This is a genomic window from Muriicola jejuensis (assembly GCF_010671595.1).
In the GTDB taxonomy this organism is placed as follows: domain Bacteria; phylum Bacteroidota; class Bacteroidia; order Flavobacteriales; family Flavobacteriaceae; genus Muriicola; species Muriicola jejuensis.
The window spans coordinates 171,223-228,893 of the sequence record NZ_JAABOP010000004.1 but is presented as its reverse complement, the minus strand read 5'-3'; the positions used below and the strand labels follow the sequence as shown (position 1 = coordinate 228,893).

49 protein-coding genes (2 of these 49 only partly in view) are annotated in these 57,671 nt (G+C 49.4%); 23 read left to right on the top strand and 26 right to left on the bottom strand.

The genetic code is table 11. The features are described from left to right. The 5 genes from GWK09_RS12910 to GWK09_RS12890 all read right to left on the bottom strand — a co-directional run. Positions 1-522, bottom strand: partial view of a DNA translocase FtsK gene (locus GWK09_RS12910; protein ID WP_163693874.1) — the 5' portion only. The gene continues 1,836 nt to the left of window position 1, outside the view; only the first 522 of its 2,358 coding nucleotides appear in the window; the start codon lies at positions 520-522; its stop codon lies beyond the left edge, outside the window. Positions 523-585: 63 nt separating this feature from the next. Next, a complete protein-coding gene (locus GWK09_RS12905) occupies positions 586-951 on the bottom strand; it encodes a diacylglycerol kinase family protein (protein ID WP_163693873.1) in 366 nt (121 codons plus the stop codon). Continuing rightward, positions 944-1,450, bottom strand: a complete 507-nt coding sequence (gene tpx, locus GWK09_RS12900; RefSeq protein WP_163693872.1) for a thiol peroxidase — start codon at positions 1,448-1,450, stop codon at positions 944-946. Before tpx ends, GWK09_RS12905 begins: the two co-directional genes overlap by 8 nt. Before the next feature lie 110 nt (positions 1,451-1,560). Next, a complete protein-coding gene (nhaC, locus tag GWK09_RS12895; RefSeq protein ID WP_163693871.1) occupies positions 1,561-3,048 on the bottom strand; it encodes a Na+/H+ antiporter NhaC in 1,488 nt (495 codons plus the stop codon). Positions 3,049-3,117: 69 nt separating this feature from the next. After that, positions 3,118-4,338 (bottom strand): aminotransferase class I/II-fold pyridoxal phosphate-dependent enzyme, encoded by a 1,221-nt coding sequence (locus GWK09_RS12890; protein ID WP_163693870.1) that lies wholly within the window; start codon positions 4,336-4,338, stop codon positions 3,118-3,120. 155 nt (positions 4,339-4,493) lie between these two features. Between GWK09_RS12890 and GWK09_RS12885 the strand changes: the two genes are divergently transcribed. Together GWK09_RS12885 and lpdA are read left to right on the top strand one after the other, a co-directional pair. Beyond that, positions 4,494-4,949 carry an Lrp/AsnC family transcriptional regulator gene (locus tag GWK09_RS12885; RefSeq protein ID WP_163693869.1) on the top strand — a complete coding sequence of 152 codons (456 nt, stop codon included), beginning with the start codon at positions 4,494-4,496 and terminating at the stop codon, positions 4,947-4,949. Positions 4,950-5,043: 94 nt separating this feature from the next. Then, positions 5,044-6,450, top strand: coding sequence for a dihydrolipoyl dehydrogenase (gene lpdA / locus GWK09_RS12880; RefSeq protein ID WP_163693868.1), 1,407 nt, complete (start codon positions 5,044-5,046; stop codon positions 6,448-6,450). A 5-nt stretch (positions 6,451-6,455) separates the two neighbouring features. Here the strand turns inward: lpdA and GWK09_RS12875 are convergent, their stop codons facing one another. Beyond that, positions 6,456-7,640, bottom strand: a complete 1,185-nt coding sequence (locus tag GWK09_RS12875) for a heparan-alpha-glucosaminide N-acetyltransferase domain-containing protein (protein WP_163693867.1) — start codon at positions 7,638-7,640, stop codon at positions 6,456-6,458. 124 nt (positions 7,641-7,764) lie between these two features. On the opposite strand from GWK09_RS12875, the gene GWK09_RS12870 reads away from it, so the two are divergent. From GWK09_RS12870 to GWK09_RS12855, 4 genes are all read left to right on the top strand, one after another. Beyond that, positions 7,765-8,298 (top strand): NADPH-dependent FMN reductase, encoded by a 534-nt coding sequence (locus GWK09_RS12870; RefSeq protein ID WP_163693866.1) that lies wholly within the window; start codon positions 7,765-7,767, stop codon positions 8,296-8,298. Positions 8,299-8,370: 72 nt separating this feature from the next. Beyond that, the gene (gene tilS, locus GWK09_RS12865) at positions 8,371-9,678 is read left to right on the top strand and encodes a tRNA lysidine(34) synthetase TilS (protein ID WP_163693865.1); all 1,308 of its coding nucleotides are present in this window, start codon (positions 8,371-8,373) and stop codon (positions 9,676-9,678) included. Next, entirely contained in the window at positions 9,675-11,672 is a 1,998-nt protein-coding gene (locus tag GWK09_RS12860; RefSeq protein ID WP_163693864.1) for a protein-disulfide reductase DsbD family protein, read from the top strand. Before tilS ends, GWK09_RS12860 begins: the two co-directional genes overlap by 4 nt. A gap of 51 nt (positions 11,673-11,723) precedes the next feature. Then, positions 11,724-14,117 (top strand): penicillin acylase family protein, encoded by a 2,394-nt coding sequence (locus GWK09_RS12855; RefSeq protein WP_163693863.1) that lies wholly within the window; start codon positions 11,724-11,726, stop codon positions 14,115-14,117. 11 nt (positions 14,118-14,128) lie between these two features. Here GWK09_RS12855 and GWK09_RS12850 read toward each other — a convergent pair whose 3' ends face one another. Then, positions 14,129-14,857 (bottom strand): hypothetical protein, encoded by a 729-nt coding sequence (locus tag GWK09_RS12850; RefSeq protein WP_163693862.1) that lies wholly within the window; start codon positions 14,855-14,857, stop codon positions 14,129-14,131. A 113-nt stretch (positions 14,858-14,970) separates the two neighbouring features. Between GWK09_RS12850 and GWK09_RS12845 the strand changes: the two genes are divergently transcribed. Both GWK09_RS12845 and GWK09_RS12840 read left to right on the top strand, forming a co-directional pair. Continuing rightward, positions 14,971-16,506, top strand: a complete 1,536-nt coding sequence (locus tag GWK09_RS12845) for a YifB family Mg chelatase-like AAA ATPase (protein ID WP_163693861.1) — start codon at positions 14,971-14,973, stop codon at positions 16,504-16,506. 120 nt (positions 16,507-16,626) lie between these two features. After that, positions 16,627-17,928, top strand: coding sequence for a serine hydrolase domain-containing protein (locus GWK09_RS12840; RefSeq protein ID WP_239530934.1), 1,302 nt, complete (start codon positions 16,627-16,629; stop codon positions 17,926-17,928). A 31-nt stretch (positions 17,929-17,959) separates the two neighbouring features. On the opposite strand, the gene GWK09_RS12835 is transcribed toward GWK09_RS12840, so the two are convergent. Further along, positions 17,960-19,186 (bottom strand): aminotransferase class V-fold PLP-dependent enzyme, encoded by a 1,227-nt coding sequence (locus GWK09_RS12835; RefSeq protein WP_163693860.1) that lies wholly within the window; start codon positions 19,184-19,186, stop codon positions 17,960-17,962. 150 nt (positions 19,187-19,336) lie between these two features. Between GWK09_RS12835 and GWK09_RS12830 the strand changes: the two genes are divergently transcribed. Continuing rightward, entirely contained in the window at positions 19,337-19,744 is a 408-nt protein-coding gene (locus GWK09_RS12830) for a DUF2721 domain-containing protein (protein ID WP_163693859.1), read from the top strand. Positions 19,745-19,771: 27 nt separating this feature from the next. Here the strand turns inward: GWK09_RS12830 and GWK09_RS12825 are convergent, their stop codons facing one another. From GWK09_RS12825 to GWK09_RS12810, 4 genes are all read right to left on the bottom strand, one after another. Continuing rightward, on the bottom strand, positions 19,772-21,028 hold the full coding sequence (locus GWK09_RS12825) for an MFS transporter (RefSeq protein WP_163693858.1): 1,257 nt from the start codon (positions 21,026-21,028) through the stop codon (positions 19,772-19,774). Positions 21,029-21,201: 173 nt separating this feature from the next. Further along, complete coding sequence (locus GWK09_RS12820) at positions 21,202-22,335, bottom strand: DUF819 family protein (protein WP_239530933.1); 1,134 nt, start codon at positions 22,333-22,335, stop codon at positions 21,202-21,204. A gap of 38 nt (positions 22,336-22,373) precedes the next feature. Beyond that, complete coding sequence (locus GWK09_RS12815) at positions 22,374-24,029, bottom strand: hypothetical protein (protein ID WP_163693857.1); 1,656 nt, start codon at positions 24,027-24,029, stop codon at positions 22,374-22,376. A gap of 454 nt (positions 24,030-24,483) precedes the next feature. Then, positions 24,484-25,173, bottom strand: coding sequence for a bestrophin family ion channel (locus GWK09_RS12810; RefSeq protein WP_204260451.1), 690 nt, complete (start codon positions 25,171-25,173; stop codon positions 24,484-24,486). 94 nt (positions 25,174-25,267) lie between these two features. Between GWK09_RS12810 and GWK09_RS12805 the strand changes: the two genes are divergently transcribed. Further along, complete coding sequence (locus tag GWK09_RS12805) at positions 25,268-26,329, top strand: hypothetical protein (RefSeq protein ID WP_163693856.1); 1,062 nt, start codon at positions 25,268-25,270, stop codon at positions 26,327-26,329. 53 nt (positions 26,330-26,382) lie between these two features. On the opposite strand, the gene GWK09_RS12800 is transcribed toward GWK09_RS12805, so the two are convergent. Continuing rightward, on the bottom strand, positions 26,383-27,093 hold the full coding sequence (locus tag GWK09_RS12800; protein WP_204260450.1) for an arylesterase: 711 nt from the start codon (positions 27,091-27,093) through the stop codon (positions 26,383-26,385). A 56-nt stretch (positions 27,094-27,149) separates the two neighbouring features. Between GWK09_RS12800 and GWK09_RS12795 the strand changes: the two genes are divergently transcribed. Further along, positions 27,150-27,836 (top strand): ABC transporter ATP-binding protein, encoded by a 687-nt coding sequence (locus GWK09_RS12795; RefSeq protein WP_163693855.1) that lies wholly within the window; start codon positions 27,150-27,152, stop codon positions 27,834-27,836. Continuing rightward, complete coding sequence (locus tag GWK09_RS12790; protein WP_317174529.1) at positions 27,836-30,385, top strand: ABC transporter permease; 2,550 nt, start codon at positions 27,836-27,838, stop codon at positions 30,383-30,385. The genes GWK09_RS12795 and GWK09_RS12790 overlap by 1 nt, the downstream gene beginning before the upstream one ends. A gap of 15 nt (positions 30,386-30,400) precedes the next feature. Here the strand turns inward: GWK09_RS12790 and GWK09_RS12785 are convergent, their stop codons facing one another. The 3 genes from GWK09_RS12785 to GWK09_RS12775 all read right to left on the bottom strand — a co-directional run bounded on the left by GWK09_RS12785 (position 30,401) and on the right by GWK09_RS12775 (position 32,428). Beyond that, positions 30,401-31,513, bottom strand: a complete 1,113-nt coding sequence (locus tag GWK09_RS12785; protein ID WP_163693854.1) for a pyridoxal phosphate-dependent aminotransferase — start codon at positions 31,511-31,513, stop codon at positions 30,401-30,403. A gap of 149 nt (positions 31,514-31,662) precedes the next feature. Next, positions 31,663-31,953 carry a hypothetical protein gene (locus GWK09_RS12780; protein ID WP_163693853.1) on the bottom strand — a complete coding sequence of 97 codons (291 nt, stop codon included), beginning with the start codon at positions 31,951-31,953 and terminating at the stop codon, positions 31,663-31,665. Between the two features lie 31 nt (positions 31,954-31,984). Further along, on the bottom strand, positions 31,985-32,428 hold the full coding sequence (locus GWK09_RS12775; RefSeq protein ID WP_163693852.1) for a hypothetical protein: 444 nt from the start codon (positions 32,426-32,428) through the stop codon (positions 31,985-31,987). 218 nt (positions 32,429-32,646) lie between these two features. On the opposite strand from GWK09_RS12775, the gene GWK09_RS12770 reads away from it, so the two are divergent. From GWK09_RS12770 to GWK09_RS12755, 4 genes are read left to right on the top strand one after another with little or no spacing between them, the layout of a single operon-like run. Continuing rightward, positions 32,647-33,840 carry an Nramp family divalent metal transporter gene (locus GWK09_RS12770; RefSeq protein WP_163693851.1) on the top strand — a complete coding sequence of 398 codons (1,194 nt, stop codon included), beginning with the start codon at positions 32,647-32,649 and terminating at the stop codon, positions 33,838-33,840. Beyond that, a complete protein-coding gene (gene pxpA, locus GWK09_RS12765) occupies positions 33,837-34,580 on the top strand; it encodes a 5-oxoprolinase subunit PxpA (protein ID WP_163693850.1) in 744 nt (247 codons plus the stop codon). Before GWK09_RS12770 ends, pxpA begins: the two co-directional genes overlap by 4 nt. Further along, positions 34,577-35,305, top strand: a complete 729-nt coding sequence (pxpB, locus tag GWK09_RS12760; RefSeq protein WP_163693849.1) for a 5-oxoprolinase subunit PxpB — start codon at positions 34,577-34,579, stop codon at positions 35,303-35,305. The genes pxpA and pxpB overlap by 4 nt, the downstream gene beginning before the upstream one ends. Positions 35,306-35,307: 2 nt before the next feature. Then, positions 35,308-36,150, top strand: a complete 843-nt coding sequence (locus GWK09_RS12755; RefSeq protein WP_163693848.1) for a 5-oxoprolinase subunit C family protein — start codon at positions 35,308-35,310, stop codon at positions 36,148-36,150. Here the strand turns inward: GWK09_RS12755 and GWK09_RS12750 are convergent. Further along, positions 36,147-36,875: a nitroreductase family protein gene (locus tag GWK09_RS12750; protein WP_163693847.1), complete on the bottom strand. Its 729-nt coding sequence runs from the start codon at positions 36,873-36,875 to the stop codon at positions 36,147-36,149. The two genes, GWK09_RS12755 and GWK09_RS12750, sit on opposite strands and share 4 nt — an antisense overlap. Positions 36,876-36,880: 5 nt before the next feature. Continuing rightward, positions 36,881-38,290, bottom strand: a complete 1,410-nt coding sequence (locus GWK09_RS12745) for an aldehyde dehydrogenase (protein ID WP_239530932.1) — start codon at positions 38,288-38,290, stop codon at positions 36,881-36,883. Positions 38,291-38,488: 198 nt separating this feature from the next. On the opposite strand from GWK09_RS12745, the gene ilvD reads away from it, so the two are divergent. The 5 genes from ilvD to GWK09_RS12720 are packed head-to-tail and all read left to right on the top strand — an operon-like array spanning position 38,489 to position 45,621. Further along, positions 38,489-40,183, top strand: coding sequence for a dihydroxy-acid dehydratase (gene ilvD, locus GWK09_RS12740; protein WP_163693846.1), 1,695 nt, complete (start codon positions 38,489-38,491; stop codon positions 40,181-40,183). A 37-nt stretch (positions 40,184-40,220) separates the two neighbouring features. Continuing rightward, positions 40,221-41,954, top strand: coding sequence for a biosynthetic-type acetolactate synthase large subunit (gene ilvB / locus GWK09_RS12735; RefSeq protein WP_163693845.1), 1,734 nt, complete (start codon positions 40,221-40,223; stop codon positions 41,952-41,954). Between the two features lie 6 nt (positions 41,955-41,960). Continuing rightward, the gene (gene ilvN / locus GWK09_RS12730) at positions 41,961-42,491 is read left to right on the top strand and encodes an acetolactate synthase small subunit (RefSeq protein WP_163693844.1); all 531 of its coding nucleotides are present in this window, start codon (positions 41,961-41,963) and stop codon (positions 42,489-42,491) included. A 21-nt stretch (positions 42,492-42,512) separates the two neighbouring features. Beyond that, positions 42,513-43,988 carry a ketol-acid reductoisomerase gene (gene ilvC / locus GWK09_RS12725; RefSeq protein WP_163693843.1) on the top strand — a complete coding sequence of 492 codons (1,476 nt, stop codon included), beginning with the start codon at positions 42,513-42,515 and terminating at the stop codon, positions 43,986-43,988. Between the two features lie 40 nt (positions 43,989-44,028). Continuing rightward, the gene (locus tag GWK09_RS12720; protein ID WP_163693842.1) at positions 44,029-45,621 is read left to right on the top strand and encodes an NADP-dependent glyceraldehyde-3-phosphate dehydrogenase; all 1,593 of its coding nucleotides are present in this window, start codon (positions 44,029-44,031) and stop codon (positions 45,619-45,621) included. Between the two features lie 15 nt (positions 45,622-45,636). Here the strand turns inward: GWK09_RS12720 and leuB are convergent, their stop codons facing one another. The 5 genes from leuB to recG form a co-directional block, all read right to left on the bottom strand. Beyond that, on the bottom strand, positions 45,637-46,692 hold the full coding sequence (leuB, locus tag GWK09_RS12715) for a 3-isopropylmalate dehydrogenase (RefSeq protein ID WP_163693841.1): 1,056 nt from the start codon (positions 46,690-46,692) through the stop codon (positions 45,637-45,639). Positions 46,693-46,714: 22 nt separating this feature from the next. Continuing rightward, entirely contained in the window at positions 46,715-48,208 is a 1,494-nt protein-coding gene (locus GWK09_RS12710) for an alpha-isopropylmalate synthase regulatory domain-containing protein (RefSeq protein WP_163693952.1), read from the bottom strand. Between the two features lie 99 nt (positions 48,209-48,307). Continuing rightward, positions 48,308-48,904 carry a 3-isopropylmalate dehydratase small subunit gene (gene leuD, locus GWK09_RS12705; protein ID WP_163693840.1) on the bottom strand — a complete coding sequence of 199 codons (597 nt, stop codon included), beginning with the start codon at positions 48,902-48,904 and terminating at the stop codon, positions 48,308-48,310. Between the two features lie 13 nt (positions 48,905-48,917). Continuing rightward, complete coding sequence (gene leuC, locus GWK09_RS12700) at positions 48,918-50,333, bottom strand: 3-isopropylmalate dehydratase large subunit (RefSeq protein WP_163693839.1); 1,416 nt, start codon at positions 50,331-50,333, stop codon at positions 48,918-48,920. A gap of 116 nt (positions 50,334-50,449) precedes the next feature. Next, the gene (recG, locus tag GWK09_RS12695; RefSeq protein ID WP_163693838.1) at positions 50,450-52,555 is read right to left on the bottom strand and encodes an ATP-dependent DNA helicase RecG; all 2,106 of its coding nucleotides are present in this window, start codon (positions 52,553-52,555) and stop codon (positions 50,450-50,452) included. Between the two features lie 76 nt (positions 52,556-52,631). Here recG and GWK09_RS12690 point away from each other — a divergent pair, with 76 nt between their 5' ends. Next, entirely contained in the window at positions 52,632-54,725 is a 2,094-nt protein-coding gene (locus GWK09_RS12690) for a M1 family metallopeptidase (protein WP_163693837.1), read from the top strand. Beyond that, entirely contained in the window at positions 54,722-55,633 is a 912-nt protein-coding gene (locus GWK09_RS12685) for a patatin-like phospholipase family protein (RefSeq protein ID WP_163693836.1), read from the top strand. The genes GWK09_RS12690 and GWK09_RS12685 overlap by 4 nt, the downstream gene beginning before the upstream one ends. A gap of 3 nt (positions 55,634-55,636) precedes the next feature. Here the strand turns inward: GWK09_RS12685 and GWK09_RS12680 are convergent, their stop codons facing one another. The 3 genes from GWK09_RS12680 to GWK09_RS12670 form a co-directional block, all read right to left on the bottom strand. Continuing rightward, on the bottom strand, positions 55,637-56,155 hold the full coding sequence (locus tag GWK09_RS12680; protein WP_163693835.1) for a DUF7935 family protein: 519 nt from the start codon (positions 56,153-56,155) through the stop codon (positions 55,637-55,639). A gap of 105 nt (positions 56,156-56,260) precedes the next feature. Continuing rightward, positions 56,261-57,070 carry an OmpA family protein gene (locus GWK09_RS12675; RefSeq protein WP_163693834.1) on the bottom strand — a complete coding sequence of 270 codons (810 nt, stop codon included), beginning with the start codon at positions 57,068-57,070 and terminating at the stop codon, positions 56,261-56,263. A gap of 36 nt (positions 57,071-57,106) precedes the next feature. Further along, a protein-coding gene (locus tag GWK09_RS12670) for an amidohydrolase (RefSeq protein ID WP_163693833.1) crosses the window boundary here: on the bottom strand, positions 57,107-57,671 show its end. The gene runs 716 nt beyond the window's last position; only the last 565 of its 1,281 coding nucleotides appear in the window; its start codon lies off the right edge, out of view; it ends in the stop codon at positions 57,107-57,109.

Here is a 57,671-nt window from a genome sequence, read left to right as displayed (position 1 = left end):
CACGGTAAGAGCAAATAAGAGGATAAGGAATACCCCGATCTTACCGGTATAGTCCTGCAGGAACCTACTCATTTCGTATCCCACCAGGCCGCCGAGTAAAGGTTGAGTATCGGCAAAGAATCCGAGGGCAATTGCAACCCAGATCAAAAGGACCAGCCCCCAGATCCATTTATTCCAGAGGTTTTTTAAGGGTAGACTGAGGAAAAGGTAGAGTCCATTAAGACACATCAGGAATGGCAGGATAAAGGATGCGAGTCCGAAACCTTTGTACATGATGTAATGGCTTACACTGGCCCCGAATTTGTTCAGGAGGTTTTTTGCCTGTTCGTTCCTGTTTGCGAATTCGGTCAGCAGGCTTTGGTCATCCTGCCAGGTAAAGTAAAAGGAGATAAAGGAAAAGAACAGGGCAATGCTCAGAAAAATCAGCAGGCTTCCCAGAATGATCTTGTTCTGTCTGGAAAGTCGGAGGGAAACTCTTTTTTTGGAAGCCGTAGGTTTAGACTTTTTTTTCTTCGTCGCCATTAATGCATGCTGTTCATGGTGTAAAAATACAAATTTAGGTAGGACGCCAACCGGATGGTTTCCCTAAAAAATTCTGGGGACATAGATGATCAGGCCCACTATGGAAGCCGCTATGGCAGCAAACATTACCGCCCCGGCGGAAATGTCCTTGATGAACCCGATTTTGGGATCACGGTCCGGCTGAATATAGTCAGAGAGTTTTTCCACGGCCGTATTGACGCCCTCAATACCCATCACAAGGCCAATGGCCAGGGTTTGGGAGATCCATTCAATAGGGGATATCCCGAAGTAGAATCCGGCTGCAGTGATCAGGATGGAAATGCAAAATTGAACCTGAATGCTGCTCTCTGTCCTGAGGAGTAGCAATGCCCCTTTAAAGGCGTAATAAAAGCCTTTGAACCTGTTCCTGATCAGCGATTCCTCAGCCATGTTGAAGGGCTTTAAGAGCGGCTTCGTAATCGGGTTCACTTCCGATATTTTTGACCATTTCCGTGTAGATAACCCTTCCTTTTTCATCGATCACTACCACAGCCCTGGTAAGGAGGCTTTCAAAAGGTCCGTCTTTGAAACGCAGGCCGTAATCATCTCCAAAACCCTTGTCTTTATAATCGCTAAGCATCACCACCCGGTCAATGCCTTCAGCCCCGCAGAATCTGCTTTGGGCAAAGGGAAGATCGCGGGAGATGCACAAAACAACCGCATCCTTTATCCTCGCTGCCAGGCTGTTAAAAGAGCGAACGGATTGTGCACAGGTCCCTGTATCTACCGAGGGAAAAATATTGAGCACTACTTTTTTTCCGCTGAAATCTCCCAGGCGGGCCTGTGAGAGATCTCTTTTTGTGAGATCGAAATCCGGGGCTTTGCTACCCACCTCTGGTAACTCGCCACAAGTGTTGGCTGCAGTACCGGTAAATTGAATTGATGCCATAGGTAAATAGGACTTTTTAAGGCCCGAAATTAGGAAAATTTACGCGTATTTAAACGATGCGAGCCATTCTTCCCAATACTCAGGAGAAAAAAGGTATTCACCATGAGGGCTTATCCTGCCGCACTGGTGCTCAATTGTTTGATCTTGATCTTAAGGGCTGCAAAGATCAAAGTCATGATCGGACTCAGCCAGTTGAAGATGGCATAAAGAAAATATTCGGCCACACTAACACCCAGGACACCGCTGTGATAGGCCCCACAGGTGTTCCAGGGGATAAGCACCGAGGTCACCGTCCCGGAATCCTCCAGGGTCCTGCTTAAATTCTCAGGGGCAAGGCCACGGTCCTCATAGGCTTTTGCGAACATCTTTCCGGGTACCACAATGGCCAGATATTGGTCTGAAGCGGTGATGTTCAGGGCTATACAACTCCCCACCGTGCTTGCGAAAAGCCCGAAGGTGGTCTTGGCAAGGGATAAGAGGGATTTTGTGATGCGGGACAGGGCCCCGATCCCATCCATGATACCCCCGAACACCATGGCGCAGACGATCAGCCAGATAGTACCCAGCATCCCTGCCATTCCCTTGGCAGAGAATAGGTCGTTCAGTGCTGGATTATCTGTGGCAATGGAGGTGTTAATGGTAATGGCATTGAGGATCCCCTTGTACCCCGATTCAAAGGTGAGTTCGCTGGCACCGGTCAGTCCGGCTACGATTCCGGGTTGGAAGATCAGGGCGAAAACCCCACCCAGAAGGGTTCCGATAAGCAAGGCCATCAGGGGAGGGGCTTTTTTTACGATGAGCAGGATGACGACCACGGGGACTATAAAAAGCCAGCCGTTGATCTCAAAGGCGGCGTCTATGGATGAAAGTATACTGGCCGTATCAGCCACCCCTGTGGTATCCAGGTTCAGCCCTATAATCACGAAAACCAATAAAGTAATGGATATGGTAGGCACGGTGGTGATGGTCATATATCGGATATGCCCAAATAAGTCGCCCCCGGCCATAGCGGGAGCCAGGTTGGTCGTATCGGACAAAGGCGACATCTTATCTCCGAAATAAGCCCCGGACAGGACGGCACCGGCGGTCATCCCGAGGGAAATCCCCAGGGCTTCCCCTATGCCTATCAGGGCGATCCCTACGGTGGCCGCTGTGGTCCAGCTGCTCCCTGTCGCAATGGAGATGATCGCACATATGATCACACAGGCGGCGAGGAAAATAGTGGGATTGAGGATCTGCAGGCCGTAGTAGATCATGGCGGGGATGATCCCGCTAACGAGCCAGGTACCTGCCAGGGCTCCCACCATCAGTAGGATCAGCAGGGCCCCTGTGGTCGACTTCACATTCTCGGCAACTTCGGCTAACATCTGTTTGTAGGAGACCTTGTTGAAAATCCCCACTACCGCGGCAACAGCCCCTCCCATAAGAAGGATGAACTGGTTGGAGCCGCTGATGGCGTTATCTCCAAAGACGTAGACATTATAGGCCAGCATGCCTACCAGGGCGACCACCGGGATCAAAGCCTCCCAGATATTGAGTTCTCTATTGTCTACAATGTGTTCGTTCTCCCTGTGGGCATTAGATTTTTTGGCCGCCATCTACCGCTTTTTAGTTTGGCGGTAATATTACAATTTTACATACGGTTCTGCAAACCTCTTAATGGGCCACTAGACAGAGACCGTATCGGCACTGAGGATTCCAAGCTGTATCATGCAGGCCTTCATCATGGAATAGGTGCGGTGGATATCATTGTCCAGACCTATGGAAAAACGGATCAGCCCATCCGTAAGTCCCATCGATTTTTGTTCTTCTTCGGGGATCTCCGAAGAAGTGGAGGTTCCGGGAGCGCTAAAAAGAGTTTTGTAAAAACCAAGGCTTACAGCCAGGTAGCCCAGGTTCTTCTTTTGCATAAGTTCCATGAGTTTATTAGCCCTTTCCAGGCTGCCTACATCGATCGTCAGTATCCCTCCATAACCAAATTCGGAAGAAAACTGTTTTTTCATCAGGCTGTGCCCGGGATGGGAAGGAAGCCCTGGGTAAACGACCCTAAGACCGTCTTTTTCGAAATTCTTTGCCAGATATAAGGCATTCTCGCTGTGCTTTTTCATCCGGATATGCAGAGTTCGCATGTTTTTGAGGATGGATGCGGCCCTCAGGCTGTCCAGCGTACTTCCGAGCAACATCCCCGCCCCATTGTTCACGTCCTTCAAAGCCAGGCAGAAATCCTTGGTTCCACAGACCACCCCTGCCACACAATCACTGGTCCCGTTGATGAATTTGGTAAGGCTGTGAATGACCACATCGGCCCCCAACTTTGCAGGGGCAATGGACAGAGGGGAGAAGGTATTGTCTACCACGAGCGGAATATTTTTCTTTTTAGCCAGTTTAGAAATCGCCCTGATGTCTGCCACTTCCAGAAGTGGGTTGCTTACGGACTCGCAGTAGATCATCTTCGTATTGGCGGTAATGGCCTTTTCAACGGCGTCGGGTGAAGTGATGTCCACAAAGGAGGTATGGATGTCAAATTTTTTCAGAAAGTTCTTCATGAAGGCATAAGTACCCCCGTAGATGGTCCTGCTGCTTACTATATGGTCCCCGGCATTACAGAGCTGAAGGATCACTGCGGTGATCGCCCCCATACCGCTGGCCGTCACATTGGCTGTTTCCGTACCTTCCAGGGCAGCCAGGGCTTCCCCGAGGTAGAGGTTGGAGGGAGATGAATGACGGCTGTAGAGATAACAGCCTTCCGTATTGCCTTCAAAGGTGTCGAACATGGTCTTGGCAGACAGGAAGGTATAGGTGGAGGAATCCGAAATGGAGGGGTTCACGCCTCCAAATTCTCCGAAATTATGCAGGTCCTGAATATTGTCTGTAGCTGTCTTACTCATGTCTTTTGTTTTTTGTAAAAATACCAAGATTAGGAATAAATATCAATAAGATTTTGGAATAATAGAATAATAATCTTTATAAATGTATATTAGTAGAATATTATTAATCTAATTTCCGTAGGGGCCCGTGTGCCCCGAATGAATATCAGTAGCATATGGACGATACAGACATCCGATTGCTGGGACTTCTTCAGAAGGACTGCAAGCGAACGACCAAGGCATATGCCCTTGATCTTGGACTTTCGACCACAGCGGTGTACGAAAGGATCAAAAGACTGGAAAGAGAGGGTGTGATCAGTAACTATGTCGCCCTGCTCAACAAGCAGGTCGTGGGAATGGATTTCACCGTACTTTGTCATGTGAAATTGAGCAGGCACATCAAGGAATACGTTCTTCAGTTCGAACGTGAAGTGCAGCAGCTGGAGGCGGTCACCGAGTGTTTTCACGTGAGTGGGGATTACGATTACATTCTCAAGATCCACGTGGCCAATATGGCGGCCTACAGGGATTTTATGGTCAACAAGCTAACAGCCCTGAACAATATCGGAAGTACGCAGAGCTCCTTCGTGATCAACGAGGTTAAAGCCTCAACCGCCATTGCCCTGGGTTGAGGATCCGTGTGGCCAAAACCAAAAACATTCGTATTTTTGACTCCCGGGAAAATTAGAATTCCCTCACTTATTAGTTAATATCTAAATCATCCTTATGTCTCAATTTGATGTGGCCGTAATCGGCTCCGGACCCGGAGGGTATGTGGCGGCCATTCGCTGCGCCCAGCTGGGAATGAAAACTGCTATCGTGGAGAAATATTCAACCCTTGGAGGCACATGCCTCAATGTGGGTTGTATCCCATCCAAGGCTCTCCTGGATTCCAGCCATCATTACGAAGATGCCGTAAAGCATTTTGAGGAGCACGGAATTGAAATCCCGGGGGAGGTAAAGGTGAACCTTGAGAAGATGATAAGTCGCAAACAGGGTGTAGTAGACCAAACCACCAAGGGGATTCAGTTTTTGATGGACAAAAACAAGATCGAGGTGTTCCAGGGCACCGGCAGTTTTAAGGATGCCACCCATATAGAAGTAACGCCTTCCAAAGGAAAATCGACTACCCTTGAGGCGAAAAACATCATCATAGCTACGGGTTCCAAACCGGCCTCCCTTCCGTTCATCACCTTAGACAAAGAACGTATTATAACTTCAACGGAGGCGCTGGAACTTAAGGAAATACCCAAGCATATGATCATCATAGGCGGCGGTGTGATTGGCCTGGAACTGGGGCAGGTGTACAGTCGACTTGGCGCTGACGTGAGCGTCGTTGAATTTATGGACCGCATTATCCCAGGGATGGACGGAGCCCTGTCCAAGGAGCTCATGCGCGTGCTCAAAAAGCAAAAAGTAAAGTTTTATCTGTCCCACAAAGTGAAATCCGTTAAAAGAAAGGGAAAGACTGTTACGGTGATAGCAGACGATCCCAAAGGAGGGGAATTGTCCCTCGAAGGGGATTACTGTCTGGTTTCTGTGGGAAGAAGGCCCTATACGGACGGACTCAACGCTGAAGCGGCAGGGGTCAAGGTAGACGACAAGGGGAGAATAGAGGTCAATGACCACCTTCAGACCAATGTTTCGAACATCTATGCCATAGGCGATGTGGTGCGCGGCGCCATGCTTGCCCACAAAGCCGAGGAAGAAGGCACCATGGTGGCCGAGATCCTGGCGGGGCAAAAACCCCATATTGACTACAACCTGATCCCGAATGTTGTCTATACCTGGCCGGAGGTCGCTTCGGTGGGCAAGACGGAGGAACAGCTCAAGGAAAGCGGGATCGCCTATAAGTCCGGGCAGTTTCCCATGCGCGCTCTTGGAAGAGCCCGGGCAAGTATGGATATAGATGGTTTCGTCAAGATCCTGGCCGACAAGAACACTGATGAGGTCTTAGGCGTCCATATGATAGGTGCAAGATGTGCGGACCTGATCACAGAGGCGGTCACGGCCATGGAATTCCGGGCTTCGGCAGAAGATATTTCGAGGATGAGTCACGCCCATCCCACTTATGCGGAAGCTGTAAAGGAAGCGGCCCTGGCTGCAACTGCAGACCGAGCCCTGCACGTGTAGTAGTTTTAACCTTTACTTACATTAAGTAATCTCAAAACTCTGTCCTGCAGCAGGATAAGAAATTGTGACGCTAGGTAATACGCCCGGAGGAACACTTCTTTTCCTGCCTGTTTTGTAAGTGTGATCTGTTCCTTGATCCAGGTCTCGTGCTTGTCGTATTGAAGGGCTGCAAAAGAGCAGGATACCATAAAAAGAATGGCGCCGGGGATTATTATTACCGGAGCCAGACTATGGTCAAAGAATCTGTACAGACCGAGACCTGTAAAACTTCCATACAGGATGATAAAGTGGATCACATAGATGGAAAGGGTGTTCTGGCCCAGACGCAGGAGTGTACTGTTGACCAGCCATTGCCGCAGTATCATAAATACAGCAAAAACGATCATAACATTCCCCAATCTGATAAAGAGGTAATTATTGGAAACGACATCCAGGAAGAGGGTGAAACCGCTCCATTCATACAGGTAACTGAAGAAAGGGGAGGAGTAATAGACCAGGCAGAGCCCTGTGATCAGGGACAGCCAGATGGCATTCACATAAATGGCGCTGTGGGTGTGGTACTTCCTGAACATTACCGCGAGAAAGGCTCCGAAAGCGGTATAACCCACCCAGGGTATGATGGTAAAGACCGAACCGTTGCTCCTTGTAAAATAGTTGGCCAGGGCTTCCGGGAATCCGGAAAAGGTCCAGCTGGCGTACATAGGCTCAAATAGGAACAATAACAGGGTGATGGAAAGAAGGGAAAGGGGAAGAACCCATTTCTTCATGGCAGAGGTCAAAAGATATACTCCTATGATCACCATGATCGAAATTCCGATGCAGTGAAGGACATCAACCAGGAAGAACGCCTTGTAGAGCTTGCCTTGAAAGAAACCGGAAAGGTTGAGACGAAGCAAATATCCGATCAGCAAAAGTTGCAGACCCCTCCGGATGCCTTTTCGTATGCGGGGATTTTCGAATCCTTTCTGGGGTACCCGAATTAGTAAATACGTAAAAATAAATCCAGAAACGGTAAAGAACACAGGGGCTGTGATCCCCCTGAAATACTTCCATACAGAATAGAAGCCGTTACCGGGATCCCTGTATACGGGGTCGAGCAGCCCATCCACAAAATGCCCCTGAAGCATCATAAGGATGGCCCAGGCCCTCATGGCGTCAATGAAATGAAGTCTGTTGGTCTTACTCTCCATATACTACTACCCCTATATACTCCCTTTTAGGGGTCCCTGGATCTTTCAAGGCGCAAAATTAGCTAAATTGTTCCCAATTCATTCTTTTTTAGGATATTTTCGTCTACAAATTATTTAACGAATCATGAGCAACATACTCGCCTTTGCAGGCAGCAATTCTTCCACTTCCATAAATTATCAACTCGTAAAATACACAGCGGGTTTGATCAAAGGTCACAGGATACAGACCATGGACATGGCGATGTTCGATCTGCCTATGTTCAGCGTCGACATCGAAAAAGAACATGGATACACCAATTCCCTGGCTGAACTCAGGGACGATATCCATACCTCGGATGGTCTGCTTCTTTCTGTCAACGAGCATAATGGCAACCCTTCCGCCTATTTCAAGAACCTTGTCGACTGGCTGAGTCGACTCGAACTCAATTTTCTGGACGGGACAAAGATCTTCCTGATGAGTACTTCCCCTGGGAAACGTGGGGCAGCCTCTTCCCTCTCTATTACTGAGAACCTCCTGCCTAAGTTTGGTGGGGAGATAGTAGCTACATTTTCCCTTCCTTCATTCAGACACAATTTTGAATCGGGAAAAGGTATAACGGACCCTGAACTGGCCGATAAGCACCGGCAGGCCCTGGATAAATGGTTGAAAAGCTTATAAATACCGAATCAGCTGAAGCCATAAGAGTCAGCGAACTTAAGGTTCCACACCTTTCTTTCATACCTTTGTAGGGTGACAGACGCATTCAGGGAACATATCGTAAAGTCCTTCCCACAGATCCTGGAGAATCCCGTGATCATAGCGTGCAGTGGAGGCGTAGACAGTGTGGTTCTCTCCCACCTGTGTGAACGCTGTGGTCTGGATTTTGCTCTGGCCCATTGCAACTATCACCTCAGGGGAGAAGACAGCGATGAGGATCAGCGTTTTACGAGCAACCTGGCAGATTCCCTGGGAGTAAGGTATTTCACCATTTCCTTTGATACCGAGGCATATGCCTCAGCCCATAAGTTGTCGATTCAGATGGCAGCAAGGGAATTGCGTTACCGGTGGTTCAGTGAATTACTATCCACCCAGGGATACTCATGCCTGCTCACCGCCCATCACCTGGACGATGCCCTGGAAACCTTTGTCATCAACCTATCCCGGGGCACAGGATTGGAAGGCCTTACCGGGATCCCTGCTGAGACGGATAAGGTGGTCCGGCCGCTCCTTCCTTTTACCCGTGATGAGATCCTTGTGTTTGCAAAAGAGCAGGGGATCCAATGGAGGGAAGACCATAGCAATGAGGAGACCAAATATCTCCGGAATAAAATCAGACATGAGCTCGTCCCTGTGCTCAGGGAACTGCATCCTACCTTCCAGAGGAATTTCAGAAAGACCCTGAGGTTCCTCACCCATACCTCTGCGATGCTGTCGAATTACATTGATGGCCTCAGGGAGGAAATATTCGAACCCTATCAGGATGGGTACAGGATCTCCCTGAATGAGTTGGAGGATTTTGAGCCTCTGGAGGCCTATCTGTACGAACTTTTTAAACCATACGGATTTACTTCCTGGGGGGATATCGCAGGCCTTACCAATAGCCTGAGCGGGAAGGAAGTGAGATCATCCACCCACCGACTGATCAAGGACAGGGAACATCTCATTCTGCAGGAATTCCAGAGTAAGCCAGCCGAATCGGAGGAAAGGGAGATCTCCCTGGATACCGGAGACCTTCCTCTGGGCCTCAAAGTGGAGCAGGTGATGGAGATAGAGGAAAAGAACAACACCATACTATATGTTGATAAAGAAACGTTAAACGATACGTTGACTGTCAGGAAATGGCAAAAAGGCGACTACTTTTATCCCCTGGGAATGGATGGCAAAAAAAAGGTCTCCAAATTTTTTAAGGACGAGAAAATGGATGCCGTGGCCAAACAGAAGCAGTGGCTCCTTTGCTGCGGAGACCAGATCGTATGGATCATAGGCAGGAGGGCCGATGACCGGTTTAAGATCACTGCCGACACAAAGGAAATTCTCAAGATCACAACGAACGAATGAAACGGATACTCACCGGTTTTGCACTTTTATTCTCCTTTCTGACATCCATGGCACAGGAAGGACAGGATCCCGTAGCGTGGACACAGGAACTCATTCCTGCAGGCGATCAGGAATATGAGCTGGTCATGAAGGCCTCTATTGAGGAGGGCTGGCATGTCTATTCCCAATTCACGGCCGAAGGGGGTTCCCTCCCAAGTGAATTTACCTACGTGAACGCAGGCATTGACTTTGAACTCCTGGGAGGCACCCTGGAAAGTAAGACTGAAAAGGCCTATAGCGAGATCTTTGAGGTGGAAGAAACCTTTTTTAAGAAAGAGGCCATATTCAGGCAAAAGATCCGATTGCTCGATCCGGAGGTCAGGCAGATACAGGTAGAACTATTTTACCAGGTCTGCAAGGAGGTCTGCATCCCACAGGATAAGGTCTTTTACTTCTCCCTGGATGGGCAGGAGATCATCGTGGACCAGGAAACATTGGACCAGGAGAGTATAGCCATGGCCGAGGCCCTTAAACTGGACCTCAAGAATAAAGAGGCCCTGCAGGAGGTGGGATCAGACGCGGGAGGTAATGACAGCAGCCTGATGGTGATCTTTGGACTGGGATTTCTAGGGGGGCTGATCGCCCTGCTCACGCCATGTGTGTTCCCCATGATACCTCTGACGGTCTCCTTTTTTACCAAGAAATCCCGTACCCGTTCCAAGGGGATCATCGATGCCTCTCTCTACGGATTTTTTATCATACTGATCTATTTTCTTCTCAGCTTGCCTTTTCACATCTTCGACTCGGTGGATTCGCAGATCCTGAACACCATAGCGACCAATATCTGGCTCAATCTGTTCTTTTTCCTGGTTTTTGTATTCTTTGCCTTTTCCTTTTTCGGATATTATGAATTAACCCTTCCCAGCAGCTGGGCGAACAGGATGGATTCTGCTTCCAACAGTGTCGGAGGGGGCCTGGGGATCTTTTTTATGGCCGTTACCCTGGCCATCGTTTCCTTCTCCTGTACAGGGCCTATTCTGGGGGGGCTATTGGGGAGTACCGCCCTGGCCGAAGGAGATGTTGCCATGAACCTGTCGGCCGGGATGCTGGGATTTGGTGTGGCCCTTGCCCTGCCGTTTGCCCTCTTTGCCCTTTTTCCGGCCTGGCTTCAGACCCTGCCAAAATCGGGGGGCTGGATGACTACGGTCAAAGTAGTTTTGGGTTTTCTCGAACTAGCCCTTGCCTTCAAGTTCCTTTCTAATGCAGACCTCGTTGGGAACTGGGGTATTTTTAAACGGGAGATCTTCCTGGGGATCTGGATCCTGATCTTCTTTTTGCTCAGTCTCTACCTTTTTGGCGTTTTGAGATTCCCCCATGATGAAACTGATTCAAAAATTTCCAATACCCGAAAGGTCACCGGCCTGCTTTCATCTGCGTTTTGTTTGTATTTACTGCTGGGAACCTTCCAGGTTACGAATCTGAAATTACTGAGTGGCTTTCCTCCCCCGGATTTTTATACGCTCGCAGAACAGGAAAGTGATTGTCCGTTGGGCATATCCTGTTTCAAGGATTTTGAGAGCGGCAGGCTGTACGCCCAGAAAGTGAATAAACCCATTCTCCTCGATTTTACCGGATGGGCCTGTGTGAATTGCAGGAAAATGGAAGAACATGTGTGGAGTGATCCTGAGGTGTTCCGCTTGCTCAACGAGGAAGTGGTGCTGATATCGCTTTATGTGGATGACCGCAAGTCACTTCCGGAAGGTGAAAGGTTTAAATTTCGGTTCGATTCAGGAAGGGTAAAGGCCATTGATGCCGTAGGCGAAAAATGGGGTACCTTCCAGACCATTAATTTCAATGCCGCCTCTCAGCCCTATTACGTAATGCTGTCACCAGACCTCTATGTACTGAATCCCTCCATTCAGAATACGGACAGTGATACCTACGAACGCTGGATAAAAGAAGGGTTGCAGAATTTCCGTACGTATCAGCGAAATATTGCGGTAAGTAATCGATAGGCGTATTGTGGGTAGGTAAAAGTACTATCTTTATATAGACAATCTTATTTTGTGAAGACCCTAAGAAAAATTGGCTGGGTCCTGATAGGGATCCTGGGAATTATCCTGTTGATCGGCCTTGTTGTAAAACAGGTACTGAAACCTGATTACTCAGGTGAAAAGTATATGGCTGATCTCCAATCGGATGTAACGGTCATGTACGATCCTTATGGAATCCCCCATATCGAAGCGCAGAACGAGGCAGACGCCTATCGAGCGCTCGGATATGTTCACGCCCAGGACCGTTTGTGGCAAATGGAATTACTCCGCAGGGTGTCTGTTGGCGGACTCTCCGAGGTTTTCGGGAAGGACCTTCTCGCCACGGATCAGTTTTTCCTGTCACTGGGAATTGACGATGCCTCTGCCAAAGCGGTAAGTGAGCTCGATCCCGGTAGTGAAATGGCCCGCTTGTCACAGGCGTATCTCGATGGTATCAACCAATTCATTGAGGAGGGACCAACCCCTGTAGAATTCCTGCTGACCGGCCTGGAGAAAAAACCTTATGAGATGGTCGATATCTACAATGCGGTTGGGTATATGGCATTCAGTTTTGCCATGGCACACAAGACGGATCCGTTGCTGACTATCATAAGGGATTCCTTAGGGGTGCAGTATCTAGCGGATCTGGAGATCAACAGTAGCCCAACTACCGAATGGATAAGGAATTACCGGGGTGAGGAGGTCAGCAGTGAAGCAGCCGTGATCTCAGCCACCAGAAAAGCCTTGTCTGCCTTGCCGGTCCCCCAGTTCATAGGAAGCAATTCCTGGGTAATTGGCCCCGAAAAGACTCGTTCCGGAAAGGTGATCTTTGCCAACGATCCACACATCGGTTTTGCACAGCCTTCGGTCTGGTTCGAAGCTCATCTTATGACCCCTTCATATGAAAAGTACGGCTACCATCTCGCTGGCGTGCCCATGCCTCTGCTAGGACACGATAGAAACCTCGCCTATGGATTTACCATGTTCGAGAACGACGATATCGACTTTTTCTACGAGACCCTGAATCCTGAAGACAGTACGCAATACCTTACCCCCTCTGGCTGGAAGGCATTGGAAGTGGTCACCAAGACCATAAAGGTCAAGGACCAGGACGATGTGCAATTTTCTTACCGCAAGACAGAAAGGGGGCCTATTCTGAACGGGATCGCCAACCAGATAACGGGAGATCGCCCTATCAGTATGGATTGGATCTATACCAAAGGGGAAAACAGGGTAATGGAAGCCCTTTTCGGAATAAGCCATGCGAGGAATATAGAAGAATTTAAGCAGGCACTCCCCAAGATCCACGCACCCGGACTGAACACCATGTACGGGGATGCTGAAGGCAATGTAGCCTGGTGGGCGACTGCCCGGCTTTACCAGTTGGGAGACAGTACCCACACCAAATTGGTCATGGATGGGAGCAAGGGTCAGGACCGCAAGGTACGGTACCTTGATTTTAAGGAGAATCCACAGGCCGTGAACCCGCCCTGGAACTACGTCTATTCCGCCAACAACCAGCCTGATTCTATCGCGGGCATGCTTTATCCCGGGTATTACCTGCCGGAAAACCGGGCCAAACGAATCGTTTCCCTCTTGGATTCAAGGAACGACTGGGATGCGGAGGCGGTGCGGGATATGATCCATGATGATGTATCCGCTGTAAATCCGGGGATCGTAACCGAACTGGCCAAACTCGTTGATATCAGGGACCTCAATGAACAGCAGGCCCTTGTATTGGACCACCTGAGCAAATGGAATGGAAATTATGCGGTAGACAATGCAGAAGCTGCGGTATTCCATCGATGGATCTACTATTTTCTAAAAGATACTTTTGAGGATGAGTTAGGCGAGGAACTGTTCTCACAATTCATCTCCACGCACTTTCACAAGCGGTTGATCGCCCCCATGGCGACCAAATCGAATTCGGTGTGGTGGGATGATGTAAGGACAGAAGATGTCGAGGAGACCAAGAAGGATATGGTCCAATCGTCCTTTCTACAGGCCTTTGAGTCCTTGCAGGAAGACCTCGGGGATGATATCGCGGAGTGGACCTGGGGCAGGTTGCACACTCTGGAGCATCCACATCCCATAGGTCAGATCGCCCTCCTTCGCTCCTTCTTCAATGTAGGGCCCTATCCGGTACCCGGATCCCGGGAAGTCATCAACAATATGGCCTTCCAGTACAATGGGGCGTCTTTATTCTCTGTAACTGCCGGACCTTCTACCAGGAGGGTTATCGATTTCTCAGACGTAGAAAACAGTATGAGCATCCTTCCCACCGGCCAGTCGGGAAATCCATTCAGCAAATACTACCGTGACCAGGCCAAGATGTTCAATAAAGGGGAATTCCGGAAAATGATGATGAACAGGAACGAGATCAAGGAATCAGCCTCATCTGTGCTTACCTTTAAACCGATTAAATAGTCCCATTCAGCTTACCCGTAAACGAACATCATGGCACTTATGAGGACTAACTTTGTAAGTGGATCCATATTTTTCCTGAGGATGATCAGATGTCCCCTGTCTGTGAGCAATTGCCCAATAATCCTTCCATTTTCTTGAAAGGTATATGCGCCATTAGTAACGATTCCCAAGGGGATCAGATGTTGAGATCCGGTGTGGGGTACGATCTGAATCGTTCTGGAGCTGGAGGTCAACAATAGAGGAAGTGCCTCGGGCAGTTCGGTATTTAAGGATTCCTGAAAAACGATTTGCCATGATTCCTCGTGAAGATTGGTAGTAATACTCGCGGATTTACGTTGAGTCATACTTATGAATTCGGTTTCTTCTGATTCTATGTTTGTAAGTGTTTCCAGAAGCCAATCGTTACGCACCGAATAATTGTCCTGTCTTCTGTAGCTACCTTCGACAAGAGACGTAGCCGAATCAAGGTTTTCGAAATTTATGGTGAATATGTAAGTGGTGATCCTCGTATTGAACTCCTTGTTGCTTTGCTCAGTTGCCGAATTCTTCCGGGTTTTGATCACGCCTTTTCCATAATTCTCAATTTGAAATTTATAGGAATTGAACCAAAATACCTTAGGGAATTTGATGCGCAACGTATCAAAATGCTCAACCGAAGGTTCCTGATCTTCAAGAGGTTCCTGTGAAACCAAAGAAATGCAAAAGCCAAGGGCCAATACCAGGAAATAGGAAGCTCTCATGCTTTACAGTATCTAAGTTAAATCTACATAATATTTGCATTCACGGGTATAAACTGCTGCGCTATTTCAGTGTGTCAGAATATTTTACGCCCAAAATAATCCGGATATTTTAAATGTTGACAAAGGTTTACGGAAGTGCCGTTTTCGGAATCGAAGCCATTACCGTGGTGGTCGAGGTGAACATCGACAAAGGAATAGGCTACCATCTCGTGGGCTTGCCGGACAACGCGATCAAGGAAAGCAATTACAGGATCGCGGCTGCACTGCTTAATAACGGTTTTAAGATTCCGGGTAAGAAGATCACCATCAATATGGCCCCTGCCGGTTTGAGGAAAGAGGGTTCGGCTTATGACCTGTCGATTGCAATAGGTATCCTCGCAGCCTCTGGCCAGATACAGCCTGGTAATCTGGATCAGTACCTGATCATGGGGGAGCTTTCCCTGGATGGGGGCGTTCAACCTATCAAAGGGGCCCTGCCCATTGCCATTAAAGCAAGGGATGAAGGGTTCAAAGGCCTGATCCTTCCCAGGGAAAATGCCCTGGAAGCGGCGATTGTGAAAGGCCTTGAGGTGTATGGGGTAGACAGTCTCGGGAAGGTTGCCTCCTTTTTTGATACGGGCCTGCCCCTGGAACAAACCCATGTCGATATCGATTCCCTTTTCCGGGAAAATCAGTGTAAGAACGAGTTGGATTTTGCCGATGTCAAAGGTCAGGAAGGGATCAAGCGCTGTATGGAGATCGCAGCTGCCGGGGGCCACAATATCATCATGATAGGTCCGCCCGGAGCAGGGAAGACCATGCTGGCCAAACGCCTGCCCACTATCCTGCCCCCCATGACGCTCAATGAAGCCCTGGAGACCACAAAGATACATTCCGTGGTAGGAAAGGTGTCGGATATCGGCCTTTTACACCAAAGGCCCTTCAGGAGCCCCCACCACACCATTAGCGATGTGGCCCTGGTTGGTGGGGGATCCTATCCCCAGCCCGGAGAGATCTCGCTTTCCCATAATGGAGTGTTGTTTTTGGATGAACTGCCACAGTTCAAGCGGAGTGTCCTGGAGGTCCTGCGACAGCCCCTTGAGGACAGGGAAGTGACCATTTCCCGGGCTAAGTTCACCCTGACCTATCCCTGTAGTTTTATCCTGGTAGCCAGTATGAACCCCAGTCCTTCAGGCTATTTTCACGACCCCGATGCTGCCGTGAACTGCTCTCCTGCTGAAATTCAGCGCTATATGGGGCGGATCAGTGGTCCGCTACTGGACCGGATCGACATACATATAGAGGTGACTCCATTACCCTTCGAACAACTATCCCAAAAAACGAAAGGTGAAGAGAGTCGCGAGATACGTAAAAGGGTCATAGCTGCAAGGAAGATACAAATGGCCCGATTTGAAGGGGAGGAGCGGCTTTATTACAATGCCCAGATGGGAACCAAACAGATCCGCGAATACTGTTCCATAGGTAAAGTGGCTTTAGAGATGCTCAAAGAAGCCATGTCGAGGCTCAGGCTGTCTGCCCGAGCCTATGACCGCATCCTGAAGGTATCCAGGACGATTGCCGACCTGAGTGGTGAGGCACAGATCGCACCGGAGCACGTCATGGAAGCCATTCAATACAGGAGTCTGGACCGGGAAGGGTGGTTGGGGTAGGAATTTCACCCTTACTTTTGGTAAAAAAGTCATAAATTATCGGATAAAACGTATACTATTTACGTCAAAATGCGGTTATTTACCTATTAACCGTTTAAGACGGTATTTCAGATCTTGACAATGAAACCTACTATGCTTCCTTCAAGGGCCTTATGGCGATCCATTTTATTCCTCCTCCTCCTCGCGGGACTGGTAATGAGTGGCAATAACGCCCATCCTGACAAAGAACCTAAAAAGGAGGTCGCGATCCGTTACCCAAAGAATGAACTTAGGGACCCTGTGGAAGTGGCACGTTACAGGTGGCAGCAAGAGGAACTTAGAAGGGCTGTTCAGGTCTATTTTGAAAAGGCCGTGGCTACGGGCGACATCGTGGGGGCTGCAGTAAGTATCGTCAGGGGCGATTCTATCCTCCTTTCGGAAGGCATAGGCGAAAGTAGTGTAGGAACGGATCGAAAGGTAGACGCCCATACGATCTTCCGGCTTGGTTCCCTGTCAAAGGGATTCACTGGGGTACTGGCCGCCAAACTCGTAGAAGAAGGGAAATTGGGCTGGAAAGATAAGGTAAAGGAGTTTTTTCCGGATTTTCGTTTAGGAACTCCCACCAATACCGAACAGGTCACCTTTGGCAACCTTCTTTCCCATACCTCTGGAGCTCCGTACCACAGTTTTACGAACCTCGTCGAAGCCGGTATTCCCATGGAGCAGATCGTCGGTAAATTCAGGGAGGTGCAGCCTGTCAGTAAACCAGGATCCCTTTACAGTTATCAGAATGCCTTGTTCGCCATTTCGGGGGAAATGATGGAAAAGGCAACAGGGGAGGACTTAGATGCTGCTTTGAAAAAGAGGTTCTTCGACCCCCTTGGGATGTGTTCTGCTGTGATGGACTACGAGACCATGTCGGCCATGACCAACGTGGCCATGCCCCATATAAAGTGGAAGAGGGGATGGAGGTCCAGAAAATTGAATGACCATTACTACAATGCCCTGGCGGCCGGAGGAATCAATGCAAGTGCTCTGGATATGGCCAAGTGGATGCGTTTCCTGCTGGGACACAATCCGGAGATCATGGATCGAATGTCACTGGAATCTGCATTCTCCCCTGTGGTAGAAATTAAAGGTCGAAGTAAGTATTACCAGCGCTGGAGGGGACATATTTCTTCTCATTACGGCTACGGTTGGCGCATCCACAAGTTCAGGGAACTCCCGGGGGAAGCGGTAAAAACGATGTGGCATCACGGAGGGAGCGTAAATAATTTCAGGAATGAGATCGCACTTTACCCCGAGGATGACCTCGGAATATGCGTATTGCTAAACAGCAATTCGAGGTTGGCGACCCATGTTATCCCCGAACTCTACCAGATCATTTCCGAGGTAGTTCGGCAGGAACCTGTCGAAATGGCTTCCAACTACTTACATGAATAGGAAAAGCCTTTTCGCTGGTTTTACTACCATTTTAAAGTGAATTTTCCAGGCCCCTGATCAATTGCTCTATTTCTTCGCTTGTATTGTAATGGAGAAAGGACATGCGTATCACACCAGGTGATCGGGGGATCTCCATATCCATTAAAGGACGAACCGCATAGAAGTCGCCTTTACCCAGCATCAACCGGTGTTTTACAAGGCCGGCATAGACATCGTCCAGGTTCTTCTTCAGAGGCAATATAGACACAGTGGGAGCCCTATGGGCGGTACTTTCCGGTCCTATGACCTTCACATCCTCCCTGGAACGAAGGAAGTTTAGCAAAGGGTCTAACAATTTTTGTTTATGTTCCCTGAAAAGGCCAGCAAGTGCAGTATTTCGATTATTAGGAGATGCCGGTGCCTTAAAATGCCGGTTGTAGACCGCGTCATAGTAATCCAGAATACCACTTACTGCACCAATCTGGGCATGATCTGGGCCTGCAGGCGTGATCATGCTCCTTGTGATTCCTTCTTTAAAAAAGTGTGACTGGTTCTCCATTTTTTCGATCAGGGCATGATCGACGTACATCAGACCCAGGTGAGGGCCATAAGTCTTGTAAAGGGAGAACATGTAAATATCCGCACCCAGGGTGCTTAGGTCCGGAAAACCGTGAGGGGCTGCAGCAACCCCATCAACCACACAGTTGGCCCCTGCTTTTTTTACCTTATTGCTGATCTCCCGTACGGGATTGAAATATCCGATGACGTTGGAACAATGCGGAAAGGCCACCATCCGGGTGCGTTCACTGAGTAAACTGTCGAGATCCCCGGCATCGAGCATCCCTGTTTCACGATCCACATGCCATTCCTTTACAATGATTCCCCTTTCCTTCAATCTGCGCCAAGTTCCGGCATTGGCCTCGTGGTCCTGGCAGGAGACTACGACCTCATCCCCATTTTCCCACATGGGCCGCATGGCATGAGCCAATACATACACATTTTGGGTGGTGGAGGGTCCGAAATGGATCTCTTCGGGGCTCACATTGAGATATGCGGCCATCCTCGCATAGGACTCATCCATCATCTCGCCCGCACGCATGGATGCGGGATAGGGATAATAGGGCTGTACCTTGTTTTTAAGGTAAAAGCCGTATAATTTATCAATGAATTGGCGGCAGGGATAGGATCCACCTGCATTTTCAAAAAAGGCCCATCCCTCAAGGCCAGGCTCGGAAAATGCAGGGAATTGACTGCGTACGAAAGAAATATCAAGTTCCATAGGGTAGTTTTGATCTTCGATCTCCAAGGTACAGATTTCTCACTTATTCCGAGATATTTTTGAAAGCCTATGGCTTGCAATGGGCTTGTATCCGATTTACTGATCCGAAAGCCCTATTTTTGCAGGCAAAATCGAACCTTTATCCTTATTATGGAAGAACTGACCCTGACCACCCCGGCCCTTTTATTCTCGGCCATTTCCCTTATCATGTTGGCATATACCAACAGGTTCCTGGCCTATGCGGCGGTCATTCGCAATTTGCACGACATTTTCCTGCAGAAGAAGGACGATACCCTCATCGAACAGATACGGAATCTGAAATTGCGTCTCAACCTTACCCGATGGATGCAGATATTCGGGATCAGCAGCCTGTTGCTCTGCGTCCTCACCATGTTCCTGATCTATGTGGAACAACAGTTGGCGGCCGTCTGGATCTTTGGGATAGCACTGGTTCTCCTGATCATTTCTCTGGGATTGCTCATCCGGGAAATACAGATCTCTACCAGGGCCCTGGGTCTTCACCTGAAAGACATAGAGGATCATCTGGACCAAAGCTGAATAATTTTCAGCCTATTCCGAATTTCCTTAACTTTTCCTGTAGAGCCTGAAGTAACAAGCCGCAGTCAGCCCTCCAATGGCGGAGAACAACGCAAGCATCCAGAAAACATCCTGATGGCCGGCAACGCCGGGGGAACGATCGAGCAGGTAGCCCATGGCCGGTCCTGCAAAGATATCGGGGGTATAGCCTACCAGGGAGATCAGGCCCACAGCAGTTCCTGTGAGGATAATGGGGATCCTACCGAGCCTCATCACTGAGAAATAGAGGGATCGGGCCGCGTATACTCCTGTGGCCACGATCAGGATCGACATAAAAAACAGGGTGGTGAAGGAAGCGGTTACGATCCCAGTAGCAAAAAGGAGTGAGCCAATGAAAGCGATGATAAAGCTCAGCAATAACCATAGGGTGGTTCTGGAACGATCGGCCAAAATCCCTATGGCAATCCCAACCACCGGACGGATGTACAACAGGAAAGTACCCACTCCGGCCGACTCCACCTGGGTGTACCCCATGACATCCCGTGCATAGAGGGAAAATACATCCGTAATCTTGTACCCTACATAGGCGCATAAGATGATGACCATTAGCAACCAGACAGAAGGTAATTTCAACACTTCTCCAATCTGAGAGCGGGTGATGCGCTCAACACTTATAGACCGCTCCAACTCGGGATCCAGTTTCATAAAGGCCCATACAAGTATTCCGACTACCGCAACGATGGCAGAAGAAATAAGGATCACATGGGAAAATGCCTCCCTGCTTTCCTCCAGGGAAAGCACCGTGCCTTCTGATGGTATAAAGAGTGAGAATATATACACCCCCATGGTGCCGAAAAGTGCCCCAACCAGCCCGCGTCCTCCATCGAGAAAACCAAAGGCCTTGCCCTGGGAAGTATCGCCTCCCCAAACCCGTGTGGCTTTGATCATTGGCGCCCAGAAGAGGAATATGGTGGTAAGGCCCCAGTAACCGTAAAGGATCTGAAGGGTTTCGAATGCCGGAAAGGTAGCGTAAAGCAGTCCGCCCAGAGCCGTTGCCCAGAGCGCTGTGGCGATCAGTTTCCGGGGTGGGTATTTGTCGGCAATCGGTCCACCCAGCAGGTAGGCGACCAGGGCTACAAAGCCGTAAACAGAAAAACACAGCCCGAGTTCCACGTTGGTAAGCCCAAAAGTATCCAGGACGGTAGGCCGGAATACCCGGGCCAGGACGAAGGGCAGGATGAAAACGGACTCCCCAGCCAGGATAAGCAATGCCAGGAAATACCAGGGCGGACTTTTCGGATTCATAGAAATGGGAAGATAGCATTATTCCTTCAAATAGAATCTTGCCAAAAGGGAGGTTAGTCAAAATCTATCAAAACTACGGGACCTATCCGATCTTTAGTGTACCCAGAGTGGACCTTAGACTTGCTTTTGAATCCAGCATCAACGAAGAACTGACCGAATGGTACCGAGCAAGATCAAAGGATATACACCACGAGAAAACCGAGGTAAGTGCCCAGAGCATTGCCGAGGGTGCCCACCAGGATGGCGGGCAGTATAAGTTCATTCCTGCCGAAGGTTTCGGCCAGGGCGATGGCAGTGGTTCCTCCGCCTATGTTGGCCTGACTCACGATAGCGATCATGTCCCAGTCCCGGTAGATCAAACCTCCCAGCAGTACGATAAGGACACCGTGTATGAACACGGCCAGAGAGGCAAAAAGAAGGATGGTGATGCCAATCTCCTGCAGGTCGACCACCGAGCTGAGTTCGCAATAGGCACCTATGACGGCCAGGAAGAGATAGATCAGATAGAGGCCGAGGGTATGGCTCCCCGGAAGGCGATTGACGAAAGGTACCTGAGCAAGCAGAATACCGATCGTAGAGATCGTGAGGATGGATGGAATCTGCGGGAACTGGACAGAGATCCATTCCGATACAAAATAGGCCGCCACCCCAATGAACATCAGCCACATCAGAGAATGCATGGAAAGTGTATCCTTCTTTTCAGCATCCATTGTGCTTTCCCTCATGGCCAGTTTTTTGTCCTTCCAGAATCGCCGCATAAGAGCAGGGATGGAGAGGGTGATCACAATCCATAGAGTGGTGACCACGTTGTCTACGGCGATTGTGCCTGCATAGAGCAACCCTTTTTCCTGGAAGTCGTACTCCAGGGCAATGGCATTGAAATTTACGCTTCCCCCCGTATAGGTGCCGGTCAGCATCCCGGCCAGGGTATCCCCGTCAGACCCGAATACGCGTTCAGGGGAAAGGATGAACCAGGCCGCCAGGATCCCGCAGGCAGTGGCCAAAGATCCCAATAGAAAGAGGAGGATCATGGGAGCACCGGCCTTTTTAATGGAGGTCAGATTGACCCCGAGAAGAAGGTAGAAGATCGATATAGGCGCCAGGTAAGTAAAGATACCGTCGTAGAGGGGGATGGAGTTGGATGCACTCGGGATCCAGCCCAGGTTAGCAAGAATGGCTGTCAGGACGATCACGATAAGAGCGGCCCCCAGCTTTTTCCCAAACCGGGTCTTCCCGGCATAAATAGACAGGATTACCAGCAAACAGAGAACTCCTAGGACATAGACAGGATCTTCAGGTAAGCGCATGCCCTAAAGATATCAAAATCTGTAAATCGAAGGGTGAACTATTCCTTCACATTGATCAGGACCGCTTCGCATTGGGAGAGATCGGAATTCAGAATGATGTTCTCCGAGGTCTCCCCGTCAATGATCTCGATGGAGACCGTATTGGGCGGAAATCTGCCCAGGTTATGTGCGTAGAGAAAAAGGTCATTGGGCTGGGAAGGATCCAGGTTAAGTTCAAAGCCCTTTTTCTGGTAGGTGAGGTTGTATTTTGAGACGATGGGGTATCCGTTGAGGTAGATGGAGACAATGTCCCCGTCCTGCCTTCCATGATCCCATAAGTTGATCTGTATGATCCGGCTATTGACCTCCAGTTCTTTGACATAGGTTATGGTCCTGCCGTCAAAATCGGTTCGCTTTTCAGGCATTACCGCTTCAGTGATTTCCTCCTCAACCGCTGTTTCAACCTCCTCTGTCACTTCTTCTATTTCCTCTTCAGGGACCATGCTAATAACTTCGTCTTCTACCACAGGTTCTATTACTTCCACAACCTCTTCAACTACCGTCACTTCTGGTTCAGGTTCGGGTTGGGTTTCTTTGGCAAGGATGATTTCATCCGCGGGAGGCGGAGTATTGGGATCTCTTTTTTCGATAGTAAAATATGGGGAGGCAAATTTGGCCGTATGGAATTTATCGGCGGGAAAAAGCTCGATACCCATGACCCTGTAATTGTTTCCCGCCGGCAGGGTGGTATTCAGTCTTATGCCTTCAGCCAGAGAATTGTTTTTAAAGGTTCCCAGTTCCTGGATCACCGTGTTGTTTCGGAGGAGGTAGAATTTTATGGTTTTCTCAGCCGGAAGATTTTCTGACGTCCATTGTATGGATGCTGGATCGGGGATGGTCCACACGCTGCCTTTACTGGGGTAGGTGATCTCCAGGCCTGAGCGCCAATGCTTTCGTTCCCGCAACTGTACTTCGTTCAATTCGGTGATGGTCTGGGTAAATTCGGTATAGGGTTTAACCAGGGCCAGGCCAGAGACCACTTCTTCCAGCAGGGTGTAGAAGGCTTTGATCTCTTCCAGGGCATTGGAAAGAGGGATCTCGTCTGCGTATTTTTTCCGCAGACTCCTGAACCGGTCCGTGATCTTTTTACTGATCTTTTTATCAACGCCGACGTTCTTAACCTCCCCGCTCTCATTGAGCAGTTTTTTAGCGGTTTGCATTTTCAGATATCCGAACCTGTTTTGCAGGAATACGATCCCGTCTTCGTAGGCCACGGATGAATCCGACTTGAGGTTTGCGGCTATAGCAAAGGCTTTCTCATACTCCAGTAAGGCTTGTTGCAGGCTGATCTCAGCCAGTTTCCTGCTGGTCTGGACGGGTGAGTTGGTCGCCAGGTTAAGCAGGTCCAGCAATTGTTCCACAGGAATGCTGTTCACCCCTTCTTCGTAAACTCCCTGAAGGTATTCTGTTCCTAACCAGGGAGACTGCAGAAGCAGGTAATTCTTCTCCATTTCACCCAGAGCCCTGATCGGGCCGATTTCTTCCCTTATAGCCCTGTATTCGGCTTCATTCCATGGCGAAGGATCATCTGCGATCACTTTTTTGCTGACCTCAATAGGATCCTCCCTGATTAACAGGGCAGCATTTGTTCTAGCAGACAGGAACAAGACACCCAGGATCAGGCAAAGCAGACTCGAACGCTGTGTGATTCCCATGACTTTACTTGGTCTTCAGCGGTACAATATATTACCTCTATCAAAACTAGAAGAAGTGCAAAAAATTGTGAACAGAGTAATGAATTTGTTATCAGGAAGTTATAAACGACAGAATATTCCTACAAAAAAAGATTTTTTAGGGTGAAATAAATGGTATTCAGGAGAAAAAGATCGGACCAGGCCGATATCATTCATTCAAAGCTTCGCCATGAGGATGTAAAAGGCCCAAATAAAGCAAAAGGTAAAAAAAGCGTATACCAGGAAGGTAAGAGTAGTTCTTCTGTTCATAAGATTTGGATAAAGTTTAAAGTAAAGGATTTTCGGTTTAAGCCTGAATTCTACACCACGAAAGGTTCGATTATTCCGTTGTACGACACAAAATCCGATGAAATGCACCTTAATTCTCTGAAGGCGTGCACATTATCCTAACGGGAGGAGTCTTGTTCTTGCTGTGCTACCGGTCTATTTTGAAACTTTCTAGCTTGATATCATCCAGGCCGTAATCGTCGAAGGGGAATTCGAGTTGGTCCTGTATGTTGTAAAGGGATATGAGGATGAACTCCGTCAGCAGCACCACAAAAAAGGTCACATAGGTCGGATTATCCGCTCCCATATCATGGATAATGGTAGGTGCATACAGCAAAGGAAAGATGTAGATAAAGATCTTGCAATAGGCCTTAAGACTCAGTGGAGTCCTGTGTGTATTGATGGCATGCAGGTTTTCCAGGGATTCGTGCAGATCGTTCATAAACCTGAACATCCTGTCTTTGAGTCGCCCCGACATCACTTCACCCTTAGCTTCAACAAAGGTCTGTACCTTGTTGATGATGGGGTCCAGATACTCGGTGGTCTCTATATTGTTCTTCAAATGCTCCATAGAACTGTCACTGATCTCCTTGAGGATATCCGAGATTTCCTTCTTCTCTTCCGGGGAAAGATTGGTGGATGCATTGGCAAAATAATACATGGTCTTCAGAGCGCTTCTGAACTGACTGAGGTGCTCAAGGGCTTTTTCCCTTCTTCTAAAAGACCCCCTGATGGTAAATACCAGTGGGAAAACTATGGCAATACTCAAGAGGGTGAGGTCTATGTGAAACCTGATGTTCAGCTGAAAACACAGCACCACGGTCAGCACCGATATCATCAGTGCGATCAGGGTCCGTTGGTTAATTATGGACAGGTATAGTTTAATGGTCGGAAATTTAGTATATTAACATGTTAAAGCTAACCACAAAGTTGTGAATAACCAAACATTACTTTTTATCCTGTACATCCTGTTTCTTTATCCCGCCTGTTTGATCTCCCAGGCTGCTGAAGATACAGTTGAGGTAAAAGAGACCAGCAGATTATTCCTCGAACAGGAAACCCTGCCTATCAGGCTGGCGTTTTCCAACAAGGAAATGAAAAAGGAGACCAATGACAGTACTTATCTTTTCACTAAGCTCCATTTCAAAGATGAAGGAAACTGGGATTCCCTGGACGTCAGGATCCGGGCCAGGGGAAATTATCGCAGGACTCACTGCTATTTTCCTCCCCTGAAAGTTAAGATCAAGAAATCCGAAGCGAAGGGCACCCTCTTCAAGGGGAACAAAGAGCTAAAACTGGTTATGCCCTGCGTGCAGTCTACCAACACCCTTGACAATATCGTGAAGGAATACATGGCCTATAAGATATACGAAGTGATCTCCCCTTTTCACTTTAAGACACGGATGGCCGATATAGAATTCATTGAATTTAAAGGGAATAAGAACAAAGTACACCAGGTGAAGGGTTTTATCATCGAGGACATAGACAATGTGGCTGAGAGGACCCGTGCGCGAAAAATGAACCGGGTCGTTCATCCGCTGGAGCAGGACGACATCACTTCTGTACAGAATGATTTATTCCAGTATATGATAGGCAATACGGATTTTTCAACGGCCTACCAGCATAACCAGAAACTCCTGTTTACAGAAGACTACAAGACGGTCCCACTGCCTTATGATTTTGACATGTCCGGACTGGTGGATGCCAGCTATGCCGTAGTTTCCCAGGTAGGAGGGGAGGTATTGAGCATAGAAAGTGTAACAGACAGGATGTACCGGGGGTTTGTCCGGGACGAGGCTGTGTTCCAGACCGTCCGCAGGCAATACCTGGATTTAAAGCCCGAGATCTTCGGGGTCATAGACGGACTCAAGTCAGAATTTGACAATGAAAAGGAGTTCGAGATCGCACGAAAGTTTATAGGCGACTTCTATACCGTCCTGGAAAACGACAATCAGTTCGCGAGTCAGATCGTCAGGATGGCGAGGACCAAGTGATAATTTAAGGGATTAAGTAAGGAACACTAACACATTCTATTACAATGTGTTGATCACAATATAGGCTTTAGTATTTCCCAGACATTCTGTGCCACTTTTCTCTGTCCCTCAACCGTAGGATGAATACCGTCAGCCTGATTTAATTCAGGAATTCCGGCAACATCTTCGAGAAGAAAGGGAATGAGATATGCCTGGTTTGCCCTGGCCAGATCCGGAAAGATCTCTCGGAATTCAGCCGTGTATTCAGGACCCATATTGGGAGGAATCTGCATCCCTGCCAGGACGATCTTTACGTCAGGGTAATGGTTTTTAACCGTGTCTATGATAGCTTGCAAATTTTCCCGTGTCTCTGACAGGGGGATCCCTCTTAAGCCGTCGTTGGCACCTAGTTCCAGAACAAAGATATCCACCCTGTCCCTCATCAACCAGCTGATCCTGCTTTCCCCACCTGCAGTGGTTTCCCCACTGATCCCCGCATTCACTACTTTGTAATCCATATCGAGGGAATCAATCTTTTCCTGTACGCGGGCTGGAAAGGACTCTTCGGGCTCCAGACCCATTCCGGCAGTCAGGCTGTTTCCAAAAAAGACAATGGTCTTCTTGCCCGGGGTGTTTACGGGTTTCGATTCTTCCGAAGATATGTCCTGGGTGTCCGTACCTGGATCCACCGATGTCCGTTTTCCGGATTCACCGCAGGAGATCAGCAGGCAAAGGCCCATCAGATAACAAAACTTTAACACGGAAGGCAAATATCTGAAGGTCATATTCGGAATCATTTTTATAATTTCCCGCCTGATTAAGAGAAATATACCTATTGGAAGTGTCAAAGATATTAAACGTCAGTCAACTCAGGAAAACTTATAACAGCGGATCAGGCTCGTTAACCGTTCTCGATGATATTTCCTTTTCCCTGGAAGCCGGTGAAACCTTCGCCATCGTGGGTCCGTCGGGGAGCGGAAAAACTACTTTGCTGGGCCTTTGCGCCGGACTCGACCGGCCTGATTCGGGACATATTGAGCTCTGTGGGGTGGAGATCGATACCTTGGACGAAGACGAGCGGGCCCTTTTGAGAAACCGAAAGGTGGGATTCATATTCCAGGACTTCCAGCTCCTGCCTACCCTTACAGCCCTTGAGAATGTTGCAGTCCCCCTTGAATTGCAGGGTGCCAAGAATGCCTCAATCCAGGCGAAGACCCTGTTAAACAAAGTAGGTCTGGGAGAACGGATCCATCATTATCCCTCTCAGTTATCCGGTGGGGAGCAGCAAAGGGTAGCCCTGGCACGCGCCTTTTCAAATACGCCCGAAATCCTCTTTGCGGATGAGCCCACGGGAGAACTCGACGAAGAGACGGGACAGAGGATCATCGAGCTACTCTTCGATCTGAACAAGGAGGCGGGTACCACCCTGGTCATCATAACACATGACATGGACCTTGCGAGAAAGACCCAGAGAATTCTCAGGCTAAAGGGAGGAAAGATCCTTATGGATGAAAAAGTAATGGTTTAGTGAGCGACTTCGAATCTTCCAAATCAGGTATTTCCTGGTTATTTCTGATGGCCTGGCGCGACCTGCGTTCAAATGCAGGGAAGCTTTTCCTCTTCATGTCTTCTATTATCATAGGGATCGCTGCCCTCGTGGCCATTCAGTCTTTTGGCAACAACCTCACTGAAAGTATCGACCTGCAATCCAGAGCCCTTATGGGTGCGGATTACGTGATCGATAGCAATCAGCCGGCCAATGAAGAGGTCATACGGATCATGGATTCCCTGGGAGGACCGGACAGTCGTGAGATCAATTTTGCGTCCATGGTGGTATTCCCCAAGAGTGGCAACAGCAAACTGGTCCAGGTAGTGGGAACGGAGAAGGGGTTTCCATTTTACGGGGAATTCGAAACAGAGCCAGCCGATGCTTCCTCGTCCTACCTGGACAGGGGGGCAGCGTTGGTTGATGCCACGGTCATGCTTCAACAGGATCTCAAACCCGGAGATAGCCTAAAAGTAGGCAACATCACCCTGCCCATAGCTGGGGCTCTCAAGGCAGTTCCCGGAAGATCAGCCCTCAGCAGCAGTGTGGCTCCGGCTGTATTTATTCCTTATGAGCAGATCACCCAAACCGGTTTGGTACAGAGGGGGAGCAGGGTGGAATACAAATACTATTTTGTGGCAGATCAGGGTCAGGATCTTGAAGCGCTTTACGAAGCGATTGATCCCCGTCTCGATGCAGAGGGGGCCGACCTGGATACCCACCTGGACGAAAGCCGGAGATTGGGGAGGAGGTACAATAATTTTGGGAAATTTCTCAATATCGTCGCCTTTATCGCTCTTTTGCTAGGTTGTGTGGGCATCGGCAGTGCTGTGCATGTCTATATCCGGGGTAAACTGAGGTCGATCGCCGTCCTGAAATGCATGGGTGCCTCGCGTAGCCAGACCTTTAAGATCTTCCTGATCCAGGTAGCCGGCCTTGGGGCCGTGGGAGGGATAATAGGGACACTGGCCGGAATAAGCCTGCAAATGGCCGCCCCGGCACTTCTGGAGGAGTACCTGCCCGTAAAAGTTTCCGTTTCTATTTCCTATCCGGCGATCATTCTGGGATTGTTACTTGGGGTTCTCATGTCTGTGTTCTTTGCTTTGCTTCCCCTTCTGCGGACCTGGTATGTCTCCCCCCTTTCGGTGCTGAGGGTACAACCCGAGAACGATGCCCACACGGGTAAGGCCCAGGCAGTTGTTCTGGGTTTGATCTTTTTATTTTTGGTCTTGCTCGCATTGCAGATCCTGGGCAATTGGCAGTATGCCTTTTTCTTTATACTTGGGCTTGGCGTTTCCTTCGCCCTTCTTTACGGGGTGGCCAGGATACTCATGTGGGCCGTTAAGCGATATTTTCCCGAGAAATTGGGTTTCTGTGTGCGCCAAAGCATGCTCAATCTTTTCAGGCCTCAAAATCAAACTTCTGTACTCTTGCTTTCCGTGGGTGTGGGAGCGTTCCTGATCAGTACGCTTTTCTTCAGCAGGGATATCCTGTTGAGCAAGGTGGCCCTTGGAAATGATGAGAACAGCCCAAATATCATCCTTCTCGATGTTCAGACAGACCAGGTGGAGGCCATTAAAAAAACCCTTCGGGAAAATCAGGTCCCGGTTCTGAGCAATGTTCCTATAGTGACCATGCGTGTGGAGGAGATCAATGGAAGGGCAGTAAATGAGATCAGGAACGATACCACTTCCAACATCGGCCGGTGGGTGCTCAACCATGAATTCAGGGTCACTTACCGGGACAGCTTAATCCCGAGCGAATCGGTCCTTTCGGGTGCATGGGTCGGAAACGCAGAAGATAAGGAACTGGTCCCCATCTCGGTGGCAGAAAATTTCGCTTCCGATGCCAGGGTGGAAGTAGGGGATAGAGTGACCTTCAACGTCCAGGGAGTAATGATTGCAACAGAGATCGCCAGCATACGAGAAGTAGACTGGGGCAGGGTGCAGTTGAACTTTTCAGTACTTTTCCCCAATGGGGTACTGGAAGATGCCCCTAAATTCCATGTGGTGTCTACCCGCACAGTGGGAGACCAGTCATCGGCCGTATTACAGCGGCAACTGGTGAGCCTGTATCCCAATGTTTCCATTATCGATCTCAGACAGATCCTCAGTTTGCTCGAGGGAATTCTCAACAAGATCGGCCTGGTCATTCGTTTCATGGCCCTTCTGAGTATACTTACGGGTATTGTGGTCCTGGTCGGTGCCGTGCGTACCAGTAAGTATCAACGCATACGTGAAAGCGTGCTGTTGCGGACCCTTGGTGCCAAGAATGCCCAATTGCTCAGGATCTCATTTTATGAATACGCCTTCCTTGGGATCCTTGGGAGCCTCACAGGGATCTTGCTGTCGCTGGTGGGAAGTTTCTTTTTGGCCAGGTTTGTGTTCGAGGAGCCCTTTGTGCCTTCTACCGAGCCTTTTTTGATCCTGTTGCCCATCCTTACACTTATAGTGGTCTGCATAGGGTTGCTCAATAGCCGATCCGTGTTGAATACTCCACCCCTGGAGATCCTGAGGTCGGAGAGCCGTTAATTCCTTAAGAAGATACTAGGTCATTACCTTTTTAAGGGCAGAGCCAAAAGCCTGCACTTCTTCCATGGTCCCCGTACTGATCCTGGCCCACTCATCCATAGGCGGGAAGGGTCTTCCAATAATCACGTTATGCCTTTCCATCTCGGAAATGATATTCCTGATTGGCCTGCCGGTTTTAAAGAATACAAAGTTTGTATGGGACGGGATGTATGGCAGGTTCAGGTCGTCCAGGGTTTTGTAGATGTAGCGTTTTGCCTCTGCATTCATTTGCAGGCTGAATTTATAGAACTCGTTATCTCTGAGGGCCTCTCTGGCAGCTTCTATTGCGAGCACATTCGTATTCGCCATCACCGCGTCTTTAAGTCGATCCGCAATGTCCGGCCTTGCGATCAGATAACCGATCCGCATGCCCGCCAGACCATAGACTTTGGAAAAGGTCTTGGAAACAATTACATTTCGGCCTTCCTTGACCAACTCCACCATAGAGGGATAGTCGGGTTCCATGATGAAATCGTAATATGCTTCGTCGCTGAAGATCACGGCCTTATCCTCATTGGAAAGACAGAAATCGCGCAGGTTATCTTTGTTGAGCAAGGTGCCTGTCGGGTTGTTGGGATTGCAGAGAAAAATGAGCCTGGTCTTGCTGGTGACCCTTCGGGCCATGGCTTCCAGGTCGTGTTCCATTCGCTCATTCAAGGGAACACGGTGCACATAGGCCCCAAAATTCTCTGCATAGGAAAGCAACGCCTGAAAAGTGGGATCAGCGGCAATGACTTCTCCCCCTTCGAGTCCGTAGACCAGACCGGCTGCCTTAAGCCCTTCGGTAGAACCTCCGGTAACCACCACGCAATCCCTGGAAACCCCTTCTTTCTCAGCGATCTCATTGACAAGCTGGGTGAGGTACTGGAAGGGGTAACGACAGGCAATGTCAAAACTGTTGCTTATTGTCGATCTAACCTTTTTGGAGGGGCCAAATGGATTCTCATTTGAACTGAGTCGGACGGGGCCATCCGTTATAGTCCGGGAATCCGTTTGTTCCCAGGCAACTGCGGGTAACCCCCCGATCAGGGCAAAACCAGAGGTAAGCCCGATCGTCTTCAACCATTGTCTTCTGTCCAGATTATTCATGACCTGAAATTTTCAGCAGAAGATACAAATTTTCCCGATAGACCACACTGAGTGTATGGTTACCGATAAAAGAAAATTCGAAGGAAATGACACATCGGTCCTTCGAAAGAGGGAAATTAAATAAACTTCAAGGGAAACAGCGGATCCTTCTAATAAAGGGTGTTGGAGATGAATATGGCCACGATGAGCAGTACCATGGCTGAGTTCACCACAAAGGCGATGATCTTCTTTTCATCTATGGGCTCGTTGCGACCCTTGTAAAGGATCACCACGCCGGCGATACCCAGGAACCCGGAAAGGATTACTGGCAGCCCAAAAAGGAAGCGGGAGATGACCGGGTTGGTATTGACCATCACGGCCAGGGCAGCCACGGTCAGCAAAAAGAGGATGATCTTACTCAGGGTATAGGATTTCAGGGTGTACTTACTTTCTTGTTCCATGATGTTCTTTTTTGTTCCGCCCCTATTTACTTTATATGACCTTGATGTTCACTTTCAGGCCTTCAATGATACCCAGGATACTTTGAACCGTTTCCCTCAGGTAATGCTTGATGACCACCTGGGGTATTCTTACAGTAGTAAACCCGTTCTGGAAGGAGTGCATGGTCTCTTCCAGATTGTTCATCGCCTGTTCATGGGTTAGCATCTGGTACTCCGTATCTATTTCAATGTTCAACTTGACCCGGGATATGGCGATATCGATCGACTTCTTTCCATCCCACCATTCCAGCATGGGGTAAACTCCGACCTCCTTTAACGCATAATACAATCGTATGGCTGCAAGGGGAGTGTTGTTGGATTTGATTAGGCGATCGATCCTGGTCTTGTGCCTGGCACATAGCTCCACACCATAGACTTCCATGGAATTTTTGTGGTCGAGATAGCCGAGTTCTTTATTGCATTCTAAGCAGGTCATATAAGTAGGTCAAAAAACGATTTGGGATAATTATAACCGGGAGATCGGAGGATTATTTTGCACCATCGACCAATGACCACCGGTTTTTAGACGAAATGCAATTTTTTAGACGAACGGCACTTTTTTTAACATTTGATTTTCATTTCTCCGGACAGGTATTGACAAGAAATTGGCGAAAGTTTCAACTTTGATGTACATTCCCCAACAAATCCAATTCGGTGTTTAAAAAGATAGGTCCGGGTTTTCTGATTGCCGCTGCTTTTATAGGACCAGGGACGGTTACCACCTGTACCCTGGCCGGGGTGGATTTCGGATTTGCCCTCCTGTGGGCATTGCTGATCTCCATTGTTACCACTGTTGTATTCCAGGAAATGGCAGCCAGGATCGGGATACTCACCAAACAGGGCCTGGCGGCAAGTATCAGATCAGAACTCCGCAGGCCCCTGGTTCGAACGCTCATCACGATCATCATTCTCAGCGCGGTAGTTTTGGGCAATGCGGCATATGAGGCCGGTAATATTGGTGGGGCTGTCCTGGGCTTGGAAGCTTTGACAGGTTCCGAACCATCACCCTGGTTTGCCTGGGTGATCGGGGGTGGGGTGTTTGCACTTCTGTTTGCAGGCTCCTATAAGATGCTGGAAAAGATCTTTGTGGCCCTGGTAATGCTCATGAGCATCTCCTTTGTCCTGGCTGCCGTTCTTACGGGGCCGGAGGCGGGAGAGGTGTTCTCAGGTCTATTTGTACCTGCCCTGCCGGAGGGAAGTCTGTTTACCGTCGTGGCACTGATCGGCACAACCGTAGTGCCCTACAACCTCTTTCTCCATGCCTCCCTGGTCAGTGAAAAATGGGACTCCGCCGAAGACCTGAAAGCAATACGCTGGGATACGATACTTTCTATTGGCCTGGGAGGCCTGATCTCCATAGCAATCGTCGTTTCTGCCAGTGCAGGCGGACTCACTGAGGTAAGCAGTGGACTCGACCTCGCAAAGGGCTTAGAACCCCTGTACGGAAGGGCCTCTACCTATTTTTTAGGGATCGGTTTGTTTGCTGCCGGCATCACCTCGGCCATCACTGCACCCCTGGCTGCAGCCTACGTAGCCGCCAGCTGTTTTCACTGGAAAGACGGTCTTTCCGGAAGGCGCTTCCGGATGGTTTGGGGCGCAATCCTCTTAACGGGGGTATTGTCCCAGTTTCTCAACTTCAGGCCCATAGAGATCATTAAATTCGCCCAGGTGGCAAACGGTCTTTTATTTCCGGTGATCTGTGTTCTGTTGCTGTGGATCGTAAACCGGACCACTATCATGGGAGATTATAAAAATCGGATCTGGCAGAACATAATCGCAGGGATCCTGCTACTGCTGATCGTATTTCTGGGAGGGAAAAGTGTCCTTTCTGTTATTTTCGCAACATGAAACAGTGGGAGGTCGATATCAACTGCGATGTAGGGGAGGGGATCGGGAACGAGGGCCAACTCTTCCCATTTATCTCATCCTGTAACCTCGCCTGCGGGGGGCACGCAGGCGATGAGGACACCATGCAGGAGGTGATATCACTTGCCAGAGAACACGGTGTCCGTGTGGGTGCCCACCCGTCTTATCCTGACAGGGAGAACTTTGGCAGGCAAAGTGTAAAAATGGAAGCAAAAGCCTTCAGGGAAGCGATCCGCTCACAGGTAGATCTGCTACAAAGGAAGCTCACCGATCTGGATACACCCATGACCCATATCAAAGCGCACGGAGCCCTGTACAATGACCTGGCCAGGGATAGACAATTAGCATACCAGTACCTGGAAGCCATAAGGGACTACAGATCAGCCATAGCCCTTTATGTCCCTTATGCATCCTCGATCGCAGAAGCGGCAAATGATATGGGTTTTACATGTGTATATGAAGCCTTTGGGGACAGGAACTACGAGGACGACCTTTCCCTGGTATCGAGGAGATCCCCACTAGCGCTGATCACCCAGCCGTATGAAGTGCTGCAGCACCTCCTCAGAATGATCAGGAATTCCGAAGTAAAAACGGTCAGTGGAAATCTTAAAAAGATCGTGGCCCATACCTATTGTATTCATGGAGATACTGCTACGGCATTTGAAATATTAGCGTATCTTTCGGTCGAATTTCCTAAGCACCATATTCATTTGAGGAAGTGAATTCATACCCCATCCATATAAAACCTTTTGGAAAGTCTGCCGTACTGGTAGAATGGCCTTTTGAAATCGATCCGAAGATCCTGGATGACATCCTCACCTTTAAGGATTATTTGAAACTTAAGGGATACAGCGGAGAGGAATGGGAAATCGTGGCTGCCTACAATTCCCTGGCACTTATCAATAACAAGAAGGAGATTAAATTCGAGGAAATATCTGTCCGCCTAAGGGAATTATATGACCAGCGGGAAGAAGGAGTAAAAAAAGAACCCCGGCATTGGAGATTACCCGTTTGCTATGACCTGGAATTCGGGATCGACCTGGAGGAACTCAGCCAGCAAATAGGCAAGACCATCGAGCAGATCATCACCCTCCACACCTCGGTTACGTATACGGTATATGGGATCGGATTTTTACCGGGATTCCTTTATTTAGGGGGGATCCCAAAAGATCTGGAAACTCCCAGAAAAGCCTCTCCAAGATTGCACGTGCGGAAGGGTTCCGTTGGACTGGCAAGAAAACAGACGGGTATCTATCCACAGGATTGTCCCGGAGGCTGGAACATAATCGGCAATTGCCCTGTCCCGATCTTCGATGCTCAAAAGGAAAATCCCTGTTTTGTAAGGGTAGGGGACACGGTCAGTTTTTACTCCATTACCAGGGCCCAGTTCGACCTGCATACCATACAGGCGGAAGTAGGTATTGACCTCTTAACCAAAGAATCTTAATTGTGCTAAAAGTCGTCAAAAGCGGATTCTTCACCTCCATCCAGGACAACGGCAGATACGGTTACCGCCATCTGGGAGTACCTGTATCCGGTAGTATGGACCAGCCTGCTTCTCGCCTGGCCAATGCGATGCTTGAAAACCCTGAGGAGGCCGCTGTTCTTGAGATCACTATGTCCGGACCCGTCCTCGAATTCACGAAGGACACCTGGATCGCCATAGCAGGGGCCAACCTTTCACCCAAACTGAATGAGGTCGATATAGACAATCACAGCGTTCACAGGATACGGTCCGGGGATCGCCTCGCTTTCGGTAAACACATAGACGGACTCAGGGGATATGTGGCCGTTAAAGGAGGATTTGATACACCGGAGGTCCTGAAGAGCAGATCTTTCTACAAACCTATCACTGAGAAGGACCATCTGGTAGCGGGAATGGAAGTGCCTTATAAAGAGGTCACCGAATTTGAAGTGAAAATCAGCCATGTGATCCCTTCGGAAATCCATAAAGTGCTCAAATTGAGTGCGGGTCCGGGTCCGGAGTTCGATATCCTGGATGATAATCAAAAAGAACTCCTTTTTAATCAGTCTTTTACCATCGCCATGGAGAACAACCGCATGGCCTATCAATTACAGGAGACCCTGGGATCCCATCAACATCCCATGCTGACCTCTGCCACGATGCCGGGAACCGTGCAGATGACTCCAGGGGGTAAGCTTATTATCCTGATGCGAGATGGGCAGACTACCGGAGGATACCCCAGGATCCTTCAGTTAACAGAGGATTCCGTTAACAAACTCGCTCAGAAGACCTTCGGGGATACCCTGTATTTCAAGAAAGAAAGCTAGACCTTTTTGTACACCTCTTCAAAGGGAACCCGGAAACGCGGACCGTAAATCCCTTTCTCATCTCTTATGCCGCAACCAATGGTCATGTTGATCTCGGCGCCGGAAGGCAGGCCCAGGATCTTCTTGATCCTCACGGTATCGCTCCCTTCCATCGGACAGGTGTCATATCCTATTGAAGCCATGGAGAGCATGAAATTCTGGGCAGCCAGACCGGCACTTTTATGAGCCACGATACGCATGTCAGACCTGCGGACCTGCCTGTAAACCGGTCTGAAAAGTCCGATGATACTGAACAAAAGGAATTGCATCCATCCCACAATGCCCAAAAATTCAGTATATACGGCAGGGATCACTTTGGAGTAATATCCCAATGCGAACTTTTCCCTCCTGCTGTATTCGGAGGGTTTTTTGTCTCCCATGCTTTTCTTGAGGAACTCCGTGTTGGCCCGGGCTCTTTTCTTCCAGAGATCCCTTCTGGCTACGATCACAACAATCTGCTTGGCTGTTTTGGCAGCGTTCTGTCCCAGGCAGGCCCTTACCAGCTTTTCAAGGATCTCAGGACGGGTAACATGGTAAAACTCCCAAAGTTGCAGGTTGCTGCTCGTTGGCGCCAGAACGGCGTTTTGGATACACATCCTGACCTTTTCCGGGTCTATTTCTTTTTTCGGATCGAAGATCCTGACGGACCTTCTGTACTGTATGGCCTTGGTTACCGTTTTTTCCATAGGGATCAGAGAAGGTGTTTTAATTTTTTAATTAGGCCTATGGGCAGGGTATAAGGAGGGTTTCTGAACTTCAGGTCGAGCCACGTCCCCCGTTTGACGATCGCTTTTTTATGGGAAAAAGCGTCGAAACTGCGTTTGCCGTGATAGGCCCCCAGTCCGCTTTGACCAACTCCCCCAAAGGGTAGGTTTTTGTTGCTGATATGTATAAGGGTGTCGTTGATCACACCCCCGCCGAATCGATGTTTACGGAGAATCCTTTTCTGAAAGCTACTCCTTTTCGAAAACACATAGGCCGCCAGGGGTTTTCCGTAGGAGGATATCCAGGCATCCAGTTCGTCCTCTTCCTCAAAGGAGATGATGGGGAGCAAGGGACCAAAGATCTCTTCCTTCATGATCTTGCTGTTTTTGTCTGGTTCATCGACCAGGGTGGGGGCGATGTATCGATCCCCGGCAGTGTGCTGACCGCCCGATAATAGCTGCTGTCCCTCCAGCAATCCTATCAGCCTTTGAAAATGTCCATCTGAAATGATTCGGGCGAGATCAGGGGATCTTTCAGGGTCATCCCCAAAAAAACTTCGGATGCTCTTTTGCAATTCCTCCACCAGACGGGCCTTGGCACTGGCGTGAACCAGGATATAATCCGGAGCGATACAGGTTTGTCCTGCATTTAGGAACTTCCCCCATACGATCCGTCTTGCCGCCTGGGCGACCGGCGCAGAATCATCCACGATACAGGGGCTTTTCCCACCGAGCTCCAGGGTAACAGGGGTGAGGTTCGAAGCAGCCTTCTCGTAAACGATCTTCCCGACTCGGGTACTTCCGGTAAAAAAGATATAATCCCATTTTTCTTCCAGCAGGGCCTTTGAGACCACTGCATCTCCTTCGAAGACCATTGCATGTGCAGGATCGAATACGGAGGCCACCAGTTCATTGATGAGCTTTGAGGTGTGGGGTGTTAATTCCGATGGTTTCAGGACTGCCGTGTTTCCTGCTGCGATGGCCGAGATCAGAGGCAGGAGGGTCAATTGAAAGGGATAGTTCCAGGGAGCGATGATAAGAACGGTTCCGTAAGGTTCTTTATAGATATAATCCGAGGATGGGAAATTGAGGAGGGATGCAGGTACCCTTTCCGGCCTGGCCCATAATTCCAGATACCTGATAAAGGTGTTGAGTTCAGCCAGAACGAATTGGGTCTCTGCGATCAGTGTTTCAAACCGCGGTTTTTTAAAGTCGGCATACAGGGCATCGCAGATGGCGTTCTCCTGTCGGATGATCTCCGTTCTCAGTTTCTTGAGAAGGCCTTTTCGGAACTTCAGGTCTTGGGTACGCCCCGAGTTGAAGAACTGGCGTTGGGATTCTACATCCTTTGAAATGTGGTGTCGCATGGCCCAAAAATAGGATTTTTCGGAGGACATTACTCTCTTTTACAAGGATTTGTCTTTGAGTTGCCGGGGGTTGAATATGATAAAAAAATAAGATTTAATGTATTGTAAAACAATAAGTTACAATAAAACTGTTGCCATTGACTTTGTCCTTGTATTGATGGCTCCCCCTTCAAGGGTATATAAACCAGTATCTTTGAAAGGTATAGACTTTACTAATACTCTGCAGATTTGGAAAAGAAGTCGACCGCATTAAACAAATACAGCCGGAATGTAACCCAGGACCCCACCCAGCCGGGTGCCCAGGCCATGCTTTATGCCATAGGCCTCACGGAGGCTGATCTGGAGAAGCCTCTGATCGGCATTGGAAGTACGGGTTACGAAGGTAACCCTTGCAATATGCACCTCAATGACCTGGCACAGTTGGTCAAAAAGGGATTGAAGGAAAAGGACCTCGTGGGCCTGGTCTTTAATTCCATTGGCGTAAGTGACGGGATTTCCATGGGCACCTATGGCATGCGCTATTCCCTCCCTTCCAGGGATATCATCGCCGATTCTATGGAGACGGTGGTGCAGGCCATGAATTACGACGGGCTCGTAACCGTGGTGGGTTGTGATAAGAATATGCCCGGGGCCCTTATGGCCATGATCCGGCTGAACAGGCCATCTATTCTGGTCTATGGCGGAACGATCGCCTCCGGATGTCTCAATAACCGAAAGCTCGATATTGTGAGTGCTTTTGAGGCCTGGGGTGAAAAGGTAGCCGGAACCATCACGGAGGGCGAATTTAAGAGCGTCATCCAGAATGCCTGTCCGGGTGCTGGAGCCTGTGGAGGAATGTACACGGCCAATACCATGGCATCCGCTATAGAGGCACTGGGGATGGCTATGCCGTACAATTCTTCCAATCCTGCCATTGGAAACGAAAAAGAAAAAGATTGTGTGGAAGCAGGAAGGGCCCTGAGGTTACTCCTGGAAAAGGATATCAAACCCAGTGACATCATCAGCAGAAAGTCCCTGGAGAACGCGGTAAGACTGATCACGGTTCTCGGCGGATCCACCAACGCTGTGTTACACTTTCTGGCGATCGCCAAGTCGGCCGGAATCGAATTTACCCTTGACGATTTTCAACGCATCAGCGATACTACCCCATTTTTGGCAGACCTGAAACCCAGTGGAAAATACCTGATGGAAGATGTCCACAGGGTGGGCGGTATCCCGGCAGTGATGAAATTCATGCTGGAAAACGGTATGCTTCACGGGGATTGCCTCACCGTAACCGGAAAGACTATAGCGGAAAATCTCAGCGAAGTACCGGGCCTGAAGGAGGGACAGAAGGTCGTGCACCCCATGGATCAGCCCATTAAAGAGACCGGGCATTTGCGCATCCTTTATGGAAACCTTGCCCCGGCAGGAGCCGTGGCAAAGATCACCGGGAAGGAGGGATACCATTTTAGTGGGCCTGCCAAGGTATTCGAGGATGAATTCAAGGCCAATGACGGCATCGGTAAAGGCCTGGTAAAGAAAGGGGATGTGGTGGTGATCAGATATGAAGGCCCTAAGGGCGGACCTGGAATGCCTGAAATGCTTAAACCTACAGCGGCTATCATGGGGGCCGGACTTGGCAAGGACGTGGCACTGATCACCGATGGGCGTTTCTCAGGCGGAACCCATGGATTCGTAGTCGGGCACGTCTCCCCGGAAGCCCAGGATGGGGGCCCGATCGCATTGATTCAGGATGGGGACATCATCACCATTGATGCCGACAAGAACACCATCAGCGTGGCACTTTCCGACGCCGAACTAAAGAAGCGCAGGGCATCCTGGAAACAACCTGCATTAAAGGTTCAGAGGGGTAGCCTCTACAAGTACGCCAAGACGGTATCCTCCGCATCCGAAGGTTGCGTCACAGATCAATTCAAATAGATAGAACTTAAGGAATTTTCAGTTCGAAAGACAGAATATGGAAACGATTACATCAAAAAAAACCGCAAAAAACAACCCTGAGAAGTTGAGGATCAGTGGGGCAGAAGCCATCATCCATTGTCTTCTGGCAGAAGGGGTGGACCTGATATACGGGTACCCGGGTGGGGCTATCATGCCGGTCTATGACGAACTTTACAAATTCCAGGACAGGCTTACCCATATCCTCACCAGGCATGAACAGGGGGCTACCCATGCTGCCCAGGGCTACGCCCGGGTCAGTGGAAGGGTAGGAGTCGCCATAGCTACCTCCGGACCCGGTGCGACCAACCTGGTGACCGGTCTGGCGGACGCCCAGATCGACTCTACGCCCATTGTGTGCATCACCGGGCAGGTTCCAAGGCACCTGTTGGGATCTGATGCCTTTCAGGAGACGGATATCATCGGTATCTCTACCCCGGTGACCAAATGGAACTACCAGGTAACAAAGGCTGAGGAGATCCCAGATATTATTGCCAAGGCCTTTTATATCGCCCGGTCCGGCAGACCGGGACCTGTCCTGATCGACATCACCAAGAACGCCCAGTTCGACGAGCTCGATTTTCACTACGAAGCCTGTAAAGGAGTACGCAGTTATCAGCCCGTTGCCAAGGTAAGCGAGGAAGACCTGGATGCCGCCGCGGCACTGATAAACCAGGCGAAGAAACCTTATATTGTCTACGGGCAGGGAGTGATCCTGGGCAAAGCAGAAGAGGAATTAAAACAATTGGTGGAAAAGGCCGGTATCCCCGCAGCCTGGACCATTTTGGGTCTTTCGGCCATGAATACGGACCACCCTCTGAATGTCGGCATGGTGGGCATGCACGGGAATTACGGTCCCAACGTGCTGACCAATGAATGCGACGTACTGATCGCCATAGGGATGCGCTTTGATGACCGGGTGACCGGTAGCCTGGATACCTATGCCAAACAGGCCAAGATCATACATATGGAAATTGATCCGGCGGAGGTCAACAAGAATGTCAAAGCAGACATTGCCCTCCTCGGGGACGCCAAGGAGACCCTTAGCAGATTATTGCCCAGGATCAAAAAGAACAGTCATGAGGCTTGGAGGAATGAATTCAAATTGAAATACGAGGAGGAATTCCGGGAAGTAATCGAGAAGGACCTGCATCCCACAAAAGAGGGTCTCACCATGGGGGAAGTAGTAGAGGAGATCAACCTGGCCACCAAAAACAAGGCAGTGATAGTCACGGATGTGGGGCAGCACCAGATGGTGGCCTGCAGGTACGCCAAATTTGACCAGACCAAAAGCAATATCACCTCGGGCGGACTCGGAACGATGGGCTTTGCCCTGCCGGCAGCCATAGGCGCAAAGATGGGTGCCATGGAGCGGGAGGTCGTTGCTATTATAGGGGACGGGGGGTACCAAATGACCATCCAGGAGCTGGCCACGATCTATCAGAATAAACTAGCCATCAAGATCGTAGTACTCAACAATGACCACCTGGGAATGGTCAGGCAATGGCAGGAACTCTTTTTTGAGAGCAGGTATGCCTCCACGGTAATGACCAACCCCGACTTTGTTAAGATCGCCGAAGGTTACCATCTCCGGGCGAACAGGGTATCAGAAAGAAAGGACCTGAAAAAGGCGGTCAGGGAAATGATAGCCTCCAAAGAGCCCTATTTCCTTGAAGTGAAGGTGGAGAAGGAAGACAATGTATTTCCGATGATTCCCTCCGGAGCTTCCGTATCAGATATCAGATTAAAGTAATAAGCCATGGAAAAAAAGTGGTTCACCATATCCGTGTATTCTGAGAACAATGTGGGCCTGCTCAACAGGATCTCGGGAATATTCTTAAAGCGACATATTAATATAGAAGGATTAAACGTCTCTAAATCAGAGATTGAGCATGTTTCTAAATTCACCATTGTCGTTTTTACCACCGAAGACTGGACGCGGAAGATCGTGGCTCAGATCGAGAAACAGATCGAAGTGATCAAAGCCTTTTACCACACGGATGAAGAGATCATCTACCAGGAGTCGGCTTTATTCAAGATCGCTTCTCATCTCCTTTTTGATGAAAGGCAGATCCAGAATATCATCAAGGAGAGCAATTCCCAGATCGTCACGGTCTCCAGGGAGTTCTTTGTCCTGGCCAAGACTGGCAGGAGGCATGAGATAGACGAAATGCACGACCAGCTGGAGCCATATGGAATCCTTCAGTTCGTGAGATCCGGAAGGATAGCGGTGACCAAGGCTTCCATGCCGATCACAGCTATGTTGAACGCATATGAAAATCAAGAATAACGAGAACCTAACAGATTACGCATGACAAATTATTTCAATACTCTTTCACTACGGGATCAATTAAAACAACTGGGGAAATGCCGGTTCATGGACACGAGCGAATTTGCCGATGGAGTTTCCGCTCTTAAGGGAAAAAAGATCGTGATCATCGGCTGTGGCGCCCAGGGCCTCAACCAGGGGCTGAACATGAGGGATTCGGGCCTGGATATTGCCTACACCCTTCGGGAGGCAGCGATAGCCGAAAAACGGGCGTCCTATATCAATGCCACCGAAAACGGGTTTAAGGTGGGTACCTATGAGGAACTGGTGCCTACAGCAGACCTGCTCATCAACCTAACCCCTGACAAACAGCATACCCATGTCATAAAGAGCGTGATGCCGCTAATGAAGAAAGGGGCAACCCTATCGTACTCCCATGGTTTCAATATCGTGGAAGAAGGCATGCAGATCAGGAAGGACCTGACGGTGATCATGGTGGCCCCCAAGAGTCCTGGTTCTGAAGTAAGAGAGGAGTACAAAAGGGGATTCGGGGTTCCTACCCTGATCGCCGTTCACCCGGAGAACGATCCTGAAGGAAAAGGGCTGGCCCAGGCGAAGGCGTATGCGGCTGCAACCGGAGGCCATAAGGCTGGGGTGCTGGAATCTTCCTTCGTGGCCGAGGTAAAATCAGACCTCATGGGAGAGCAGACCATTCTGTGTGGTTTATTGCAAACGGGTTCCATCCTTTGTTTTGACAAGATGCTGGAAAAGGGGATCGACCCCGGATATGCTTCCAAGCTTATCCAATACGGGTGGGAGACGATCACCGAAGGATTGAAATACGGGGGTATCACCAACATGATGGACAGGCTCTCCAATCCGGCAAAGATTAAGGCTTTTGATCTTTCAGAAGAATTGAAGGAGATCATGAGGCCGTTGTTCCAGAAGCATATGGACGACATCATGAGCGGGCATTTTTCAAAGACCATGATGGAAGACTGGGCGAATGATGACAAGAACCTCCTGACCTGGAGGGCCGCTACAGGAGAAACTGCTTTTGAAAAGACCCCGGCCGGAGACCAGAAGATCTCTGAACAGGAGTATTACGACAAAGGGGTTTTGATGGTAGCCTTTGTGAGGGCAGGCGTGGAGCTCGCTTATGAAGCCATGACCGAGTCGGGTATCATAGGGGAATCGGCTTATTACGAATCCCTTCACGAGACCCCGCTCATCGCCAATACAATTGCGAGGAAAAAACTCTTTGAGATGAACCGCGTCATTTCGGACACCGCGGAATACGGGTGTTATCTCTTCGATCACGCCTGCAAACCCTTGTTGAAAGACTTTATGAAAAAGATCGATACGGATGTGATCGGCAAGGCCTTTGGAGAAGGCAGGGGTAATGGGGTGCCCAACGCAAAACTCATCGAGGTCAACAAGACCCTAAGGGAGCATCCTGTCGAAAAGGTAGGCGCAAGGCTCAGGGCTTCCATGACCGCCATGAAGCCCATTGTTTGATGGTTTTAAATTAATGTATCTTTAAGGAAAACAATACGAAATGGCCACAGAGACTGAGATCATCCCCGAAAAATATCGGATAGGGGAAAAGATACATCATCGATCCTATTTGGTGGACGGGGAGTTAAAGCCCTGGAAAGGGAATGTCACTGAGGTGTTTTCCACAATTTCCTCCACAGAAGAGTATGCGCATACGGTCCTGGGCAGCATTCCGGACCTGGGTGAGGCCGAAGCAATGGAAGCCCTTGAGGGGGCTCTGAATGCCTATGACCAGGGCAAGGGGATCTGGCCTACCATGAAAGTGAGGGATCGCATTGAATGCATGGAGAAATTTGTATCCCAGATGAGGACCAAACGGGATGAAGTCGTAAAATTGCTGATGTGGGAGATCGGAAAATCCCTTCCGGATTCCATGAAGGAATTCGATCGTACGGTCGACTACATCTACGATACGATAGAGGATTACAAACAACTCGACCGGAATTCGGCCAAATTTCAGAAACACGAAGGGGTTTATGCCCATATTAGGCGTGGGCCTCTGGGAGTTGTACTTTGCCTTGGGCCCTACAATTACCCCCTGAACGAAACCTTTGCGCTGCTGATCCCGGCCCTGATCATGGGAAATACTGCTATTTTCAAGCCGGCCAAACACGGGGTCCTGCTGATCACACCCCTGCTGGAAGCTTTTAGAAACAGTTTTCCCAAAGGCGTGGTCAATATCCTTTTCGGAAGGGGCAGGACGGTGGCCGCCCCCATCATGAAAACCGGGAAGGTGGATGTGCTGGCTCTGATCGGCAACAGTCGATCTGCCAACGCCCTTCAGGAGCAACACCCCAAGAGTAACCGGTTGCGTCTGGTGCTGGGGTTGGAAGCCAAAAATCCCGCTATCATCCTGCCTGATGCGGAAATGGACCTTACCGTGGAAGAATGCCTCACCGGAACCCTTTCCTTTAACGGGCAAAGGTGTACGGCCCTGAAGATCGTCTATGTGCATGAAGAAGTACGGGAGAAGTTCCTGGCACAATTCGCCTCCAGGGTGGATGCCTTGAAATTCGGAAATCCATGGGAAGAAGGAGTGAAGCTGACCCCCTTACCGGAACCTGATAAACCCGCTTATATCCAGGAACTCATTGACGATGCCCTGGCAAAAGGCGCCAGGATCATGAACGAAAAAGGAGGGAAGCACTTCGACAATTTCATTTGGCCTGCTGTACTGTATCCGGTAACCAAGGAGATGCGCGTATACCAGGAAGAGCAATTTGGTCCGGTGATTCCGGTCCTGTCATTCAAGGACATAGAAGAACCCCTGGACGATATGGCAGAGAGCAATTACGGACAGCAGGTAAGCCTGTTCGGGAAAGATGTTTATGCTCTGGCACCCCTGATCGATACCCTGGCCAATCTGGTCTGCAGGGTCAACCTCAACAGTTCCTGCCAGAGGGGTCCTGATGTATATCCCTTTACCGGAAGAAAGGACTCTGCCCAATCCACGCTTAGCGTACACGATGCCCTTCGGTCATTCTCTATTCGAACCCTCCTGGCCTTTAAGGACAATGAGATCAATAAAGACACCGTAAATCAGTTGCTGGATACCAAATTATCCAATTTCACCAGCACGGAATACATCCTGTAAAGAAGTAAATAGTTTTTATAGGTGTTTAGCCAGCCAGTTGCCCACTTCGCTGGTCTTATAGGACTTTCCTTTATCTGCCAGGTCTTCTGTGACCACTCCTTCAGAAAGGGATCGGTTCACCACATCCCTGATCGCTTCGGCTTCTTGGAACAAACCAAAATCATCGAACATCATGGCAGCAGACAATACAGTAGCAAGGGGATTTGCGATGTCTTTGCCGGCGGCCTGTGGGTAGGAACCATGGATAGGCTCATACAGCCCTATAGATTCCCCCAGGGAAGCGGAGGGCATCAGGCCCATCGATCCTGAGATCACGGAAGCTTCATCCGTAAGGATATCGCCGAACAGGTTTTCTGTGATGAGTACGTCGTATGAATTTGGCCACTGTACCAGACGCATAGCCACCGCATCAACAAATTCATAGGACACCTGCACTTCAGGGTATTCCTTTTCCATGGCCTGTACCGTCTCCCTCCATAATCTGGATGATTCGAGTACGTTGGCCTTATCCACACAGCAAAGTTTTTTAGATCGCTTCATGGCCATCTCAAATCCCTTTTTAGCCAGTCTTTGTACTTCCTTCCGGGTGTAGGTACAGGTGTCAAAAGCAGTCTCACCATCATCTTCCCGCCCTCTTTTGCCAAAATAGATACCCCCGGTGAGTTCTCTGAGAAAAACGAGATCCGTGCCCTCGATCCTTTCTCTTTTCAGAGGGGATCTGTCGATCAGGGAAGGAAAGGTAAATGTGGGTCTGACATTGGCGAAAAGCCCCAGTTTTTGCCTCATTTTTAGTAGGCCCTGTTCGGGTCTGACCTTGGCCGATGGATCATTGTCGAACCTGGGATGACCTATGGCGCCGAATAATACGGCATCCGAGCTGGCACAGATTGCGTGGGTCTCTTCGGGATAGGGATCCCCTACCGCATCGATCGCGGCAGCACCGGTCAGGGCCGGCCTCCAGTGTATCTTATGGTTGTATTTGTCTGCTACGGCATCGCATACTTTCACGGCCTGGGCAATCACTTCAGGGCCGATACCATCCCCGGCCAAAAGGGCTATGTTCAATTCCATACGTCTTGTTTCTATCTGGAGATCAAATAATGTTGAGCATCTTTTCTGTGGCTTTTATTGCTGATACGGTCTGATCAGAATCGAGCCCGCGGGTTGTGAATTCCTTTTCCCCCTCCTGCCAGGTGATCAGGGTCTCGCACAGCGCATCCGAGTTGCTCCCCGGCGGGATGCGGACGGCATAGTCCACAAGATTGGGCAGATTTCTTTTTTTAGCGCGGTACACCTTTCTAAGGGCGTTCATAAAGGCGTCGAACTGCCCGTCTCCCTGTGCATTTTCCTCAAACACTTCTCCTTCGATGTCTACGCAAATAGTCGTGGAGGGTTTGAGACCCTTGGCGTGTGTCAGGACATAGGATTTTACGACCACCTTGTGTTGGTAGTTATCGCTGTCGAGCACATCGGAAATGATGTAAGGCAGATCATCCTTGGTGACCTTCTCTTTTTTATCGCCCAGCTCAATGATCCTGGCTGTTACCTTGCGGATCTCCTCTTCATTGAGAGTGAGCCCTAATTCCTGCAAGTTCTTTTGAATATTGGCCTTTCCGGAGGTCTTTCCCAGGGCATATTTGCGTTTCCTACCGAACCTTTCGGGCAGAAGATCATTGAAGTATAAGTTCTTTTTATTATCTCCATCTGCATGTATACCAGCTGTTTGAGTGAAAACATTATCTCCGACAATAGGCTTATTTGCAGGGATGCCGAAACCGGTGAAGGCCGAAACGAGTTTGCTCACTTTAAAAAGGGAGGATTCCTCTACGTTGATCCTGTATTCCGGTAAAAAATCATTGATCACCGCTACCACACTGGCCAGGGGGGCATTTCCCGCCCTTTCACCCATGCCGTTGACAGTGAGGTGGAGTCCGTGGCATCCGGCCTTCAGTGCTTCCATGACATTGGCCACACTGAGGTCATAATCGTTATGTCCGTGGAAATCAAAATGGATGTTTGGATAACGCTTGACGATCCTGGAGATAAAGTCCCCGGTCTCTCCAGGGGTTAGCACCCCAAGGGTGTCCGGCAAAAGGATTCGCCTGACAGGCTGTGTAGCCAAAAAATCCAGAAATGTGAACACGTACTCCGGGGAGTTGCGCATGCCATTGCTCCAATCCTCGAGGTATACGTTGGTGGATATTCCGACGGATTGAGCCAGGTGAATGACTTCCCCGATCTCTTCAAAATGTTTTTCCGGCGTCTTTTTCAACTGGTGGGTCAGGTGATTTAAGGACCCTTTGGTCAACAGGTTTTGCACCCTGGCCCCTGCATCCTGCATCCATTGTATGGAAAGGCCATTGTCTACGAAGGTGAGTACTTCAACCCTCTCCTCGAACCCTTTTTCCCGGGCCCATTCCAGGATCTGTTTTACAGACTGAAATTCACCCTCAGAGACCCTGGCCGAAGCGATCTCGATACGGTCTACCTTCAGTTCTTCCAACAAAAGCCTGGCAAGGGTCAGCTTTTCTGAAGCCGAAAAGGACACCCCGGAGGTCTGTTCGCCGTCCCTGAGCGTAGTGTCCATGATCTCTATGGTCCTGCGTTCTTTCGGCTTACCCTTTTGGGAAGTCCCCGTTGCCTTTTTTGCCGCTACTGAAGTTGTTTCAGGCATTTTGATAACATTTTAAAGGGGCAGACCACTCTCAAAGGCCTTGATCTCGTCTTTCATGCTTATCAGATAGTCGATATCGTCATACCCGTTGAGCATGTTCTCTTTTTTATAGGAATTGATCTCAAATTCCTCCTTCTCCCCGGTGGCCTCAATAGTGATGGTCTGTTTCTGGAGTTCCACGGTGAATGCGGCTTTGGGATCCTTCTCGATCTCTTCAAAGATCCGCTGCAGAAATGCAGGGCTCACCTGTACCGGTAATACACCAATATTCAGGCAGTTGTTGCGGAAGATGTCTGCAAAGAAACTGGAGACCACGCAACGGAAACCGTAGTCGTAGATCGCCCAGGCCGCATGTTCCCTGGAGGAACCGGAACCAAAGTTCTTTCCCCCCACCAGGATCTTTCCCCCGTAAATAGGATTGTTGAGGACAAAATGTTCTTTGGGAGTATTATCTGTATGGTATCGCCAATCCCTGAAAAGGTTGTCTCCAAACCCCTTTCGCTCCGTTGCTTTTAGGAAACGGGCAGGGATGATCTGGTCCGTATCCACGTTTTCTATGGGGAGGGGGACGGCGGTGCTGGTCAGTACGTCAAACTTATCGTATGCCATAATCTATTCTTTTTTAAGCGGTTTCTAATTCCATCAGTTCCCTGGGGTCTGTCACCCTTCCGGTCACCGCAGCGGCCGCGGCCACAAGCGGACTGGCGAGCAAGGTGCGGGCTCCGGGCCCCTGCCTGCCTTCAAAATTCCTGTTGGATGTACTTACTGCGTATTTTCCCGCCGGGATCTTATCGTCGTTCATGGCCAGACATGCAGAACACCCGGGTTCCCTCAATTCGAAACCGGCCTTTTCTAGGATCTCGAGGATTCCTTCTTTTTTGATGGCCTCTTCCACCTGATGTGATCCCGGGACTAGCCAGGCGGTGACATGATCGGCCTTCTTTCGACCTTTGACCACTTCCGCAAAAGCCCTGAAGTCCTCGATTCTACCATTCGTACAACTGCCCAGAAAGACAAAGTCGATCTTTTTACCCAGCATGGCCTCGCCTTCCTTGAAATCCATGTATTCCAGGGATTTACGATAAGTAGCTACCCCACCGTCCAAAGATTCGGCCGTCGGGATACCGGAAGAAATACCGATGCCCATACCCGGGTTGGTCCCATACGTGATCATGGGTTCTATTGTGGATCCGTCGAATACGACCTCTTTGTCAAATTGGGCATTCTCATCGGAATACAAGGTACTCCAGTAGTCCATTGCCTTCTCCCAGGCCTCTCCTTTTGGGGTGTATTCCCTTCCCTTGATATATTCAAACGTCTTGCGATCCGGAGCGACCATCCCACCACGTGCGCCCATCTCTATACTCAGGTTACAGACTGTCATCCGGCCTTCCATGGACATATTGCTGAAAACTTCTCCGGCGTATTCCACAAAATAACCGGTGGCTCCGGAGGTCGTAAGCTGGGAAATGATATAAAGAGCAACATCCTTGGGGGTAACCGCTTTGTTCAACTGCCCGTCTATGGTGATCCTCATCCTCTTTGGTTTTGGCTGCATGATGCATTGCGTAGAGAGCACCATTTCCACCTCCGAGGTTCCGATCCCAAAGGCGATCGCCCCGAAAGCGCCGTGAGTAGACGTATGGGAGTCTCCGCAGACCACGGTGACACCGGGCAAGGTAATTCCGTTCTCCGGGCCGATCACATGAACGATCCCATTTTTCTTATGGCCCAGTCCCCAGTAGGGTATCCCATGTTCTTTCGCATTCTCCTCCAGGGCCCTTAGTTGATTTGCCGAAAGGGGATCTTTAACCGGGAGGTGCTGGTTCCGGGTAGGCGTATTATGGTCAGCTGTGGCAAAGGTCCGTTCCGGATAAAGCACTTTTTTGTTTCGCTTCTTCATCCCGAGGAATGCAACCGGACTCGTGACTTCATGGACCAGGTGACGGTCAATGAACAACACATCGGGTCCCTGCTCTATTTTGCGGACCACATGGGCGTCCCAAACTTTGTCAAACAGTGTTCTTCCTGTACTCATATTCATGTTCTTCTAAGCTACCAAAGCTATAAAATAGGGATGTGAAATGAAATTTCACCCCTTCGAAATTACGACGTTCAACCTGAGGCGGACCTACGTATTTGCGAGAATCTACCCTAGCTGATGTAATTCCAGATATTCCTGTGCCTGAGAAGTTCGGCATAGGTCTGCCTGATCGGGAGGTTTTTTTCCAGGGCCAGATCCGGATCTTCCTGCAATATGCGAAGTGCATAGAAGCGCGCCGTTTTCAGGATATCATTGTCCCTGACAATATCGGCGATCTTCAGATTGAGCAAACCACTCTGCTGGGTTCCCATAAGGTCTCCCGGCCCCCTCAACCTCAGATCCACTTCAGCGATCTCGAAGCCGTCATTGGTCGCGGTCATGGTCTCTATGCGCGTTTTGGCCTCAGCCGTAAGCTTGTGACCCGTCATCAGGATACAGTAGCTCTGATCGCCCCCCCTTCCAACGCGACCTCTGAGCTGATGGAGTTGGGATAGGCCGAACCTCTCAGCACTTTCAATGATCATCACAGTTGCGTTTGGCACGTTGACCCCGACTTCGATCACCGTGGTCGCCACCATGATCTGCGTCTCTCCTTTAACGAACCGGGCCATCTCAATATCTTTATCCTCTGATTTCATCTGTCCGTGGACGATGGAGATCCGGTATTCGGGTAGGGGAAATTCTCTGGAGATACTCTCGTACCCATCCATGAGATCCTTGTAATCCAGGGCTTGTGATTCCTGTATAAGGGGGTAAACGATATAGACTTGTCGGCCCTTCTTGATCTCATCCTTAAGGAACCTGAACACTTTCAGTCGGTTGGTATCGTACCGGTGTACGGTCTTTACAGGTTTCCTGCCCGGAGGGAGTTCATCTATCACAGAAATATCGAGGTCCCCGTAAAGGCTCATGGCCAGCGTTCTGGGAATAGGGGTGGCGGTCATAACCAGGATGTGGGGCGGAATATCATTCTTATGCCAGAGTTTGGAGCGCTGGGCCACTCCAAACCGGTGCTGTTCGTCTATGATGGCCAATCCAAGATTGTTGAATTGGACCTTGTGCTCCAGTACGGCATGTGTACCCACCAGGATATGGAGAGAGCCATCTTCCAGGGATTCGTGTATTCCTTTGCGTTCCGATTTTTTAACGGAGCCCGTAAGGAGGGCGATGTTGATATTCATATCCCCGATGATCTCCTTCAGGCTATTGTAATGCTGGTTGGCCAGGATCTCAGTCGGGGCCATAAGACAGGACTGGTATCCATTATCGAGTGCCAGCAACATGCTCATGAGGGCAACGATGGTCTTGCCCGATCCCACATCCCCCTGTAACAACCTGTTCATCTGGGCATTGCTGCCGAGGTCGGCCCTTATTTCCTTTATCACCTTTTGCTGAGCACCCGTCAACTCAAAGGGAAGGTATTCCTGGTAGAAGGTGTTGAAGTGTTCGCCCACGCGTTCAAAGGGCAGGCCCCGGATCTTTTTCTTCCTCAGGAGATTTTTGGAGATCAGCTGTATCTGTACGAAGAAAAGCTCTTCCAGTTTCAAACGGAACTGTGCCCTGGCCAGCTTTTTCTGGTCCTGAGGGAAATGGATATTGAACAGGGCCTCAGATCGGGAGACCAGTTTCAGTTCCCCTATGACATCTGGGGAGAGGGTCTCTCTGAAAACGCCCCTGGTCTCTGCGAATAGCTGTTGCACCATATGGCTGATCACCCTGTTGGTGATCCCTTTGTTGCTCAGCTTTTCTGTGGAAGGATAAATAGGCTGCATGTGTATCCGCAATCCCTGTTCATGAGAAGACAACAACTCCATCTCAGGGTGAGGCATGGAAAAGACCCCGTTGAACCAGTTGGTCCTGCCGAAGATCACATAGGGTACGTTAAGTTGAAGCTGTTCTTTGATCCATTTGTGGCCGCGAAACCAGACCAATTCCATTTCCCCTGTATCATCGATAAATTTGGCGACGAGGCGCCGGCCTTTTTTTTGTTCTACGGTCTTGATGTGGATGATCTTCCCGATGATTTGTACCTCTGCTGCATTGCGTTCGAGTTCCGAGATCTTGTAGTAGCGGGTTTTGTCAATATACCGGTTGGGGAAAAAATTCAGGAGGTCATCAAAGGTAGCAATACCCAACTCTGACTGCAACACCTGGGCCCTGTTGGGGCCCACCCCTTTGAGATACGTGATCGGGGTTTGCAGCAGATCCGTTTTCATTTCACTAAATTAAAGGTTCCATCCTTGAACTCCAACAGATCAAAATACTAATTTTGAAAAGGAAACACCCAGACTTATGAAGATCGTTCTGACCATCCTGACCTTTTTCCTGGCGTTATGTGTAGGTTCGGCCCAGGGCGACCGTGTCTCTGATTTTCTTACCGGGGATATCCACCTCGAAATAGATCCTGTAAAGGAAACGGTAACGGGATTTGTGCAGTACCGCTTTGTTGTGACGGAGAAAACGGATTCAGTAGCCCTCGATGCCAGGCAGATGGAGATCACATCTATCAGCCTCAACGGAAAAAAGGTGAGAAGGACCTATGATGGGCGTACGCTTGTAGTCCGCAAAAAATTCCGCCCGAACAAGGAATACAGCCTGGACATTGCCTATAGTTGTAAACCGGCTCAGGCACTCTACTTTCTCGGGTGGCAAGACTCCATTCCCTTAAATGAACAGGTCTGGACCCAGGGGCAGGGCAAGTACAACAGCCATTGGGTCCCCAGCTTCGACCTGATGACCGAAAAGGTGATTTTTAACCTGCATATTACCGCAGACAAGGTCTATGAAGTGGTCGCTAATGGCAAACTCAAAGGAAAGGAGGATCACGGGCAGACTCAGACCTGGGAATGGGAAATGCAGTCACCGATGAGCAGTTATCTCCTGGCTTTCGCCATGGGGAAATATGGCACTGAACGAAAGCACTCGGGGTCAGGGATCCCTCTGGATGTGTATTTCTATCCGGGCGACAGCCTCCTGATCGAACCCACCTACCGGTACAGCCGGGAGATCTTTGATTTTCTGGAGGGAGAGATCGGTTTTCCTTATCCTTGGCAGAATTATAAAATGGTTCCTGTACGCGATTTCCTCTATGCCGGAATGGAAAATACCGGCACCACCCTTTTTTCAGATGCCTTTGTGATCGATTCCACCGCTTTTGTGGACCGGAACTTCATCAATGTGAACGCCCATGAACTCGCTCATCAATGGTTCGGCAATCTGGTCACCGAAGTGGATGCCTCCAGCCACTGGTTGCACGAGGGGTTTGCGAGTTATTACGCCTGGCTGGCGGAGAAGGAGATGCTCGGGGAGGATCATTTTTACTGGATGCTTTACAACAAGGCTGAGAGCCTTTATGAACAAACTTTGGAAGGAAGGGGGGAATCCCTTTTAGATCCGCGGGCAGGCAGCCTTACATTTTACGACAAGGGGGGGATCGCCCTGCTCATGCTTAGAAAAACACTGGGAGATGAGGCTTTCCGAAAAGCGATCGCGGAATTTCTCAGGACCTTCTCCTATAAGAATGCGACCGTGTCGGATTTTATGGAGATGGCCGAAACCAATTCGGGCCGGGATTTGAAAGAATTTCGGTCTGTCTGGCTCGAGGGCACCTCCTTCCCGTATCAGGACGTGATGGACCACCTGAGAAACTCCTATCCTGCGGTAGATCTTTTTATGAGACTCAGACAGGAACTGACCACCAGCAATGCAAAGGACGAGTCCATCCTTGAGAGTTACTGGGGTGCTTCCGTATCCTCCCAATTCAGAAAACGGCTGATCCTTCGTTACCACAGATCGCTATCCCCTGAATTCCTTAAGAAGGCGTTTGAAACCCAGGACATACAGATAAGACAGGCAGTATCACTTATTCCGGGTCCCATAACCCCGGACCTGCTGCCCTTTTATGAATCCTTACTGGCGGATAAAAGCTATACGACCCTGGAGAACGCCCTGTACAGGTTGTGGTTGTACCAACCGGAAAAGAGAAGTTATTATTTAGACAAGACCAGGGAAATTGAAGGTTTTCACAATAAAAATATCCGTCAGCTATGGCTTCTTTTGGCTATCTTGACGAATGATTTCGCTTCGGCAGAGGAGAGGGAGTCTTTCAGGGACGAGTTGTTCGGATACACGGCTCCCTATCATCCCATGGAGGTCAGGCAACTGGCTTTCTCCCTCATAGGCGAGGTTTTTCCCTATTCTGTGGATAATCTGAGGGACCTGGTCAGTGCCGCCGTCCATCCCTCCTGGCAGTTCAGGGAATTTGCCAGGAACCTCCTGAAGGACCAGCTCAATGATCCTCTGAAGCGAAAACAATTCGAAACGATCCTGGGTGAGCTCCGGGGAGATGAATACAAATACCTGAAACAAGAACTGGAAGGCAAATGAGAGCAATGGTAATTTCCGGTGGTGGGAGCAAAGGGGCCTTCGCAGGGGGTGTGGCTCAGTATCTCATGGAGGAGAAAAAACACCAGTACGACCTCTTTCTGGGGACTTCTACCGGTAGTTTGCTGATCTCTCACCTCGCCCTTCAAAAAATACAGAAGATCAAGGAAGTCTATACTTCCGTAGACCAGAACAGTATTTTTAGTAATTGTCCCTTTACGATTCAAAAAAAACACGGGGTCTCCAACATCGGAATTGCGCACTGGAACGTATTGAAGAATTTCTACAGGGGCAGCAAGACTTTTGGGGAAAGCCATAACCTATTAAAATTGATAAGGAACACGATCACCCCTGAGGAATTCGAGATCCTTAGACACGGCCCCAAGGATATCATCGTAACGGTCTCCAATCTATCCCTCAATCAGGTCGAATATAAATCGATCAACGATTTTGAATACGACGATTTTTGTGAGTGGATCTGGATCTCCTGCAATTATACCCCCTTTATGAGCCTGGTGCGGAAGGAAGGCTGTGAATATGCTGACGGGGGCCTTGGGAGTATGGTCCCTATAGAAGAAGCGGTAAAACGGGGAGCAAAGATCGTGGATGCCATCATCCTGCACACGGAGACCACTCATTTTAACCGAATGCCGTCCCGCAATGCGTTTTCCCTGCTTACCAATATGTTCGCCTTTATGCTCGACAGGATAGAGCGGCAGAATATCAGGATAGGCAAGTTCGTGGCCAACAACAACGACGCCATCATCAATTTTTACTACACGCCGATCGTCCTTACGACAAACTCACTCATCTTTGAAAAGGATAAGATGACTTCCTGGTGGGAGAGCGGGTTTCAATATGCAGAGGCGAAGAGCCACCAGCAAAGTCAACTTCAGATAGAGTTGGAGTGATCCTTACCAGAGGCTGCTGATCTCCTTTTTTACAAAGGCGAGCGCAGTAGCGGAAGGCGATTGTTTGTCCATGGTCTCGTTGAGAATGTCTTCCCTGAGTTTATCGGCAGAATCCGATTCGCTCATCCCAGCACGCCTGATAGCCTGAATAGTGGCGCTTTTGGCAGCCTTGATCACATTCCAGCATTCATCACTCATGTAGATCTGTTGGGAGAGGTTATGCTCGTATTCATTTTCTATGTTCCTGATCAGCAGGTTTTCGTAGGCGGCCTTGTCTGCGGATTTTGGTGCTACGCGGACTACCAGGTTGGGGATGGAAATGCGTTCGAGGAAGAGGGCGAGACGCTCATAGGCCTGCAGGCGTATCGGTAATGCACTTTTCTGGGTTTCTTTGTGAAGCAGGTATCGCCTTCTGCCTTCCTCATTCCTGGTGTGGAGCCTGAAAAAGTAAAAAGCCACGGCTCCGGTGACTACTGCGGGCAATAAAAAGCCGAACATCTGGAAAATATCGTCTCCGGTCATGTTTGTTGGATGTTTAGTTTGGTTTACGAATCTAAAACGAAGGGAACCGCTAAAAAGTATAATGCGAATTTTTAGACCCTTCGTATGTGATTTGTGCCAATAGCCTTACTTCATCATTTCACGGATCGTACTGTAGAACTTCTCATACGGAGGTTGAATCCTTATGCGGGTAGTGGTCTCTATCCCGCTGAATCCGTATTCACTTTTTCCTACAGACTGCAATAGTTGCGGCGCAACTCCATAGGTATCGGTAAGAACCCTAACGACGGATGCCGCCTGAAGAGAACTCAGATCCCAGTTGTCCTTGAGTTTCTGGTCTTTGAATTCAAGGGCATTGCTGTTGGTCTCAACGATGATCTTAAGATCGGGCTGTTTTTTCAACACAGCTGCGATCTTCTCCAATATAGGCATGGCCTCCGGGACTACCTGGTAATTCCGGTCCACATCCTTGAATAAAAACAGGTTTTCGAGGATCACGGTCACAGCCCCGTTACTCAGTCCTGTTTTCACTTCAGAGCCCAGACTGTTTTTAAAGGTGGTCAGCAGGGCCAGGGTAGTGGAATCGGTATTGGTAAGGGCATCATTGATCTTTTTCAACTGATTTTCCTTATTTCTCAAGGTTTCCAGGCTTTTGCTGATATTCTCGGTCTTCTTATTGGAGAGTTCTGTGAAATTCGTGAGATTCTGAAGGAGGGAGGCATTGGTGGTCTTTAATTCCTCCATCTGAAAATTGACGGCTTCCATTTCCGCCTTGTATTTGGCCGCTTCCTGTTTACTGGCCGCCAGTTCGCCTTTCAAGCTCTGTATCTCATCATCCCTCTCGTTCAGCCTTAGCAACAATTCCTTTTTGCTTTGGGCCAGACCGGCAGAAATCATAAAAAGAAGTATTCCGAATATTACAAGGTTCTTTTTCATTATTCCATTCATTCGAGTTAGTTCATCAAAAAGATATTATGATCTGTTCAGGTAATCCAGGCTCAACTCTGTCAGGGCCCTGACACCCAGGATGAGTCCGCTGTCATCGATGATAAAGTCGGGCGTGTGATGTGGATAGGAGTTGGTATTACCCGGAGTCATCCCCCCCAGGAAGAAAAAGAACCCTGGTACCTCCCGCTGAAAATAGGAAAAGTCCTCGGCACCTGTAATTGCCTTTTGCTCCTGTATGTTATCATTTCCGGCAACGCGCTGCAGGGTGGGCAGCATGGCAGAGACTAAATTGGGGTCATTGTATGTGATGTCCGTGGCATCCCTGATCTCGATGGTGGCCTCACCCCCATATGCCTTCGCAATGGTGGGGACCATTTCCATCATTCGCTTGTTGAGTTTGTCCTTCATCCCGTAATCGAGGGTCCGGATGGTGCCTAACATTTCTGCACTTTCAGGGATGATGTTGAACCGAACCCCGCTCTTGATCTTCCCAACTGTGATCACGGCCGCCTCATTGGTCAGTTCGGTCTCCCGGCTTATGATAGTCTGTAATCCATCGATGATCTTGGCACTGATCAGGATGGGGTCT

What these genes read in the sequence shown, in the direction of transcription:
- GWK09_RS12800 (WP_204260450.1), bottom strand. Translation starts at nt 27,093, where the DNA reads ATGACCTTCAGATATTTGCCTTCCGTGTTAAAGTTTTGTTATCTGATG.
- GWK09_RS12870 (WP_163693866.1), top strand. Translation starts at nt 7,765, where the DNA reads ATGAGCAACATACTCGCCTTTGCAGGCAGCAATTCTTCCACTTCCATA.
- GWK09_RS12905 (WP_163693873.1), bottom strand. Translation starts at nt 951, where the DNA reads ATGGCTGAGGAATCGCTGATCAGGAACAGGTTCAAAGGCTTTTATTAC.
- GWK09_RS12675 (WP_163693834.1), bottom strand. Translation starts at nt 57,070, where the DNA reads ATGAAAAAGAACCTTGTAATATTCGGAATACTTCTTTTTATGATTTCT.
- GWK09_RS12860 (WP_163693864.1), top strand. Translation starts at nt 9,675, where the DNA reads ATGAAACGGATACTCACCGGTTTTGCACTTTTATTCTCCTTTCTGACA.
- GWK09_RS12780 (WP_163693853.1), bottom strand. Translation starts at nt 31,953, where the DNA reads ATGGAACAAGAAAGTAAGTACACCCTGAAATCCTATACCCTGAGTAAG.
- GWK09_RS12680 (WP_163693835.1), bottom strand. Translation starts at nt 56,155, where the DNA reads ATGACCGGAGACGATATTTTCCAGATGTTCGGCTTTTTATTGCCCGCA.
- lpdA (WP_163693868.1), top strand. Translation starts at nt 5,044, where the DNA reads ATGTCTCAATTTGATGTGGCCGTAATCGGCTCCGGACCCGGAGGGTAT.
- GWK09_RS12745 (WP_239530932.1), bottom strand. Translation starts at nt 38,290, where the DNA reads ATGTCCTCCGAAAAATCCTATTTTTGGGCCATGCGACACCACATTTCA.
- GWK09_RS12710 (WP_163693952.1), bottom strand. Translation starts at nt 48,208, where the DNA reads ATGGACACTACGCTCAGGGACGGCGAACAGACCTCCGGGGTGTCCTTT.
- GWK09_RS12690 (WP_163693837.1), top strand. Translation starts at nt 52,632, where the DNA reads ATGAAGATCGTTCTGACCATCCTGACCTTTTTCCTGGCGTTATGTGTA.
- GWK09_RS12810 (WP_204260451.1), bottom strand. Translation starts at nt 25,173, where the DNA reads ATGATATCGGTGCTGACCGTGGTGCTGTGTTTTCAGCTGAACATCAGG.
- GWK09_RS12720 (WP_163693842.1), top strand. Translation starts at nt 44,029, where the DNA reads ATGGCCACAGAGACTGAGATCATCCCCGAAAAATATCGGATAGGGGAA.
- ilvN (WP_163693844.1), top strand. Translation starts at nt 41,961, where the DNA reads ATGGAAAAAAAGTGGTTCACCATATCCGTGTATTCTGAGAACAATGTG.
- tpx (WP_163693872.1), bottom strand. Translation starts at nt 1,450, where the DNA reads ATGGCATCAATTCAATTTACCGGTACTGCAGCCAACACTTGTGGCGAG.
- GWK09_RS12685 (WP_163693836.1), top strand. Translation starts at nt 54,722, where the DNA reads ATGAGAGCAATGGTAATTTCCGGTGGTGGGAGCAAAGGGGCCTTCGCA.
- GWK09_RS12830 (WP_163693859.1), top strand. Translation starts at nt 19,337, where the DNA reads ATGGAAGAACTGACCCTGACCACCCCGGCCCTTTTATTCTCGGCCATT.
- GWK09_RS12840 (WP_239530934.1), top strand. Translation starts at nt 16,627, where the DNA reads ATGAAACCTACTATGCTTCCTTCAAGGGCCTTATGGCGATCCATTTTA.
- GWK09_RS12845 (WP_163693861.1), top strand. Translation starts at nt 14,971, where the DNA reads ATGTTGACAAAGGTTTACGGAAGTGCCGTTTTCGGAATCGAAGCCATT.
- leuC (WP_163693839.1), bottom strand. Translation starts at nt 50,333, where the DNA reads ATGAGTACAGGAAGAACACTGTTTGACAAAGTTTGGGACGCCCATGTG.
- GWK09_RS12785 (WP_163693854.1), bottom strand. Translation starts at nt 31,513, where the DNA reads ATGAATAATCTGGACAGAAGACAATGGTTGAAGACGATCGGGCTTACC.
- GWK09_RS12815 (WP_163693857.1), bottom strand. Translation starts at nt 24,029, where the DNA reads ATGGGAATCACACAGCGTTCGAGTCTGCTTTGCCTGATCCTGGGTGTC.
- pxpA (WP_163693850.1), top strand. Translation starts at nt 33,837, where the DNA reads ATGAAACAGTGGGAGGTCGATATCAACTGCGATGTAGGGGAGGGGATC.
- GWK09_RS12875 (WP_163693867.1), bottom strand. Translation starts at nt 7,640, where the DNA reads ATGGAGAGTAAGACCAACAGACTTCATTTCATTGACGCCATGAGGGCC.
- GWK09_RS12750 (WP_163693847.1), bottom strand. Translation starts at nt 36,875, where the DNA reads ATGGAAAAAACGGTAACCAAGGCCATACAGTACAGAAGGTCCGTCAGG.
- GWK09_RS12885 (WP_163693869.1), top strand. Translation starts at nt 4,494, where the DNA reads ATGGACGATACAGACATCCGATTGCTGGGACTTCTTCAGAAGGACTGC.
- leuB (WP_163693841.1), bottom strand. Translation starts at nt 46,692, where the DNA reads ATGGAATTGAACATAGCCCTTTTGGCCGGGGATGGTATCGGCCCTGAA.
- recG (WP_163693838.1), bottom strand. Translation starts at nt 52,555, where the DNA reads ATGAAAACGGATCTGCTGCAAACCCCGATCACGTATCTCAAAGGGGTG.
- GWK09_RS12820 (WP_239530933.1), bottom strand. Translation starts at nt 22,335, where the DNA reads ATGCGCTTACCTGAAGATCCTGTCTATGTCCTAGGAGTTCTCTGTTTG.
- leuD (WP_163693840.1), bottom strand. Translation starts at nt 48,904, where the DNA reads ATGGCATACGATAAGTTTGACGTACTGACCAGCACCGCCGTCCCCCTC.
- nhaC (WP_163693871.1), bottom strand. Translation starts at nt 3,048, where the DNA reads ATGGCGGCCAAAAAATCTAATGCCCACAGGGAGAACGAACACATTGTA.
- ilvB (WP_163693845.1), top strand. Translation starts at nt 40,221, where the DNA reads ATGGAAACGATTACATCAAAAAAAACCGCAAAAAACAACCCTGAGAAG.
- ilvC (WP_163693843.1), top strand. Translation starts at nt 42,513, where the DNA reads ATGACAAATTATTTCAATACTCTTTCACTACGGGATCAATTAAAACAA.
- GWK09_RS12835 (WP_163693860.1), bottom strand. Translation starts at nt 19,186, where the DNA reads ATGGAACTTGATATTTCTTTCGTACGCAGTCAATTCCCTGCATTTTCC.
- GWK09_RS12775 (WP_163693852.1), bottom strand. Translation starts at nt 32,428, where the DNA reads ATGACCTGCTTAGAATGCAATAAAGAACTCGGCTATCTCGACCACAAA.
- GWK09_RS12825 (WP_163693858.1), bottom strand. Translation starts at nt 21,028, where the DNA reads ATGAATCCGAAAAGTCCGCCCTGGTATTTCCTGGCATTGCTTATCCTG.
- GWK09_RS12890 (WP_163693870.1), bottom strand. Translation starts at nt 4,338, where the DNA reads ATGAGTAAGACAGCTACAGACAATATTCAGGACCTGCATAATTTCGGA.
- GWK09_RS12850 (WP_163693862.1), bottom strand. Translation starts at nt 14,857, where the DNA reads ATGAGAGCTTCCTATTTCCTGGTATTGGCCCTTGGCTTTTGCATTTCT.